Source organism: Streptomyces sp. NPDC047453 (assembly GCF_040643155.1).
Lineage (GTDB): Bacteria > Actinomycetota > Actinomycetes > Streptomycetales > Streptomycetaceae > Streptomyces.
Window position 1 is genome coordinate 56,229 of record NZ_JBEYTS010000021.1, and the last position, 56,082, is coordinate 112,310.

Below are 56,082 nucleotides of genomic sequence, written 5' to 3' on the forward strand. Positions count from 1 at the left end.
GGGTCCAGGAGGTGGCGGCATGAACGAAGCGGTCGTGGTGAGCGCGGTGCGCACCCCCGTCGGCACGGCGTTCAAGGGGACGCTGCGGGAGACCGGCGCCGACGAACTCGCCCGGCAGGTGCTCCTCGCCTGCGTCGAGCGCTCCGGCGTCGCCCCCGAGGCCGTCGACGACGTGATCCTCGCCGAGTCGCTGGCCGGCGGCGGGGTCCTCGCCCGGCACGCGGCGGTGGCGGCGGGCATGCTCTCCGTCCCCGGCCAGGCGGTCAACCGGCACTGCGCGGGCAGCCTCACCGCGCTGGGCAACGCGGCCGGAGCCGTGCGCGGCGGTGCCGCGCGGGCGGTCGTCGCGGGTGGGACGGAGTCCGCCTCCACCGCTCCCGCCCTGGAGTGGCGGGAGCCCGGCTCGGACCGGACCCGCACCGGCATGGGGCCCACCTTCCCCCACTACGACGGTGCGAACGACGACGTCACGCTGACCGTCGGCTGGAGTGCCGCCCGGGAGACGGGCCTGTCCCGGCAGGAACTGGACGCGTGGGCGCTGCGCTCGCACCGCAGGGCGGTCGCCGCGATCGACGAGGGGCTCTTCGCCGACGAACTGGTGCCGCTGACGGTCACGCTCGGCGGCGAGCAGGTCGTCTTCGACCAGGACGAGCATCCCCGCCGCGGCACCTCGATGGAGAAGCTCGCCGCGCTGAAGCCGGTGCACCCCGAGATCGAGGGATTCTCCGTCACGGCGGGCAACGCGAGCGGGATCAACGACGCGGCGGCCGCGCTCATGGTGGTGAGTGCGGAGTACGCCCGCGAGCACGGCCTGGAGCCGCTGGCCCGCATCCACGGCTGGGGCGCCGTGGGCGTCGAGCCGCACCGCACCGGCATGGCCGCCGCCGAGGTGATCACCAAGCTTCTGACGCGTTCCTCGCTCTCCGCCGGGGACATCGCGCTCTGGGAGATCAACGAGGCGTTCGCCTCGGTGCCGCTGGCCGCCTCGCGCGTGCACGGCATCGACGAGGAGAAGATCAACATCCACGGCTCGGGGTGCAGCCTCGGCCATCCGATCGCCGCCTCGGGCGCGCGGATGGTGACCACGCTCGTGCACGCCCTGCGCCGCCGGGGCGGCGGCCTCGGCATGGCGGCCATGTGTGCCGGCGGCGGCATGGGCGGGGCGGTGGTCGTGGAGGTGTAGACGGGCCGGGGCGCGGGGCGTGCGGCGGCCCGCCGGACGGGGGCGACGAAAAGGCCCCCGCCGCCGGTGGGGCGGAGCGCCGGCCGGTCCCGTGCCACGGGACCGGCAGGAGCCATCGGGCGCGCCGGTGTGCGTATCGGCGAGGAAACACGGATCGGGGCATTGTTATTTTGAGATTCCGGGTCTAACGTCGCGTTCGAAACCGGCGGGCGTTTCCCCCGGCGAAGGGGAATGCGCCGTGAAGGGTGGAGGGAACGTGCCCGAGTTCACGCACACGATTCGCGGTCTCACCTATCCGGAATGCCCGCGCTGGCGGGGGGACCGGTTGTATTTCTCGGACTTCTTCACGCATCAGATCCTGTCGGTCTCCCTTTCCGGGGAGGTCCGGTGCGAGGCGGTGGTGCCGAACCAGCCAGGGGGCCTGGGCTTCCTGCCCGACGGGCGCCTGCTGTTCGTGTGCGTGAAGGACCGGCGGATCATGCGCCGCGACGGAGCGGAGTCGGTGGTCCACGCGGACCTGTCCGAGGTGGTCCCGCACCACCTCAACGACATGGTCGTCGACGCCGAAGGGCGTGCCTACGTCGGCAACATGGGGTTCGACCTCCGCGGCGGTCGGCCGGTGGCGCCGGCGGACCTGTGGCGGGTCGACCCCGACGGGACCTTCGAGAAGGTCGCCGAGGACCTGGCCTTCCCGAACGGCTCGGTGATCACCCCCGACGGGCGGACCCTGATCGTCGGCGAGTCCTTCGCCAACCGGCTGACCGCCTTCGACCTCGGGGACGGACGGCTCTCCGGTCGCCGTACGTGGGCACGCTTCGGCGAAGCGCCCACCACCACCGACGTCGGTGAACTCCTCTCCGTGATCGACGTCTCCGCCGACGGGATCGCGCTGGACGCCGAGGGGGCGATCTGGGTGACCGACCCGCCGCACAGGCGCGTCCTGCGCGTGGCGGAGGGCGGCGAGGTCCTGGCCGAGCACGTCTTCGACCAGGGGGCCTACGCCTGTGCCCTGGGCGGTCCCGGCCGCTCCACCCTGTACGTCTGCCTCGCGCCCACCTGGGACGCGACCGAGGCGGCCGCCCTGCGCGGCGCGTCGATCGTGCAACTCCCGGTCGGCGTCCCCGGCGCCGGCATTCCCTGACCATCCGCGGGCGTGCGGTCCGGACGGGCCGCCGTGCGGTCCGGGTGGTCCTGGTGGTCCGTCGCGTCGGCGGAGCGGTCCGTCGCGAATCCGTCCGCGAGATGTCCAGCAGATCGAAACATTCGAAAGAAAGGTGTGCGACATGACGAGCACGGAACCCCAGAAGATCAGTGTCGTCCTCTTCCTCAAGCGCAAGCCGGGAACGACGAAGGAGGAATTCGCCGCCCATTACAACCGGATCCACGCCAAGATGGCGCAGGATTGTTTCGGTCACCTCTACGACAGCTACACGCGCAATCTGGTCCGCTCCTCCGGTGAGCACGCCAGCACCTCCGACACCCACGCCTCCGTGGGCGACGACCCGTACGACGCCATCACGGTGATCACGTTCCGGGACCGGGAGGCGCTCGCCGGGATGCAGCGCCTGGTCCAGGACCCGGACCAACTCGCCGCCTTCCTCGACGACGAGGACAAGTTCCTCGACCGTTCCTCGAAGTTGGCGTTCATGTGCGACCAGTACGCCTCGGAGCCCGTGAGCGGCTGACCCTGTGGACGTCGGCCCCGGCAGAATCGTTCTTTCGTTCCTGCCGGGGCCGAAGCGGCGCTCGCGCGGGGACGGGAGCACCCGTGCGCGAGCCGCGCCGGCCCTGTGCCGTCGCACCGCAGCCCACCCGGTACCTCCTCGTCGACACACGCGGCGTCGACAGACGTGGAGGCCGGGAAGGCGTCGAGGGGCGCCCCGTCCTCGGACGTGGGGCGCCCCTCGACGCATGTCGGCTCTCCGGGATCAGCCCGCCGTGACCTGCTCGGCGGACCGGGGGGCCGTGCGCGAGAGGAAGTCGTGCAGGGCGTCGAAGAAGACGTCGGGACGTTCGAGCATCGGGTAGTGGCCGCATCCCTCCAGCGGCACCAGCGTCGCGTCGTCGAGTCGCTCGTTGAGCCACCGCGCGCCCTTGAGGGAGAAGATCTTGTCGTCGGCGCCGACGAGTTGCAGCACCGGCTGCCGCACGCGCGGGACCTGCGCCACCAGATCGGTCTCCATCAGCGCCACGCAGACCGCGGCACCCGCCCACGAGGGCATGCGCATGGAGAGCGTGGTGAGCCATTCGAGCAGGTGCGGGTCGGGCGGGGAGGCGAACGCGTTGGCGATGCCCTCCCGTCGCGAGGTCATGCGGCCGTTGAGCTCGCCCTCGAGCAGGGTGGGCAGCAGGCTCGACGCGGGCAGCCCGAAGGGGAACTCCTCGCTGCGTGTCGTGCGCACCGCGTTGGAGCACACGAGGACCAGTTGACGCACCCGCTCGGGGGCGGTCGCGGCGAGCTGGAAGCCGACCTGGCCGCTGAAGGACCAGCCGACGATCGTGGCCGACGCGATCCCGAGCGCGTCCAGCACGGCCGCCACGTCCTGCGCCAGCCGCGGGACGTCGTACCCGCTCAGCGGCCGGTCCGAGAGCCCGTGGCCGCGCGGGTCCACGCAGATCGCGCGGTAGCCGGCCCGGGTCAGTCGCTGGACGGTGCCGTCCCACGTCTCGTGTGCCATGCCGAACCCGGGCAGGAGCACGACGGGCTCGCCCTCGCCCAGGTCCTGGACGTGGAGCCGGACTCCGGGCTCCACCTCGATGTGGCCGATGTACATCAGTACCGCTCCTGCCTCGTGGTGTGTCGTGCCCCCGCCTCGACGTGGGGGGCGCGCGGGTCGCCGTTCGCCCGCCACGTCGCGGGTACGGTGCGGCGGGCGTCGCCGGTCACCGCTACCGGCCCATCTCGTCGGGCCCCAGACCCGCCTTCTTCGGGTGCGGGAGCGGATGGTGCAGCGCCGGGGCATCCCATCCGGCGGTCTCGCGGACCTCCTCGACGGCCTTGCGGTAGGCGGCGACCAGGGTGTCCTCGCGGTCGTAGCTGAAGGTGTCGACGAAGGCGATCTGGGAGTCGACGTCCGGCGGCGTCTCCTGGAGCCAGGCGACCGTCTCGCGGATCTGGTCCTCGGCCGACAGCACCTCCTGGTAGCCCAGCAGGGTCTTGGCCTTGGTGGTGTCGAAGAGCGTCTGCGGCGAGTAGTCGCGCAGCGGGATCAGGCTCGCCTGGACGGGGCCGGCCAGTTCCGCGGGCAGCGAGGCGACCTCGATCGAGCCACCGGCGGCCCCGGCCACGACGTCCACCCACTGACGCCACGAGTACTGGGTGTCGTCGGCGGCGTTGAACGCCTCGCCGTCGGCGGCCTCCGGCCGGTCGATGCAGCGCAGCAGCACCTCCGCCGCGTTGCGCGCCCCGCAGCGGCCCAGGATGCCCAGCCCGCCGTCGGGCAGGATCATGAACGGCCTGCGGTCCTGCATCCGCTTGAGGACCATCCACTCGTGGGGGGTCTGGTTGCGCGGACCGTGGATGGCGGGGTAGCGGATCACGGTGCCCCGGAAGTCGCCGTCACGGGCCCGGTCGAGCACCTCGCGCTCGGCGGCGAGCACCTTGCCGGCGAAGGACGAGGCCTCGCCCTCCGTGTCCGCCAGGGGGCCGTCCTCGCGGGTGGGCAGCACCGCGCCGGGGGGACGCTGCTCGGTCCAGCCCAGGACGTTCTTGTAGGAGGGGACGCCGCCGACGGCCACGAACTGCTCGCAGCGCTTGGCGAACCACTCGGCCAGGGTCTTGACCCGCCCGTACATGCACGCCACGACGTCGAACTGCTCGCCGGAGAGCGCTTCCTCGATCGTCTCGCGGAAGTGCGGGTCGCCGTGGATGTGGCGGACCTCGGGAAGCCCCGGGGGCTCGTGGACCCCCCGGTGGAAGAGCGTGACGTCGTGACCTCGGTTCAGCAGGCCCTGTACGACGTGCGGACCGGTGGGCCCGGTTCCTCCGACGACGAGCACCTTCATGGTGTCTGCCTCTCCTGAAGCACCCCGTGGGGGTGGCCTTGGTCTGTCGCTTCCGGGGACGTGCCGGGACGTGTGCCGACAGGTCCGCGGGGCGGGCGCGGCCGCGTGGTGGGGAGCAGGTGTCGCGGGCGCCGGACGCGGGGTGCGGCCGGACGGCGGACCGCGACGCCCCGGGCGTTTCGAGGGCGTCGACCGCGGAGGCTCCCGCACTCCTCGCCGGTTCGTGCGACGGTGCGTCGGATACGAGATAATAGACACCCAATCTCATTAAGGCAATGGTGCGCGGGGCCTGTCGCGCCCGTGACGCGCGAAGGGCTCCGCCCGTCGACGCCGAGGTGGCGCCGACGGGCGGAGCCCGGGGCGAGGGTGGTGCCCTCCGGTCGTGGGGGAGCGGGCCGTGCGCCTGTTCCCCGGCCCTTCGTGCGGCGTGTCGCGCGCTCAGGCGGTCCCCGGCGGGCACCTCGGCGGGAGCGGGCGAGGGTTCGGACGCGGACGCGGGTTCGGACGCGGGTTCGGGCGCGGCCTGGGCGGCGGCCTCCTCCTCGGCGGCCAGGCGCAGCTGGATGCGGTGCAGCCCGAACGCCGCGAAACCGACGATGACCAGGGGGATCACCGCCCCGCCCGGGGAGGCCCCGCGGCGCCCCTGCGACTGGCCCGCGACCGTTCCGCGGCGGTCGCGCGACGGCCTTGTGGCGACCGGGGGCGGCTGGGGAGGTGGGGCGTGCGGCGCCGACCGGCGAGGGGGGTGAGGTCGGCCGGTGCGGGGGGTCGGGGTGGCGGTCACGGGAGGTCGCGAAATGGCCGTCGGTCGGGCGTCGCGGTCGAGCGCGACGGGCGCGCGTCTTGACAGTCGGCCGTGCCGCGACGGTATCTTTTGAGACTCAGGGGGTCATAAATGGTGGGAGAGTGATCCGGAATTCCATGAGCGACATCAATGTCGGCACCGAAGGCAAGACTTCGGTGTTGACCCTCAACCGGCCCGAACACCACAACTCGGTCGGCGGCGCGCTCTTCGGCGAGCTGATCGAAGCCGCGGAGGCCGCGGACGCCGACCCGGACGTCCGGGCGATCGTCGTGACGGGCGCGGGTTCCTCGTTCTGCGTCGGCCTCGACGCGAAGGCACTCATGGACAACGGTCCGTCCGGGCTGGACGTCGGCGAACTGGGCACCGACGGCGCCGCGGGGCGGACCGGGAACCCGATCCTGCCCTACGAGGCGCGCCGGGTGGACCACCTGGGCGTGGGGCGCTGGGTCGCCCGCTTCACCCAGCTGGGCACCCCGACGGTCGCGGCGATCAACGGTGCCGCCGCGGGAGGCGGGTTCGCGCTGGCCATGCTGCACGACATCAGGGTCATGTCGCGCACTGCCAAACTGGCGACCGCGTTCCCCTCTCTCGGCCTCACTGCCGAGATGGGGCTGAGCTGGGTCCTGCCCCGTATCGTCGGCCAGTCGAAGGCTTTCCGGATCCTGACTAGGGGCACCCCCATCGGTGCCGAGGAGGCGCTCGACCTCGGTCTGGTGGACGCCGTGGTCGAGCCCGAGGAACTCCTCGACGCCGCGCTCGAGTTCGCGCGTCCGTTCGCGGACGTCTACGACCGGTCGGTCCGCACCACCAAGCGGCTGCTCCAGCAGGGGGCGGAGAGCACGCTCATGGAGCAGTTGGAGCGCGAGTGGCTGGCGCAGCGTCTGCTGATGGCCGACCCGCGGATGGCGGAGGCCATGGAGGGGCTCCGTCGCCGACTCGGCAAGTAGGGGGCGCGGGCGCGGCCCACGGGCCGCGCCGCCGCGAGAGGGTCCACCGAGCGGGTCAGTGGACCCTCTCGCATGTCGGGTACACGGGTGCGGAGCCGGGGGCGCGATGCCCGCACCGGCATACGAGGGGCCGGCCCCCGAGGGTCCGGGGCGTCCAGGGGGGAAAGCTGCCGCGTTGTTGACGAGCCCGTCCAGGCGGCCGTGGCGCTGCTCGATGTCGCGCACCACCCGCTCCCAGTCGTCGGCGGACGACACGTCCAGGTGCACGCCGTGTGCCCGCTCGCCCCACTCGGCGGCGATCCGGGTCACCGCCTCTGGTCGATGTCGGCCAGCACCACGGTGGCCCCGTCCTCGAACAGGAGCCGGGCGGTGGCCTCGCCCATGCCCTGGGCGGCACCCGTGACCAGTACGACCTTGTCGTTCAGCATGCGCTTCGCCTCTCGCGTCCGGTGGATTGGTTCGTCGTGCGGGCGTGCCGCCCGGCAGGTGCCTCGGTCGTGGCCGGCGGCGTCACCGCCCGCCCTCGTCCAGGAGCGCGACCAGGGCGTGGGTGTCCTGGTAGAAGACGTCCAGCTCCACGAGCTTGCCGTCGCGCACCCGGTAGAGCTCCAGCACCCGGGTGCCGAGCTGCTTGCCGGTGGTGCGGGAGGCGAGTCGGATCCCCACGTCGGCCAGGGCGCGGTCCGGCCCGGCGTCGGTGACCCGGACACTCTCGATGGAGAGCGCGAAGAGTTCGTTGACCTGGCGCAGCAGACCGCGCAGGCCGCGCGGGCCGTGGTGCTGTCCGCGGTAGGGGAGGCTGCCGGGCTCGTTGGCGACGAAGTCCTCGGCGACGAGTTCGAAGGCCTGGCGGGCGGTGGCCGGATCGCCGATCCGGGTCATGAACTCGCTGAGGGTGTCCCGGGCGCTGGTGGTCACTTCTGTGTTTCCTCTCGGAGCAGGCGGCGGAGAACTTTTCCGGTGGGGGAGGTGGGGAGTGCTTCCACGAAGCGGTAGTGGCGGGGGATCTTGTAGGAGGCGAGCAGTTCGCGGCAGTGGGCGTCGAGGGCCTCCTGGTCGGCGTCGCCGACGACGACCGCGGTGACCTTCTGGCCCCAGTAGTCGTCGGGCGTTCCGACGACGGAGACCTCGCGCACCCCGGGCGCCTGGAGCAGGACGTTCTCGACCTCGGCGGGGTAGACGTTCATGCCGCCGGTGAGGATGAGGTCGGAGCGGCGGTCAGCGAGGTAGAGGTAGCCGTCCTCGTCGAGGTGGCCCATGTCGCCGGCGGTGACCCACCCGTTCCTGGTGGAGTTCTCCGGTGCGGGCACCGAGCCGTTGAAGCCGCTGGTCATGATGATGCCCTGGAGATAGACGGTGCCTATCTCGCCCGCGGGGAGCTGGTTGCCCTCCTCGTCGAGGATGCGGATCGTGGAGGCGAAGTGCGGCAGTCCGGCCGAGCCCTCGCGGCCGGCGCTCTCGTCGCCGCGCAGCAGCGCGAGCATGCCCATCTCGGAGGCCCCGTACAGCTCGGTGAAGTCGACGTGCGGGAACCGCTCGGTGGCCGCCTTCTTGAGGGTGGGTGCCAGGGCGGCCCCGGTGACGAAGACGGTGCGCAGGTCGGGTGCCTCGCCGGGGTGCTGGAGCGCCGCGGCCAGCATGGTGGGGACCATGAACATCTGGGTGACGCCCTGGCGCGCGCAGTCCCGCCAGATGTTCTCCGGGTCGAACTTCTCGTGCAGGACCACCTTGGCCCCGGCCTGCACGGAGGCGAGCGCGAAGTTGAAGGCGGCGTGCGCGAGGGGCGCGTTGACGAGGAAGGTGTCGTCCGAGCGGTAGCGCAGGTCCAGCGCCATGTGGAGGGCCTGGAGGCTGATGTTGCGCTGGCTGTTGGGGAACATGCGCGGCAGGCCGGTGGTGCCGGAGGTGAAGCGGACCCAGTAGGGCGAGGTCTCCTCCACGTCGGCCTCGTGCACGACGTCCGGTCGTCCCCGGTCGATGACGTCCAGGACGGTGGGACCGGCCGCCGAGATCGTCAGATCGGCCCCGGCCTCGGAGATCTGGAAGGCGATCTCCTTGGGCGAGTTCATCGGGTTGAGGGGGAGCACGACCATGCCCGCCCGCGCGATGCCGAACATCATGGCGAAGGTCTCCGGCAGGTTCGTGGCGCTGAGCGCCACGACCGCGCCCGGCCGCAGGCCGCTGCGCAGGAGCCCGTCGGCCGCCCGGTCGGCGAGGCGGTCGAACTCGAGCCAGGTGAGCGTGCGGTCCCCGCAGATCACGGCCGTCTCGTGCGGCCGGCGGCGTGCGCTCAGCCGCAGGATGCGCTCGACCAGGAGCCGACGCCAGGGCGGGGGCCGGTCGCCGTACTCGGGCACGTAGTCCCACGAGGACGGCTTCCAGTCGCCGTCGAGCTGTGCATCGTGGCCCATTCCCACTCCCCACTTCCGTGTGCCTCGGTCGCCGGCCGCTCGCGCGGTAGTCGCGTCGTCGTCCGGCCGCCGCGGCGTCCGCCGGGATGGCCGGAGTGGCGTGGACGGCGTCGTTACCCGACGCCCCACAGTTTTGATTTTGCGCGTCTCATTATAGAGACGGCGACCGGCGGGTCAACGGATGCGACGTCCAACCTTTAGACATTGCCCGTCTCGAAACAGTAGTATGTGTCGGACAGGTGGAGGCGTGGCGGTGGACGGGAAGTCCCGGTCCGCCGCGGCGGATCCGGCCGACGCCGACCGGCGGGGCCGGGGCGACATGCGCGGAACCGGCCCTTTCGGGGAGACCGTGCGTGCCGCATCGAACCGCGAGCCGGGAGGGGAAGCATGTCCGTTGCAGCGTCCGAGGAGTACCCCCTGGTGCCCGTCGAGGTGTCGGACGAGGAGTGGTGCGCGTGGGCCAACACGCTGCCCTTCGCGATCGGCTTCGACGTGCGTTGCCTGCGACTCGTCGACGGGGCGGGGGAGTTCGTCGCCGGGAGCAGCCCCATCCCGGTCAATCCCAACGGCGCCGTGCACGGCGGGGTGGTCGCCGCGGCCGTCGACCACGCGCTCGGCGTCACGTGCGTGCGGGCGGTGGAGGCGGGCGACGGCATCGCGACCGCCTCGCTCACCATCGACTACTACCAGCCTTGCGAACTTCCCATGAAGCTGTCCGTCTCGGTCCGGCGCTCCGGGCGCAGCGTGGTCTTCGCGCAGGTGCGGGTGACCGACCCCGACGGCGAACTGCGGGCGGAAGCCAGTGGCGTGATGTCGGTGCGCCACAACCGGGAGGCCCGCCGCGCGCTGGAATACTCACGGGCGCCGAACCGGTGACCGGCGGGACGGCGCGATGTGCGAGTGTGGCGAACGGACCGGGACGGACCCGTGGGAGCGGCCGGCCCGGCCGTCGTGCTCACGCACCGCCCACGCGCCGAAGCCGGTACGACCGGTCGCACGACGGGAGCCACTAGCGAGACTCGCCGTATCATGGCCGTACCACCCCTTCCAGAAACGGAGAGTCTCCGAAGTGACAGGGTCACGACGTCAGGACGCCAACGGCGAGGAAAAGCGGCCGCTGGGCCGACCGCGCCGGGTGATCGACCCGGATGCGCTGGCCACCACTGTCGCCAAGCTCTACGCGGAGGAGGGGCACGACGGGGTCAGTGTCACCGCGGCGGCCGACCGGCTGAACGTCTCGCGCGCCACGCTGTACCGCACCTACCCCACCAAGGAACACATCATCGCGGTGCTCTTCGAGCGGAGCACCAAGGAGCTCACCGAAGCGGCCGAGAAGATCGTCGCCGGTGAGGACAGCCCGCGGGAGAAGCTCGAAGCCCTGATCACGCTCCAGGTCGACGCCGCCGTACGGATGCGCGGCTACCTGCCGGTCTTCTTCGGCGGTGGCGGACTGCCCGAGGACTCCTACGAGCGCTGGCGCTCCTTCAGCCGGCACTACGAGAGCCTGTGGATCAAGGTCCTCAAGGACGCCGTGGACGACGGTCTGCTGGCCGACGCCGACCCGGTGGTCACCGCCCGCCTGCTGCTCGGGCAGTGCCTGTGGGTCTCCCGCTGGTACCGGCCCGGCAGCAAGTACACGCGCAAGGTCATCACCGAGGCGGCGCTCGCCCTGCTGCCCAAGGCCCCCGACGCGGGGCCCGGAGCGGCCGGTCCTCAGGAGTCCTGAGGCCGGTCCGACTCCAGCGCCTTCAGGCTCGTCCGCGCCATCCGCAGCATCAGCTCGTGGGACCCGGTCGGCCGCCGGGTCTCCGGCGGCCGCAGGGCCTCCGCCAGCAGCATGGTCTGCACGGCCCTGGAGGCGATCAGCAGTTCCTCGCGGGTACGGCCGGGATAGCTGCGGTCCAGGCAGTCCACCCACCGGTCCGAGAAGCGGCGCAGCCGGCGCACGTGCTCGCCCCGGTAGGGGTCGGCCAGCGAACGCTGCTCCCGGACCCAGATCGCCGCCAGCATCTCGTGACTCGTCGCCAGTTCGATGAAGCCGCGCAGCAGGGACTCGAGCTCCTCGTGCGGATCGTCGCCGGGCCTGCCGGAGCGGACGAGGAGCTCGTCCAGCACCCGGCTGAAGAGCGCGGCCAGGATCTCGTCCTTGCCGGAGAAGTAGCGGTAGATCGCCGAACCGCTGGTCCCGGCCGCCCTGCCGATGTCGTCGACCCCGACGCCGTCGAAGCTACGTTCGAAGAACAGGCGTTCGGCTGCCAGCAGGATCTCTTGATGACGGGGCATGGCGGAGATTCTACGAGACCCCCGCGGGCCGCCCGCCGCGCTCACAGGCCGAGCGACTTGGCGATGATGGACTTCATGACCTCCGAGGTACCACCGAAGATACGGGTGACGCGCGCGTCCGCGTACAGGCCGGCGATCGGGTATTCGTTGATGTAGCCGTAGCCGCCGTGCACCTGGAGACACTTGTCCACGACACGCTGCTGCATCTCCGAGACGAACAGCTTCGCCCGCGCCGCGTCCGCCGGGGTGAGCATGCCCCGGTCGAGCGCCTCGATGGACTGGTCCACCAGCGCCTGACCCGCCGCGATCTCGGTGGCGCACTCGGCCAGGACGAACTTGGTGTTCTGGAAATCCTGCAGGCGCTTGCCGAAGACGCTCCGCTCCTGGGCGTACGCGGTGGCCAGTTCCAGCGCCCGCACGGCCGAAGCCATTCCCGCGACGGCGATTGTCAGCCGTTCCTGGGCCAGGTTGTGGGCCAGGTACCCGAAGGCGTTCCCCTCTTCTCCCAGCAGGTCCTCCACCGGGACCCGGACGTCGGTGAAGGACAGCTCCATGGTGTCCTGCGCGCGCAGACCGATCTTGTCCAGCTTGCGGCCCACCTCGAAGCCGGGGCTGCGGGTGTCCACGACCAGGATCGAGAGCCCCGCGCGCCTGTCGTCCTCGGTGGCCGGCGCGGTCCGGCACACCACCAGCACCCGGTCCGCGTTGGCGCCCCCGGTGATGAACGTCTTCGCCCCGTTGAGGACGTAGTGGTCGCCGTCGCGACGCGCCGTGGTCCGGACACCGGCGACGTCCGAACCCGTACCGGGCTCGGTGATCGCCAGGGCCAGCACCAGCTCGCCGCGAGCGACGGCCGGCAGCCACCTGCTCCGCTGCTCCGGCGTGCAGTAGCGCAGCAGGTAGGGCAGGCAGACCTCCGAGTGCACCCGCAGCGAGCCGAGGTTGGCGTCGCCGAGGATCGTCTCCTCGATGAACACCGCGTTGAACTTGTAGCTCGTCGCGCCGGCCCCGCCGTACTCCTCCGGCACCTGGAGCCCCACCAGGCCCTGGCGGGCCGCCTTGGTGTAGAGCTCCCGGTCCACCAGCCCGCGCTCGGCCCACTCCTGGTAGTACGGCTGGATCTCACGCTCCACGAAGGTGCGCACCGAGGCGCGGAAGGCGTCGTGGTCCTCGTCGAAGAGTGTGCGTCTCACGGATGTGCTCCTCGTGTTCTCGCCGGTCGCCCGGCATCGCATAGGGGTTCCAGGGACGGGCGGCGACGCGCGCACCCGTCAGGACAGGGGCGCGACGCGCTCCCACAGACCGGCGCCGCCGGCCCGCACCGCGGCACCGGTCAGCCGGACGTCCCAGTCGTGCATCGAGCCGAAGTCGGCACGCCAGGCCAGGACCGGCTTGGTCAACAGGTGCAGCGGATGCTCCGCGGTCGTCCCGATCGCCCCCAGCACCTGATGGGCCGAACGCACCACCAGGGACGAGGCGTGCCCGACCCCCGAACGGGCGACGGCGATCAGGAACCGGGTGTGCTCGTCGTCCCAGCCGTGCACCGACACCGCCTGCGCGGCCGCGTCCGTCGCGGCCCGCGCCAGGGACACCTCGGCGGCGATCCCGACGACCAGCTGCTGGACGGACTGGAAACGGCCGACGGGCCGCCCGAACTGCACCCGCTCGTTCGCGTACGCGACCACGAGATCGAGCGCGGCCTCCATCGCCCCGGTCATCTGCGCGCAGCGCGCCAGGCTCCCGCGCAGCGTGTACCGCTCCGCCACCTCCGGAGCCACCTCGACGCCCGCCCGCAGCGCTCGCGGCGCGCACGCGACGTCCGCGCGCGGCAGCCCCGAGAGGTCGTCCCGCGCACGCACCGTCAGGTCCTCTTCCGTCAGGTCCTCGACCCGCCACACCCGGTCGGCCGGGTCGTGCCACAGGGCGACGACACCGTCCGTCCGCCCCGCCCACGGGACGGAGCGGGCCAGTCCGTCGGCGTCCGGGAGGGCCGCGGTACGGATGCCCGCGGGGGCGGACGAGCCCGCCTCGGCCAGCAGCCAGGCGGCGAGCAGGTCGTGCTCGGCCAGCGGCACCGCGGCACCGGCCCCGGCGGCGAGCCCGAGCAGTGCCGTCGAGTCCAACAGGGTCCCGCCGCTGCCGCCGTGCTCCTCGCTCGTCGACAGCAGGGTGAACCCGAGCTTGTCCAACCGCTCCCACAGCACGCGGTCCAGATCGTTGCGCGCGGCGGGCACGGTCGCGGAGCGGTGCTTGTCCATGAGTTCGGTGAAGATCTCGACCAGGTCGGGATCGGCGCCGAGCTCGGTCGTCAGCCTGCCTTCGGGTCCAGTCATCAGCGCAGCCCCAGTCCGCGGGCGACGACGCCCGTGAGAATCTCGTTCGTGCCGCCCCGCAGCGTGTACCCGGGACGTTGCAGGAGCGACGCGTCCAGCAGCACGCGCACCTCCTCCGCCAACACTCCGTTGGCGGCGAGCGTGGCCACGTACTCGGCGATGTCGCCCTCGGTGGTCGTGCCCAGCAGCTTCACCACCGCCGCGGCGGTGTCCGCGTCCTGCCGCGCCTCCAGCGCGTTCGAGACCGCCAGCGACATCTGCCGCAGCGCGGCCACCCGACCGACCAGCCGTCCGAGCTGCGGGTCCTGCGGCAGGGTGCCGTCCGCCACGCAGCCGGTCGCGGCCGCCAGCAGCGCCCAGGTGGACAGGATCCGCTCCGGTCCGCTGCGCTCGTAGCCGAGCTCGGAGGTCACTTGGAGCCAGCCGTCGCCGGCCTGCCCCAACACCAGGTGGTCGGGGACGAAGACCTCGTCGAGGTGCACCTCGTTGAAGTGGTGCTCGCCGCTCATCGAGACGATCGGCGCGACGGTGACGCCGTCCGAGCCGAGGTCGACGAGGAACTGGCTGAGCCCCGCGTGCCGGGCCCGCTCGTCGAGCGGGGCACTGCGGGCGAGCACGATGAACCAGTCGGCCTGGTGCGCACCCGAGGTCCACACCTTGGTGCCGGTCAGGCGCCAGCCGCCCTCGCACCGGGTCGCCCGCGTCTGGACACTGGCCAGGTCCGAACCGGACTCCGGCTCGGACATGCCGATGCCGAAGAGCACCTCGCCCCGACTGATCCGGGGCAGGAACGTCTGCTTGACCTGCTCGCTCCCGAACCGCAGGAGCGAGGGCCCGACCTGGCGTTCGGCGATCCAGTGTGCGGCCACGGGCGCGCCCGAGGCCAGCAGTTCCTCCGTCACGACGAAGCGTTCCAGGAACGTCCTGCCCTGCCCGCCGTACTCCTTCGGGACGACCATCCCGAGCCAACCCCGCCGGCCCAACTCGCGGGTGAACTCGCTGTCCCAGCTCGTGAGCCAGGTGTCCACGCGTGGAACGAACGTTCCGGCGGCAGCCTGCTCGGCCGTGAACGCGCGCACCTCGGCGCGCAGGGACCGCAGCAGCGGGCCCTCGCCCACGACCGGGGGAACGAGTTGATTTCGCATGTCGACCTCCCGTCACATGTGTTGTGGAGAGCGGTGCGACGCCGTTGGACCGACGGCGCACACCGCGTTTCTCGAGCGTCTCGGCGTCCGGCGCCGGGTGCGGGAAGGTCAGAGCCTTCCGGCCTCGGGCAGCACCCGCTCGGTGAGTGTGCCGATGATCCGCCTGCGGTCCGCGGGGTTCGAGGCGGCGATCTGGAAAAGGACGTGCTCGACGCCGGCCCGCGCGTACTGAGCCAGTCGCTCCAGCACCCGCTCGGGCGAGCCGAGCAGCAGGTAGCGGTCGGCCAGGCCCGAGAAGTCCTGGGCGTAGGTGGCGCTCACCGCGGCGATGCCGGTGGCGCGCGCCCAGGCGTCGTCCTCGTCGACGGCAGTCCAGGCCAGCAGTGCCCCGCCCGGCGGGCGGGTGGTGCGGCCCTGCGCCTCCGCGTGCGCGCGCACCTTCGCCAACCCCTCGCGGATCCGGGGCGGATCGAGCAGGTACGGCATCCAGACGTCGGCCCACCGTCCGGCGCGGCGCAGTGCTCCCTCGCCCCGGCCGCCCATCCAGACGGGGGGTCCGCCGTGCTGTGCGGGCGTCGGCCGCAGGGCCACGCCGTCCAGCGCGGTGAACTCGCCGTCGAAGGTGACGGGCTCGCCGGGGGCGAGCTGCCGCAGGAGCGCGAGCGTCTCGTCCAGCCGACGAAATCGCTCGTTCACATCCACCCCGACCGCGGCGAACTCGGCCGGGTATTCCCCGCCGGCGCCCACCCCGAGGTCGAGCCGTCCGCCGCTGACCACGTCGAGCGCCGTGCTCAGCTTCGCGAAGAGCGCGCCGGGGTAGACGGGGGCGAGGGCGATCGAGGTGACCAGCCGGACCCGGTTCGTCGCCCCCGCCGCGGCGGCCAGGGCGACGAACGCGTTGGGTGTGGGGCCGTGGAAGAAGACGTGCTCGCCGCAGCCGACGAAGTCGAAGCCCGCCTCCTCGGCGTGCCTGGCCTCGTCGGCCGTGTCGGCCAGTCCGCTGATGCTCAGTCCGATGCGCATGGCCCGGGGCCCTCGCTTCCGTGGATCACTCGAGTGTGGCCATGGCTTCCCGGCACACCCACCGCAGGTCCTCCTTGGCGAGGGCGGACTCGACCTGGGCGACCTCGGCGGCGCGCTCGCCGGCGCGCTCCTCGTCCTGCCCGGTCACCGCGCGCACCACGGCCTCGCGGGCCAGGCGGTTGACGGCCCGGGGGTCGTCCTCGTCGTCGGCGGCGGGGCGGCTCTCGCCCCAGGAGTCGAGCAGTGTCTCCAGGGCCGCGGTGTCGCGGACCACGGGGTCGCCGTCCACGATCCGCTGCCGCAGCTCGACCAGGGCGTGCGCGGCGGCGACGACCTGCACCTTCGCGTACGGGTCGGTGACGGCGGGGGCGATGTTCTCCAGGAGGGACCTGTGCACCGCGTCGAGGAGTTCCTCGGACCTCATCCAGATCATCGGGTGCCTCCCTCGGCTCCGGAAGCCAGTGCGTCGGTGAGTCGGACCATCGCCGGCTCCACGGCCGTGGAGGCGTTGGCGACGGAGAGCAGTCGCAGGTCCGAGGTGGTTCCCCGGGCCAGCGCGGCGGCCGAGGCCATGCCCACGTACACCACCTTGACCAGCTCGACGAGCTGCCAGAACAGGATGCGTCGGGGGTCGATCTCGTAGCCGGTCAGCTCGGTGTACCGCTCGGCCGACGGGCCGTTGATGCGGCACCAACCGGCGAGGGCCTTGTTGCGGGTGAAGGCGACGTCGGCGAGCGGGTCGCCGATGAACGAGCGTTCCCAGTCCAGGACGCCGGTGATCTCCCCGTCCCGCCAGAGCAGGTTCGACAGTCGGTAGTCACCGTGCACGAGGGCCCGGGGGTACTCGGTCGGCGCGTGCTCCTCCAGGACGTCGAGCACCCGGCGCAGCAGGGGCCGGGGGGACAGCTCGACCTCGGCGAATCGTTTCCGCCAGTGCCGGACCTCGTCCCCGGCCCCGGTGCCCACCCCGCCCGGCCCGCAGGGCAGGCCCTCGACGGGCAGGGTGTGGACCCGGGCCAGCATCTCCGTGAAACGGTCCAGGACCGCCTCGCGGGTTCCCGCCTCCTCGAACCGCGCCGAGGAGTGCACGAAGGCCTCCCCGCCGACGAACTCCGCGACGACGAAAGGACGGTCGAGGACGTCCGGATCGGATTCGTGCAGGTGCACCCGCGGGACGGGGACGTTCGAGTCGGCCAGGGACCGGTAGACGTCGGCCTCGAAGCCGATGTCGTAGGGAGCCAGCGGACCGCCCGTCGGCTCCCGGCGCAGGATGAGCCGGCTCGGCCCGTCCGCCGTCCTCGTGGTGACGGTGTACGTCTCGAAGGAGAGACCGCCGGAGAGGCGGTCCACCGAGACGACCTCGTGCACCCCGAGTTCGGGCAGACGGGACAGGACGATCTCCCGCACGCGTTCGGTGAAGCGGGACTGGCTCATGGGATCAGGCCTGCCAGCGCGGGCGGGGCGGGATGACGCTGTACTCGCACACGCCGACCCCGCGCTCGCCGGTCTCCTCGACCTCGAAGGCGACGAAGGGCTCGTAGCAGTCGAAGCGGTTCTCGAGGTCGTTCTCGCCGCGGTCCCACAGCTTGATGGTGCCGTAGTGCTCGGTGGTACGGACGTTGAGGACCTCGCCGTCGGCGAGCTCGATGCGGTACCCGAAGGAGGACTGGGTCCGCAGGTCGCCCACGACGGGGACCATCTCGGCGGACTTGACCTCGCGGGAGCCGTCCTTGTCGGAGGCGAAGCCGGCCACGACCGCTTCCTGGTCACCGGTGGTCTTGGTGGCGGTGATGCCCATGAGGCTGATGTGGCGCTCGGGCAGCGAGATCGAGGGCCAGAAGTGGGCCTGGCGGTCGGGGCGCTGCGAGTCGGCCCACGGGGACTCCTCGGAGAACCGGGTCGACCAGCTGCGGTCGCGGAAGCCGAAGGAGTCGATCTGGCGCACGTCGCCGCGGTTGGGGCCGTGGCGGAGCTCGACGGTGCCGGTGACGGCCAGCGCCTGCTCCCAGTGACCACCGTGGACGACGGCGGTCTTGCCGACGTTCTTCATCGGGTCGCGCTCGAAGTTGTCGTAGTTGAACGCCTGGAAGCGACCGGTGAAGGTCAGGTCGAAGGCGAACCGGGTGCCGTCGAGGCGGATGCGGATCTCCTCGAAGGGCCGCACGACCTCGTAGGAGATGCGCTCGTCACCGAAGGAGGTGATGCCGCCCTGGCCGGCGTCGAAGGGGATCTTGTTGCCGTACCACTGGTGCTCGCCGTCGATGACGTAGAAGGCGGTCAGACGGGCGTAGCCCTTGTTGGTGAGGTGGAAGTGGTTGACGCCGTGGACGTTCGCCTCGGGGTCGACCACGCTGACCCAGAACGTGTCACCCCAGAGCCCGTCGAATCCGGGAGGGCAGAGGTGGGTGCCTTCGTCCGCGGGGGTCAGGCCTTCAGGAATCAACGCCGACATGATCTGTCCCATCTTTGTGAGTCACTAAATCTCAATAGTATGTGCTGGTTGCCCCGGGGTCAACGGTCCGTGTGGAGTCGGGTGCCGCTCGGTGACGAGCGCCGGGGGAGCACGGGGCGGCCCGTCGGGCGGGCCGGCCGGGGTTGCGGGCGGGGTGCGCCGCGAAGGGGTGCACCCGTGGGGGCGGGAGGCCCCGAGGGCGGGTCCGGTCGCGTCCGGGCGTGTGGCGCCGGACGCCGATGGCCGATCGCCGATCGCCGGACGTCGACGGTCGGTCGCCGGTGGCCGCGCGGCCGGTAGGGCGCGCGCGGAGGTGCGTCAGCGGAAGTCGGACCAGTGGCCGTGCGGGGTCCAGCCGAGGGCGAAGGGCAGGTCGATGGTGCAGACCGGGCCCTTGGTGATGTCGTCGGTGTCGAAGATGAGGTACTGGCCGCGCTTGTCGGCCCACCAGGAGACGGGGACGATGATGTAGCCGTTGCCCTCCGGGGAGTCCGGGCGCCTCGGCGCGAACGTGGCCTCCAGCACCGCGGCCGGCTCGCCCGAGCGGATCTGGTAGACCTGCTCGCTCATGGTGCGCATGTCCGTCACCACGAGGCTGTTCATCGACATGCCCTTGCGCTTGACGACACCGCCGACCTGGAAGCCGAAGCGGTAGCCCTTGCCGTAGAACCGCTCGTCCACCTTGGGCAGTTCGCTCGGACGGTCCGAGAGCTGCTCGCTGGAGGTCGCGCCGGTGGCGAGGTCGACGGTCCAGCGTCCCAGGAAGCTCTTGGCGACCGAGAAGAACAGCGCGACCTCCTCGCCCACCTTGAGGTCCTGCTCGAAGGGGAAGGGAGGCCGGTTGAAGACGGGCGCGTCCAGCGTGAGCTTGCCATTCTCCACGTTGGCCGACATCGTGTGCATGACGTACTGCGGGGGCAGATCGGTCTTGATCCACCGCACCTTGCCCTGGATGTCGTCGCGCGGGATGAGCGCGAGGGTGATCGGCAGCGTCTCGTCCCAGCCCCAGATGCCCACCTGCCGCTCGCGGACCTGCTGCTGCGAGATGGTGAAGGGCTGGAACGGCATCACGATCCATTCCGGGGTCAGCCAGATGTCGTGCGCCACGGTGTTGTACGGGGCGTCGTCCAGGTCGCGGGACTCCACCCGGCCGTCCGGGTTGATGACGTGGATCGTCACGTAGGGGGCGACGTCCCGGTAGTTCCAGCCGTACAGGGTGCCCGTCTCGTGGTCCCACTTGGGGTGGGCGGCCAGGTCGGCGTCACCGAACGCGGTGGGCAGGTGCACACCCGCGCTGAGCTTGGAGGACCAGGGCACGATGCCTTTGGTGTCCAGCGTGATCGGGTCCAGGGCGATGGGCGGGCCGCCCTGCTCGCTCAGCGCGACGACCTCGCCCGCGAAGGGGAAGATGTTGATGTTGTTGGTGCCCTGCGGGACCCCGCAGGTGAGCGCGTCCCGGGTCACGTCCCCGTAGGCGAAGTCGCGCCAGTCGCCGAAACCGCTGTCGAGCCACTCGAAGACGCCGTGCTGACGGCCCTCCTCGAGCACGTACTTGGGGGTGCGGATCCAACGGTTGCGGAAGTCGGCCCGACCGTTGTCCAGGACCAGGCCCTGGACCATGCCGTCCATGCTCAACAGCGGGTTGGTGCCCTGCTTGGTCGGGCGCTTCCAGGTGGGACCGGTGCGGTAGAACCCCCCGGAAAGCTCCTTGGGGATCTCACCCTGGCTGACGATGCATTCCTCGACCGTGGCTTCGAAGCGCATGGGCGCGAAGGGCCCTTTGAGCGCGACCTCGTCCGGAAGCGGGTACCCCATGGTGTACCTCCAGGCTGTGACGGCGGCGCCGCTGGTCGGGCACCGGCGTCCATGTGGACTGTGGTGCGGCGAGGCTAACACCGCGTTTCGCAAGGCGTAAACGATCGTTCCTGGAATTCCTCAGAACTGTAGGCCGGAACCGCCTTGGCTGGTAGCTTCGAGAGATCGAACCGACCCACCATCACGTGAATGGTCGTTCTCATCCCCAGATTCGTGTCGCGATCGGTCATGCCGCGGCAATCAGGAGGCGTCTTGACTACCCATGCGTTCACCGGCGAGCAGCAGGACTTCGTGGAAGCCATGCGGGACTTCTGCCGACGCGAGTGCGGCACCCGTGAACGGCGCGACGCGCTCACCGACGGCGGCGAGGAGCAGCACAACGCGGAGCTGTATGCCAAACTCGCCGCGGTCGGCTACGTCGGCGTCTCGGTGCCCGAGGAGTACGGAGGCAGCGGCGGCGGCCTGATCGACCAGGTGCTGGCCTTCGAGGAGTTGTGGCGGGGCCTGGCGCCCGTGCACGGAATGGGCCCCTCGCACACCGTCGCCGGCGTCTACAAGCGTTTCGGCACCGAGGCCCAGAAGGCGGCCGCGCTCGGCGCGATCTGCGAGGGCAAGGTCTACGCCATCAGCATCTCCGAGCCCGAGGCCGGCTCGGACGCGGCGGCCATCACCTGCCAGGCCGAGCGGGTGGAGGGCGGCTACCGCATCACCGGGCAGAAGACTTGGTGCTCCGACGCCCAGCACGCCACTGCCCTGCTGCTGGTCGCCCGCACCTCCCGCGAGGAGCGGCGGCACGACGGACTGACCATGTTCGAGGTCCCGGCCGACGCGCCGGGAGTGGTCGTCCGCCCCATCCCGACCCTGGGCGGCAGCGAGGTCAACGACGTCTTCTTCGACGACGTGTTCGTGCCCGACGAGGCGGTCGTCGGCACCGTGGGCAAGGCCTGGCGACAGCTGATGGCCTGCCTGAACGGTGAGCGCATCGTCTGCGCCGCCCAGCAGTTGGGCCTGGCCCGACGCACGCTGGAGGACCTCGTCGCCTACGTCAAGGAGCGCCGTCAGTTCGGGGCCCCGGTGGGCAGCTTCCAGGCGGTCGGCCACCGCATCGCCGACCTGGCGATCGAGGTGGAGGCCACCCGGACCCTGGTGCACGACGTGACGCGGCGGGTCGCCGAGGGCATCGGCACGGAGGAGGAGCGGGTGCGCGCCACCTCCATGGCCAAGGTCAAGTCGACCGAGACCGCCAAGCGAGTGGCGCTCGAAGGCGTGCAGCTCATGGGCGGCTACGGCTACAGCATGGAGTTCGAGATGCAGCGCCACCTGCGGCTGAGCATCGCCCCGACCATCTACGCCGGGACGAACGAGATCCAGCGGGACATCATCGCGGGCACGCTCGGACTGCGTAACCGCTGACCGCGCCGGGCACGTCCCGCCGCCTGCACAGGTCCACGGGGGCCAGGTGCGCCGGGCGTGCCCCGTCGACGGCGCCGGCCGACCAGGAACCTCCTGCCGTGCCGCGTGCGCCGTCCGCCCACCACCGGACAGGCAAGAGAGGAAAGTCGACGTGATGGCAGAGGGATTCGACGAGGAAGGCAACGCCCGGCCCACCGGTCCGCTCACCGGGATCACCGTGGTCGAACTCGCCGGGATCGGGCCGATCCCACATGCGGGCATGCTGCTCGCGGACATGGGCGCGGACGTCATCTGCGTGGAGCGGGCGGGGCCGCCGATCAGCTGGGTGACCCCCACCAAGGACGTCCTGCGGCGCAACCGACGCTCCATCGTGGTCGACCTGCGCACCCCCGAGGGCGTCGGCGTGGTCGAGAAGCTGGTCGCCCGGGCCGACGTCCTCCTGGAGGGCCACCGGCCCGGGGTCGCCGAACGCCTGGGCATCGGCCCCGAGCGGTGCCACGAGCTGAACCCGGCGCTGGTCTACGGCCGGATGACCGGCTGGGGTCAGACCGGTCCACTGGCCGCGCGCGCCGGTCACGACATCGGGTACGTCGCCGTGACGGGGGCGCTCACCCCGGGCCCCGAGGGGACCCGTCCCTTCCCGCCCGCCAACCTGCTGGGCGACTTCGGCGGGGGAGCCACCTACCTCGTCATGGGCGTGCTGGCCGCCCTATGGGAGGCGGGACGCTCGGGCCGGGGACAGGTGGTCGACGCGTCGATCGTCGACGGAGCCGCCTCGCTCACCTCGATCCTGCACGGACTGATGGCCTCCGACCTGTGGACCGACGTGCGGGGCGCCAACCGGCTGGACGGCGCGGCCCCCTGGTACGACACGTACGCCACCAGCGACGGGAAGTTCGTCGCCGTGGGCGCGCTGGAGCCGAAGTTCTACGCGGAACTGCTCCAGGTGCTCGGTCTGGAGGGCAAGGTGCCCGACCGCGCCGACGTCTCCGCCTGGCCCGAGATCCGCACGGCCCTCACCGAGGTGTTCGCCGGACAGACCCAGAGCCACTGGACCGAGCTCTTCATGGACAGCGACGCGTGCGTGGCCCCGGTGCTCTCGCTCACGGAGGCCCGTGAGCATCCGCACCTGCGGGAGCGCGAGGTATTCATCGAGGTGGGCGGCGTCTCCCAGCCGGCCCCCGCCCCGCGTTTCTCCCGGACCCCTTCCGGCACGCCCCGCGCACCCCAGGACAGGGGCGCCCACACGCGGGAGATCCTGGAGACGTTCGGAATCGCCGAGGTGGACGAACTGCTGCGGGACGGGATCGTCTTCGAGACGTCGACCGAGACGAACTCCCCCGAAGGCTGAGACGTCGAGGCCGGGGCACGGAGACGCGTTCCCGGCGCTCGCGCTTCCGGCGCGGCCGGTGCCGGACGGGCGGAGAGGAACCGCGCAGGTCGGCGGAGAAGGCAAGGACCGCAGGAGGAGCAGGAAGAGCAGGGACAGCAGGAAGAGCAGGAGCAACAGGAACAGCAGGGGTCCCGGGTTCTCCGGAGCCGCGGGACCGACGGGCGGCCGTGACGGCGGGTACGCAAGGGTGCCGGGCGCACGGCCCGCCCGAGGTGAGTCGCACACGGCACGCGCCGTTCGGGCGCGTGCCGAGCACGTCGGAAGGGACATGCCCCATGCGAGCCGTAGTCGCCCGGAACCACGATCCGCGCACCTTCGCCGTCGAGGAGGTGGAGGAGCGCGAGCCGGGCCCGCAGGAGGTGGCGGTCTCGGTCACGCTGGCCGGCGTCAGCTTCGGGGACGTCCTCATCGCCACCGGCCGCTACCAGATCGTCCCGGAGCCGCCGTTCGTGCCTGGCTCGGAAGGGATCGGCGTCGTCACCGCGGTCGGTCCCGGGGTCACCTCGGTGCGCCCGGGCGACAAGGTGATGTTCTACGGGTTCGGACCCGGCCCGCTCCGTAGGCGTTCCACCTTCGGCACCTTCGCCGAACGGGCGATCGTGCCCTGCACCCACCTCGTGCGTCAGCCGGCGGGCATGTCCGACGCGGCCGCGGCCCTGTTCCGCACCAGCTTCGAGACCGCCTTCCACGCCCTGACCCTGGGACGTGTCACGCCCGGTGAGACGCTGCTGGTGCTCGGGGCGGGCGGCGCGATCGGGGGCGCGGCGGTGCGGCTGGGCAGAGCGCTCGGCGCGAAGGTCGTCGCCTCGGCCTCGACCGAGGCCAAGCGGGAGGCGGCGCTCGCCGCGGGAGCCGACCACGTCGTCGACAGCGGGTCCCCGCGTTGGCGCGAGGAGGTCGAGGCGCTCGCGGGCGGCGGGGTGGACGTCGTGCTGGACCCCGTCGGGGGAGAGAGCACCGAATCCGCGGTGCGCAGCCTGCGGTTCGGCGGACGCTGCCTGATCGTGGGGTTCGCGGCGGGGAGCGTGCCCCGGGTCCCGGCCAACCTGCTGATCATGAAGGCGGCTTCGCTGGTCGGCGTCAACCTCCTGCGCTTCAACGAGGAGTATCCCGACCGGGCCCGTGCCATGGTCGAGGAGCTTCTCACCGTCGTCGAGCGGGGCGCGGTGAGTGTGCCCACCGGGTACGAGGAGTACGGGCTCGGGGACGTGGCCGAGGCACTGGCCCGAGCCGGCACGCGGGGCGGAAACACCCGCGTCGTGATCAACCCCTCGCTGCCGTGATCGTGAGCGGGCCCGCGACCGGGTCCGCACCCGCGACCGGGCCCGCACCTGTGCCCGGGCCCGTGACCGTGTCCGGGCCCGTGGAGGGGCCCGGCCGTCGGGGTGGTCAGGCGGGGAGCGTCGGCATGACGTTGCTCATCCCGCCGTCGACCGGAAGCATGGCGCCGGTGATGTAGGAGCTGGCCTCCGAGGCGAGCAGCACCAGCGCGCCCGCCGCGTCCTCGGCGGTCCCGGCGCGCTTGACCGGCAGTCCGGCGGCGAGCGCGTCGACGGCGGCCGGGGAGTACTCGCCGACGAACGAGTCCGTCGCGACGACCCCCATGAGCAGCGCGTTCACCGTGATCCCGCGGCGGCCGAGCTCGGCGGCGCTCGACTTGGTGAAGGAGTTGAGCGCGGCCTTGGAGGCGGCGTACGCGCTCTGCCCCATGGCACCGAGCAGGGAGGAGGGGGAGGTGATGTTGATGATGCGCCCGTACCCGTTCTCGCTCATCAGGCGGACGGCGTGCCGGGTGCACCGGAAGACGCCGGTGAGGTTGGTGTCGATCGTGCGCTCCCAGGCGTCCTCGGGCATCTTCACGATCGAGCCGGACGGGTAGATGCCCGCGTTGTTGACGAGGATGTCCAGGCGGCCGCCCCACTCCTTGACCTGCGCCATGACGCGCTGCACGTCCTCCTCGGACGTCACGTCCCCGGGAACCGCGAGGGCGCGTCCGCCCTTGTCCTCGATGGCCTTCACGGTCTCGGCGAGCTGCTCGGCGCGGCGGCCCATGACCGCGACCGCGGCACCGCTCTCGGCGAGGATGCGGGCGAAGTCGCGCCCGATGCCGCTGCCGGCGCCGGTGACGAGGGCGACGCGTGAACTGAGGTTGATCTCCACTGATACTCCTGCACTCGGGCGGCCATGGCTGTCCTGCGGCCATGGTGTCTTATGAGACGAGGTGTGTCTATAGTGGGTCGGGACGATCGCCCGCAGCGTATGAGGTCGCGCACCGAGGCGGGTGCTGAACGTACCTACCGACAGCGCGGCAGCCCAGGAGGAAATCGTGAGCGACGAGCCGGCAGTCCTGACCACGAAGCGGGGGCGCACGGCGGTTCTCGAACTCAACCGCCCGCGTCGACGCAATGCCCTGGACCTCCAGGACCGCCGCGACCTCATCGCCGCGCTCGACGCCGCCGCACAGGACCCCGAGGTCGTCTCGATCGTGCTCACCGGCGCCGGCCCGATGTTCTCCGCGGGCGGCGACATCAAGAGCATGCCGACCGACCCGGAGATCGCCCGGGTGCGCCTGCGGGTGCTGACCGAACTGGTCAACCGGATGGTCAAGGGACACAAGCCGATCATCAGCGCGGTCGAGGGCGGGGCGTTCGGCCTGGGCCTCTCGCTGGTCGCGGCCACCGATTTCGTCGTGGCGAGCCGCGAGGCGCGGTTCGCCGCCTCGTTCGGCAGGCTCGGCCTCGTCCCCGACACCGGTCTCTTCTGGACGCTGCCGCGCCGCATCGGTGCGGCGCGCGCCAAGGAACTGATGCTGCTGACCAACGACTTCACCGCCCAGGAAGCCGACGCGATGGGCCTGGTCACCGAACTCGTCGACGCGGGCAGCGCGTTGGACCGTGCGTTGGAGCTCGCCGAACGGCTGGCGCAGGGTTCGCCGGCGATGTACGCCGAGACCAAGGCGCTCTTCGCCCAGCCGGAGCAGGACCTGGCGTCCGTGCTGGAGAGCGAGGCGGAGGCGCAGGTGCGGATGTTGGCCACGGACTTCTTCAGCGAGGCGCAGGAGAAGTTCTTCAAGCGCTGAGGTCGGTGGGTACGAAACGCAGGACCCGCGGACCCGTCGTGGTGCCGGAGCGGTCGCCGGAGGGCGGCGCGCGAGAGGCGCACGGGTTCGCACACCCCCGAACGCACACGGTGCGGGATGTTCCGGGGGACCAGAAGGACGGCCGATTGCCGCACGCGTGGATCCGCCCGGACGGGCGGCGCGCATCGAACGTGGGAGAGGGAACGTGAGCTTGAGGATCGTTGTCACAGTGAAGTACGTGCCCGATGCCACGGGCGACCGTCGGTTCGCCGACGACCTGACCGTCGCGCGTGAGGACGTGGACGGTCTGCTCTCCGAGCTGGACGAGTACGCGGTCGAGCAGGCGTTGCAGATCTCGGAAGACCGTCGGGACAGGGGCGATGACGACGTCGAGGTCACCGTTTTGACGGTGGGTCCGGAGGACGCCAAGGACGCACTGCGCAAGGCGCTTTCGATGGGTGCGGACAAGGCGATCCATGTCGAGGACGACGACCTGCACGGCACGGACGCGATCGGTACGTCGCTGGTGCTGGCGAAGGCGGTGGAGAAGGCGGGTTACGACCTGGTCGTCTCCGGTATGGCCTCGACCGACGGTGTGATGGGCGTGGTGCCGGCGCTGCTGGCGGAGCGTCTGGGCGTGCCGCAGGTGACGCTGCTGTCGGAGATCGCGGTGTCGGGTGGCACCGTGACGGGCCGCCGCGACGGCGACGCCGCTTCGGAGCAGCTCGAGGCGTCGCTGCCGGCAGTGGTGTCGGTGACCGACCAGTCCGGTGAGGTGCGTTACCCCTCGTTCAAGGGGATCATGGCGGCGAAGAAGAAGCCGGTGGAGTCCTGGGACCTGTCCGACCTGGGCCTGGAGGCCGAGGAGGTCGGTCTGGAGGGCGCGTACACGGTGGTGGGCTCCGCGACCGAGCGTCCGGCGCGTACTGCGGGCACCGTCGTCAAGGACGAGGGCGAGGGCGGCAAGCGGCTCGCCGAGTTCCTCGCGGGCCAGAAGTTCATCTGAGTCCGCGGCTCGTCCCGCTCCTCATCCCTGATCCCTCGCAAGCTGGAGAGAAGAAGTCCCATGGCTGAAGTTCTCGTCTTCGTCGACCACGCGGATGGTGCGGTCCGCAAGCCCACGTTGGAGCTGTTGACGCTGGCGCGTCGTCTGGGTGACCCGGTCGCGGTCGCGGTGGGTGCCGGTGCGGCCGCCACGGCGGGTGTGCTGACCGAGCACGGTGCGGTGAAGGTTCTCACGCACGAGGCGGCCGAGTACGCCGACTACCTGGTCGTGCCGAAGGTCGACGCGTTGCAGGCCGCGGTCGTGGCGGTGTCGCCGGTGGCGGTGCTGGTGCCGTCCTCGGCGGAGGGCAAGGAGGTCGCGGCGCGGCTGGCGCTGCGGGTCGGTTCGGGCGTCATCACCGACGCGGTCGACGTGGAGGCCGGTGAGCAGGGTCCGGTGGCCACGCAGTCGGTGTTCGCGGCCGGTTTCACCACCAAGTCGCGGGTGTCGAAGGGTGTCGCGGTGATCACCGTGAAGCCCAACAGTGCCGCGGTGGAGGCGGCCGCGGCCGCGGGCACCGTAAAGGAGTTGGCGGTGTCGTTCTCGGCGCTGGCGACGGGGACGAAGGTGACCGCGCGTACGCCGCGTGAGTCGACGGGTCGTCCGGAGCTGACGGAGGCCGCGGTCGTGGTCTCGGGTGGTCGTGGTGTGGGCGGGGCGGAGAGCTTCGCCGTCATCGAGGCGCTGGCGGACTCGCTGGGCGCGGCGGTGGGTGCCTCGCGTGCGGCGGTCGACGCTGGTTGGTACCCGCACACCGCACAGGTCGGTCAGACCGGCAAGAGTGTGTCGCCGCAGCTGTACATCGCTTCGGGCATCTCGGGTGCGATCCAGCACCGTGCGGGTATGCAGACCTCGAAGACGATCGTGGCGATCAACAAGGACGCCGAGGCCCCGATCTTCGACCTCGTCGACTACGGCGTCGTCGGCGACCTCTTCGACGTCGTGCCCCAGCTCACCGACGAGATCAAGACCCGCAAGGGCTGACCTCGCTCTCGCGCGTATGGGCGTCTCCGGCCACCGGTCGGCGGCGCCCACACGCATGACACGACCCGTGCCCGTGCCGGGCGTGCTCCCCGGGGCGCGGGACGTCGCGCGCGTTCCGCCGGGCGGGGTCCCGTCGCGGGACACGGTCCCTTGCCCGGGGTCGGGGGCGCGGCGCATGATGCCCGACAGGAGCGAGGCGAGCGACGCGCGGGACCATGCCGCCGGGGCGGGACGGGCGAGGAGCGTCCACCCCGTCCCCGGACACCCCCGCTCCCGGAGCCGACGACGGGAGCGGACGCATGGACCGGGGGACCGGTGCCACCAAACGGACCGGCACCACCGAACGCACCGGCGCCACCGAATACACCGGCACCACCGAACGGACCGGCGCATCGCGTCCGCGCGTGCCGTCGCGGTGGCCCCGGCATCTCGCCGCCGTGCATCTGAGCGGACTCCTGCTGCTGTGCACCTTCCTCGTCCCGCCGGCCTGGCTCCTGGACGCCGCGTACGCGACTCCGCCCGGGGACGCGACGGCCGACGCGCCCTTCGCCCTCCTGTTCGCCGCGCCCCTGTTCTGTGTGGCGCTCCATCTGCTGGTGCAGATCCCGGCAGGTCTCCTGGGCGTCCGGGCGGGCGACGGACGTTCCTCGTGGGTGCGGTACGGGTGCGCGCTCCTGGCGGCCGTGCCGACGAGTCTGCTGCTCTGCCTCGTCCTCGTCGGGGAGTCTCCCGCCCATGCCCTGCCCGCCTGGGGCGACGCCGTCGTCCGTGTCGCGATCGGCCTGCTCGGCCACGTGTGGGTCGTACGGGCCTCCGCCGCGCGACCGCATGCCACGCGCGCCGCCCGGTCGGGGTCCTCCCGACGCGGTTGAAGCGCGCCCCTCACCCGGCGACCCTGCCCCCGTCCGGCTTCCCGCCCGCCGTCACCGTGTCGGAGCGGGCCCTTCTCCTCACGCCTGAACCCCCGAGTCACCTCCTACACCCTTCAGGGAATCCCGTAGCCGTGGGGTCGCGCTCGCCACCGTCCCGGTGTCGCGCTTCTCCGGCGCGCTGCCGCCACCTCCTCCCATACCCCTGCTGAGCTGCGCGGCCCTCACTGGCAGGGGTTCCGGAGCGGCGCTTCGGCCTTCTTCGGAAACAGGGGTGGCGGTGGATCAAGGATGGAGTTAATCTACAGCCATAAGGTTATTTGGTTGCGGCGGACGGTCCGCGACTGCTTGAGAGGTGAGAGCGGTGCCGGCGAACGAGAGTGTGCACGAACTGGTCGTCCGACGGCGTGACCAGGTGGCCCAGGACGTGGTGCGTCTGACCCTGGCGCGGCCCGACGGCGGCGACGTGCCGGAGTGGGAGCCGGGCGCGCACGTCGACCTGCTCCTCGGCGACGACCTGGTCCGTCAGTACTCGCTGTGCGGGGACGAGTCCGACCGGGCCGAACTCCAGGTGGCGGTCCTGCGTGAGCCGGCCGGACGCGGCGGCTCCGCGCACGTCCACGACCTGCTGGCCGAGGGCGACACCGTGCGGGTGCGGGGTCCCCGCAACAACTTCGCCCTCGTCGACGCTCCGGAGTACCTCTTCGTCGCCGGCGGCATCGGGATCACCCCGCTGCTGCCCATGATCCGCCGCGCGGAGGCGGCCGGGGCGCGCTGGACGCTGCTCTACGGCGGCCGTACGCGCGCCACCATGGCCTTCCTCGACCAGCTCGCCGAGCACCCCGCCGACCGGGTCCGCGTACAGCCGCAGGACGAGTGCGGACTGCTGGACCTGGATTCGGTCCTGGGGGAGCCGCGGGACGGGGTCGCGGTGTACTGCTGCGGGCCGGAACCGCTGCTGGCGGCGGTCGAGAAGCTGGCCGCGGCCTGGCCGGAGGGGACCCTGCACCTGGAGCGCTTCGCGCCCAAGGAGATCGAGGACGCCCCCGAGCCGGGCAGCTTCGTGGTGAAGCTGGCCCGCTCCGGCGCCACGCTGACCGTGCCCGCCGACCGCTCACTCGCCGACGTGCTCGACGACGCGCGGGTGGGGCTGGTCACCTCCTGCCGCGAGGGGACCTGCGGCACCTGCGAGACCCCGGTGCTGGAGGGCCGCCCCGACCACCGCGACTCCCTGCTCTCCGAGAAGGAGCGTCAGGAGAGCAGGACGATGATGCCGTGCGTCTCCCGCTGCCTCTCCGCGACCCTGGTGCTCGACCTGTGAGCGGCGGCGGGGCGGCCCGGCGCCCGGCGACCCCCGCGGGCGCCGAGGGATCCACCGGCCGCCCGACGCCGCCCCGACGTCCACGACCTTCCGCCCGGAGGGTCCGCCCGCTTCCGCCGCGGCACCGCGGTCGTCCCTCCCCGCCCCCGCGGACCGAGGTCGCTCGGTCGATCCGCGGGACGCCCACCCTGCCCCGATCGAGGAGAACCGATGGACACTGACCTTTTCGAGCCCGACCACGAGGCGTACCGCGAGACCGCGCGGTCCTTCGTCCATCGGGAGGTCGTGCCGAACATGCGGCGCTGGGACGAGGAACGCTGCGTGGACCGGGACACCTGGCGGAAGGCCGGTCGTGCCGGACTGGTGGGACTCTCGGTGCCGGAGCGGTTCGGCGGCGCGGACGAGCCCGACTTCCGCTACCGCGTCGTGCTGTGCGAGGAGATCGCCCAGGTCGGCGCGTCCTCGCTGCAGTCCTCGTTCAGCACCAACGACGACATCGTCCTGGGTTACCTGCACAACCTGGCGACGGAGGAGCAGAAGGAGCGCTGGCTGCCCGGGTTCGTCACCGGCGAGACCGTCGGCGCGATCGCGATGAGCGAGCCCGCGGCCGGCAGTGACCTGCGGGGCATCACCACCACCGCCGTCCGGGACGGCGACCACTGGGTGCTCAACGGCTCCAAGACCTTCATCACCAACGGCATCCTGGCCGACCTGATCGTGCTCGTGGCCCGGACCGACATGGGCGCCGGCAGCAAGGGCTACAGCCTGTTCGTGGTGGAGGGGGACACCCCGGGCTTCACCCGCGGACGCAAGCTGGACAAGGTCGGACTGCAGGCGCAGGACACCGCGGAACTCTTCTTCGACAACGCCCGGGTCCCCGCCGCCAACCTGCTCGGCCCCGTCGGCAGCGGACTGGCCTCGCTCATGCAGAACCTCCCCCGGGAGCGACTGGGCATCGCGGTGGCCGCGCAGAGCTCGGCGGAGGCGGCCTTCCGCTGGACCCTGGACTACGTCCGCGAGCGGCAGGCCTTCGGCAAGTCGATCGCGGAGTTCCAGAGCGTCGGCTTCACCCTGGCCGAACTGCGCACCAGCATCGAGGTGAGCCGCGCCTACCTCGACCGCTGCGTCCGGGCGGTGAACGCCGGCACGCTGACCGCGGTGGACGCGGCCAAGGCCAAGTGGTGGGCGACCGACATGCAGTGGAAGGTCATCGACGCCGGTGTCCAACTCCACGGCGGCTACGGCTACATGAAGGAGTACCCGATCGCCCAGGCGTTCATGGACGCCCGGATCCAGCGGATCTACGGCGGCACGAACGAGATCATGAAGGAGATCATCAGCCGCGATCTGGTGCGCAACCCCTGACGACCGGCCAGACCGCGGCCCCGAGCCCCCCGCCCTCCCGACGCCGACCGGCCGGGAGGCGCGGGGGAGGGGCCGACGGTCGGGGCCGACGACTCTCCGGTGGGCGCGTGCGGGCGCCCACCGGAGGTGGACGGGGGCGGGGCGGCGCGAGGGGCACGCCCCCCGGGCGGACGCCGGGCGCGGCGGGACGGCAGTGGCCGGACGCGGTGACGGGCGGACGCCCGGACCGACGGCCGGAGCGACGACACACGACGGAGCGGGCATGACGAAACGTTGGGGCATCACTCTCCCGGTGCCGGGACTCTCGATCGCGGACCAGCGCGAGCTGGTCTCCTCCCTGCCCGACCTGGGCTACACGGACGTCTGGTCGGCCGAGGCCGACGCGTCCGACGCCTTCACCCCGCTGGCCCTGGCCTCCGCCTGGGCGCCCCGGCTACGGCTCGGCACCGCGATCGTGCCCGTCTTCACCCGGGGCCCCGCCACGCTGGCGATGAGCGCGGCCACCTTGGCCGCCGCGGCGCCGGGACGGTTCGCCCTGGGCGTGGGCACCTCCTCCGACGTCATCGTCGAACACTGGAACGACATTCCCTTCGAGGAGCCCTACAAGCGGGTCCGGGACACCGTGCGCTTCCTGCGCTCCGCCCTGCGCGGGGAGCGGGTGGACGAGACCTACGAGACCTTCGCGGTAGGGGGCTTCACCGCCCGGCTGGTCCCCGAGGAGCCGCCCCCCGTCCTGATCGCCGCGCTGCGCCCCGGCATGCTGCGACTGGCCGGCCGGGAGGGGGACGGGGCGATCGTCAACTGGCTGTCCGCGCAGGACGTGCGCACGGTCGCGCCGTACGTGCGCGAGCGCGACCCGGACAAGGAGATCGTGGCGCGGATCTTCGTGATGCCCGGAGCGGACCCCGAGACGGCGCGGGCCCTGGGCCGACGGATGATCACCGCCTATCTCAACGTCCCGGTCTACCGGGCCTTCCACGAGTGGTTGGGCCGCGGTGATGTCCTCGGCCCGATGTGGCGGGCCTGGGGCGAGGGGGACCGTCGGGCGGCACTGCGGGCCGTACCCGACGAGGTGGTGGACGCGCTCGTGATCCACGGCCCCGCCGCACACTGCCGGGAGCGGATCCGCGAGTACGTCGACAACGGGGTCACCACCCCCGTGATCCACCTCGTGGGGGCCGAGGGCGACCCCGTGCGCGCGGTGCGGGACCTGGCCCCCGACGGCTGAGGGCGTACGCCTCGGGCGGTGTGTGGCGTAGGCGACGGACCCCCGAAAGGGCTGGCACCGGGACCCCCGCGCCCCTATGATTATCTATAGTCATTAGTTTAATGAAGGCAGGCTGCCCTCGCGCCGCGGCGCCCCGTCGCCGTTCTCGCGAGCCTGCCGCGCACCCGCGCCGCCGCGCGCCCCCGGAGCCCGTCCCCTGCCCGTCAGGGAGTCGGCACGTCCCGGCGGAACGACCCACCCAACGAGGCGGAAGAAACGAGGGAACTCCATGGAACTCGATCGACGGCAACTCTTCATCGGCGGCAAGTGGTCCGAACCGGCCGACGCGAGCGGCCAGGACGTCATCGAGGCCGCCACCGGCAAGGTGCTCGGCCGGACCGCGATGGCCTCCGCCGCCGACGTCGACGCCGCCGTGGCCGCGGCCCGCGCGGCGCTCGCCGGACCCTGGGGAAGCATGCCCGCCCAGGAGCGGGCGGACCTGCTGGACCGTTTCGCCGCCGCGCTCAAGGCCCGCCGGCGCGAGATCGCCCCGCTGGTCAGCCGCGAGAACGGGATGCCGCTGTCGCTCTCGATCCCGGTCAACGGCTTCAGCGCCTCGATGACCGTCGCCTACTACGCGCGCCTGCTGCGGGAACTGCCCGAGACGGACGTGCGCCCCAGCCTCATCGGCGAGACCGTCGTCCGCCGCGAGCCGGTGGGCGTGGTCGGCGCCATCACGCCGTGGAACTACCCGCAGTCCCTCGCCGCGATGAAGATCGGCCCTGCGCTGGCGGCCGGCTGCACGGTCGTCCTCAAGCCGGCCCCGGAGACCGCGCTGGACGCCTACTACTTCGCCGACGCCGCACAGGAGGCAGGGCTTCCCCCGGGCGTCCTCAACGTCCTGCCGGGCGGCCGCGAGGCCGGGGAGCACCTCGTCTCCCACCCGGGCGTCGACAAGATCGCCTTCACCGGCTCCACGGCGGCGGGCCGCGCCATCGGCGAACAGTGCGGCCGACTGCTGCGACCGGTCACCCTGGAACTGGGCGGCAAGTCCGCCGCGCTCCTCGCCCGGGACGCCGACCTGGCCGCGTTCACCGGCGCGCTGCTGGACGTCAGCCTCACCAACAACGGCCAGACCTGCCACGCCAGCACCCGCATCCTGGCCCCCGCCGCCCGCTACGAGGAGGTCGTCGACGCCGTCACCGAGACCGTCCGCGCCCTGCGCGTCGGCGACCCGCTCGACCGTTCCACCGAGGTCGGCCCGCTCGTCAGCGCCGCCCAGCAGGAACGCGTACGCGGCTACGTCGACCTCGGCGTGCGCGAGGGCGCCCGACTCACCACCGGCGGCTCGGCCCCCGTCGACGGCCTGCCGGACGGCTGGTTCGTCCGCCCCACCGTCCTGGCCGACGTGGACAACGACTGGCGGGTGGCGCGCGAGGAGATCTTCGGCCCCGTGCTCTGCGTGATCCGCTACGAGGACGAGGACCAGGCCGTCGCCGTCGCCAACGACTCCGACTACGGACTCGGCGGCACGGTCTGGACGACCGACCTGGACCACGGCATGGACCTCGCGGCCCGCATCCACACCGGAACCGTCGGCGTCAACCAGTACGGCGTCGACCTCCAAGCCCCCTTCGGCGGCGTGAAGGCCAGCGGACTGGGACGCGAGATGGGCCCGGAGGGACTGGCCCCCTACTTCTCCCTCAAGTCGGTCTACCGGCCGAAGCAGACCGCGGCGAGCTGACCCGAGCGCACGGACCGGACCGGCGGCAGCCGAACGGCCCCACCCGTACACCACAGGAGACAGGACACCAATGACCACCTCGCAGGAGACGACCGCGGCGGCCGCGACGCTGGAGCGGCGCGGGCACGTGGGCATCATCACCCTGAACCGGCCGCAGGCCATGAACGCGGTGAACGCCGCCCTCTCCGCCGCCGTCGGCGCGGCGCTCGAGGAGATCGCCGCCGACCCCGAACTGCGCGTCGGCGTCATCACCGGCGCGGGCCGGGCGTTCTGCGCGGGCGCCGACCTGAAGGAACTGGCCGCCGGACGACCGGTGTCGGCCGAGGGCAACGAGGAATGGGGCTTCGCGGGGCTGGTCCAGCACCCCATCGACAAGCCCCTGATCGCGGCCGTCAACGGGTTCGCGCTCGGCGGCGGCACCGAGATCGTCCTCGCCTGCGACCTCGTGGTCGCCGCCGAGGAGGCCCGACTGGGCCTGCCGGAGGTCAAGCGCGGTCTCATGGCGGCCGCCGGCGGCGTCTTCCGCATGGCCCGCCAGGTCCCCGCCAAGGTGGCCGCCGAACTCCTCTACACCGGCGAGCCGATGACCGCGCAGACCGCCCTGGAATGGGGACTGGTCAACCGCGTCGTCCCCGGCGAGCACGTCCTGGCGAGCGCGCTGGAACTGGCCGAGTCCATCGCCGCCAACGCCCCCCTGTCCGTGCAGAGCACCAAGCGGCTCCTGCGTGAGAGCCACGCCTACGGCTCGGACCTGGACCCGCAGCTGTGGGCGCTCAACAACAAGGAGATGGGCAACCTGTTCGCGAGCGAGGACGCCAAGGAAGGCCCGCGCGCCTTCGCCGAGAAGCGCGCCGCCCGCTGGACCGGCCGCTGACCCGAGGCCCCCGGCCCTCCCGGACGCCCGCACCGCGACCCCGCGGGCGTCCGCACCCCACCCCCCCGTCCGCACGTCTCCCAGGAAAAGGAAGTCCCATGAACGACGCCGTGATCGTGGATGTGATCCGTACCCCCTCGGGCAAGGGCAAGCCCGGCGGGCAGCTGTCGGGAATCCACCCGGCCGACCTCCTGTCCCGGGTGCTGCGCGCCCTGGTGGAGCGCAACGACCTCGACCCCGCCCTGATCGACGACGTCATCGCCGGCTGCGTCTCCCAGTCCGGCCAGCAGACGATGAACATCGCCCGCAACGCGATCCTCGGCGCGGGACTGCCCGAGTCCGTCCCCGGCACCACCATCGACCGCCAGTGCGGCTCCAGCCAGCAGGCCGCGCACTTCGCCGCGCAGGGCGTCATGGCGGGCGCCTACGACATCGCCATCGCCTGCGGCGTGGAGTCGATGAGCCGCGTGCCGATGTTCAGCAGCTCGCAGGGCCAGGACCCGGCCGGCCCCGCGGTCGCCGCCCGCTACCCCGAGGGCCTGGTCAACCAGGGCATCTCGGCGGAGCTCATCGCCGCCCGCTGGAAGCTTGACCGCGACGCCCTGGACTCCTTCTCCGCCCGCTCGCACGCCCGTGCCGCCGCCGCGGCGGCCTCCGGCGCCTTCGCCAGCGAGATCCTGCCGATCACCGTCACCGACGCCGACGGCACCGAGCGGACCCTGACCACCGACGAGACCGTGCGCGCCACGACCACCGTCGAGGGACTGGGCGGCCTCAAGCCCTCGTTCCGCGACGAGACCATGGGCGCGCGCTTCCCGGAGATCGACTGGTCCATCACCCCGGGCAACTCCTCCCCGCTGACCGACGGCGCCTCCGCCGCCCTGATCATGAGCGCGGCCAAGGCCGAGGCGCTGGGCCTGCGTCCCCGGGCCCGCTTCCACTCCTTCTCGGTGACCGGCTCCGACCCGATGCTCATGCTCACCGGCGTCATCCCCGCCACCGAGAAGGTCCTGGCCCGCGCCGGCCTCGGCATCGACGACATCGACGTCTACGAGGTCAACGAGGCGTTCGCCCCGGTGCCCCTGGTCTGGCAGCAGGAGCTGAGCGCCGACCCCGAGCGGCTCAACCCGCGCGGCGGCGCCATCGCCCTGGGCCACCCCCTGGGCGGCTCCGGCACCCGCCTGCTCACCACCATGCTCAACCACCTCGAGGCCACCGGCGGCCGCTACGGCCTGCAGACCATGTGCGAGGGCGGCGGCATGGCCAACGCCACCGTCATCGAACGCCTCTGACCCTCCCCCTCCCACCCACCTCGCAAGAAAGAAGGGAACAGCCGTGGACATCAACGGCAGCGTCGCCCTGGTCACCGGCGGAGCCTCGGGCCTGGGCCTGGCCACCGTCAAGAAGCTGGTCGCCTCCGGGGCCAAGGTCGTCATCGTCGACCTGCCCTCCTCGCCCGGCAAGGAGGTGGCGGCGGAGCTCGGCGACGGAGTCGTCTTCGCCCCCGCCGACGTCACCAGCGAGCAGGACATCACCGCCGCGCTGGACGCCGCGGAGGAACTGGGCACCCTGCGGGTCGCCGTCAACTGCGCCGGCATCGGCAACGCGATCAGGACCGTCGGCAAGCAGGGCGCCTTCCCGCTGGCCGACTTCACCAAGGTCCTCCAGGTCAACCTGATCGGCACGTTCAACGTGATCCGCCTGGCCGCCGAGCGCATCAGCCGGGCCGAGGAGATCGACGGGGAGCGCGGCGTCATCGTCAACACCGCCTCCGTCGCCGCCTTCGACGGCCAGATCGGCCAGGCCGCCTACTCCGCCTCCAAGGGCGGCGTCGTCGGGCTGACCCTGCCCGTCGCCCGGGACCTCGCCTCCCTGAAGATCCGCGTGGTCACCATCGCGCCCGGCCTGTTCGAGACGCCGATCCTGTCCGGGCTCAGCGACGACGCCAAGGCCTCGCTCGGCGCGCAGATCCCGCACCCCGCACGTCTCGGCAACCCCGTCGAGTACGCGGCCCTGGCCGCGCACATCGTGGAGAACCCGATGCTCAACGGCGAGACCATCCGCCTCGACGGCGCCATCCGGATGGGCCCGCGCTGACGCGTCGCCCGCCTCGCGTCCACGCGTCCGCCCCTTCGCCGCGGACACGTGGACGCCGTCCCCGCCCGGCCCCGCCGGTGCACCCACCCGGCTTCCCAAGGAAGGGAACCCCGCCATGCGCATCGGCATGAAACTGGACTACAGCGGCGGCTTCGTCGAAGCCATCGAGGAACTGCGCGACCTGGAGCGCGTGGGGCTGGACGTCGTCTACGTCGCGGAGGCGTACAGCTTCGACGCCGTCAGTCAGCTCGGCTTCATCGCCGCCAAGACCGAGAAGCTGCGGATCGCCTCCGGCATCCTGCCGATCTACTCCCGCACCCCCACCCTGATGGCCATGACGGCCGCCGGACTCGACTACGTCTCGGGAGGCCGCTTCACCCTCGGCCTCGGCGCCTCCGGCCCCCAGGTCATCGAGGGCTTCCACGGGCTGCCCTACCAGGCGCCGCTCGGACGCACCCGGGAACTCGTCGAGATCTGCCGCAAGGTCTGGCGCCGTGAGGCCGTCGTCCACGAGGGCAAGCACTACCGCATCCCGCTCCCCGCCGAGCAGGGCACCGGCCTGGGCAAACCCCTCAAGCTGATCAACCACCCGCTGCGCGCCCGCATCCCGGTGATGCTCGCCGCCATCGGCCCCAAGAACGTGTCGCTGGCCGCGGAGATCGCCGAGGAGTGGGAGCCGATCTTCTTCCACCCCGGCAAGGCGGCCGAGGTCTTCGGTCCCGCGCTCGACGAGGGCCGCGCCCGACGCGACCCGGAACTGGGCGAGTTGGGGATCAGCATCGGCGTCCCCGCCGCCGTCGGCCCCGACACCGAAGAGGCGCTGCGCGCGGTGCGCGCCCAACTCGCCCTGTACATCGGTGGCATGGGTGCCAAGGGCAAGAACTTCTACAACGACCTGGCCCGCCGCTACGGCTACGAGGAGGAGGCCGAGCGCACCCAGGACCTCTACCTCGCCGGACGCAAGGAAGAGGCCGCCGTGGTGCTGCCCGAGGAACTGGTGCGCGCGCTGTGCCTGGTGGGCACGGAGGACGAGGTCGCCGAGCGCCTCGCCGCCTACGCCGGGGCCGGTGTCACCACCCTGTCCCTCCAGCCGGTGGGCCCCGACGTGGGCGACCGGGCCGCGCGTATCGCCCTCGTCGAGCGGGTCGCCGCCCTCGCGGCCGGCTGACCTGCCCCACCCGTACGTACCGCACACGAGCCCGCCCCGCGCGTCGCGGGGCTCGAGGAGGACATGATGCCCGGACCGTTGGACGGCCTGCGGGTGGTGGAGTTGGGGGGTATCGGGCCGGGTCCGCACGCGGCGATGCTGCTGGCGGATCTGGGTGCGGACGTGGTGCGGGTGGAGCGTCCCAGCGGGGGCCTGCGCACGGTTCCCGAGGGTGAGGCCGACTGGCTGCTGCGGGGGCGGCGTTCGGTGGCCGCCGACCTGAAGGACCCCGAAGGTCTGGAAGTGGTGCGGGCGCTGGTGGAGCGCGCGGATGTTCTGGTGGAGTGTTTCCGTCCGCAGGTCGCCGAGCGGTTGGGGATCGGCCCGGAGGCGTTCCAGGACAGCAATCCTGGTCTGATCTATGCGCGGATGACGGGGTGGGGTCAGGACGGGCCCTGGGCGAAGCGGGCCGGGCACGACATCAACTATCTGTCGGTGACCGGTGTCCTGCACGCGATCGGCACCTCCGGCGCCCGCCCCACGGTCCCGCTCAACCTGCTCGGCGACTTCGGCGGCGGTTCTCTCTACCTGGTGCTGGGCATCCTGGCCGCGCTGCACGAACGTCACCGCTCCGGGGCCGGGCAGGTCGTGGACGCGGCGATCGTGGACGGCACCACCTCGCTGGCGCAGATGATCTGGGCGTTCCGTGGCACGGGTGTGTGGGACGACACCCCCGCCCACAACCTCATCGACTCCGGCGCCCCCTTCTACGACACCTACCCGTGTGCCGACGGCCGCCACATCGCCGTCGGCGCCCTGGAACCCCAGTTCTACGCGCAGCTCCTGGAGGGTCTGGCCCTTGACACGGCCGGTCTGCCTTCCCCGGACGATCGTGCGGGTTGGCCGCTTCTGCGGGAGGCGTTCGGCGAAGTGTTCGCGACGCGGACCCGTGACGAGTGGGCGGAGATCTTCGCCGACATCGACGCGTGTGTGACCCCGGTGTTGTCCTTCGCCGAGGCCACCACCCACCCGCACCTGGCCGCCCGTGCCACCCACATCACCCCCGGCGGCGTCCCCCAGGCAGCACCCGCACCCCGTTTCTCCCGTTCCACCGCTATTCCACCCACCACCCCGCCCGCACCCGGCGCCGACACCGCCGAGGTCCTCCACGACTGGGGCATCACCCCATGACGCCGGACGCACCCGCACCACGCCCCGAGGAGCCACGATGAGACGAGGCCTGTACACCGCCGACCACGAGGAGTTCCGCGAGGTCGTCGCCGAGTTCGTCCGAAGGGAAGTCGCCCCGAACCTGGAGCGCTGGGACGAGCAGCGTCTCATCGACCGGGACGTCTGGCTCGCCGCGGGCGAACAGGGCCTGCTCGGCCTCGCCGCACCCGAGGAGCACGGCGGGGCCGCCCTGAGCGACTACCGCTACCGCAACGTCGTCCAGGAGGAACTGGCCAAGGTCTTCGCCTCCTCGCTGGCGTCCGGCTTCTCCCTCCAGGACGACATCGCCATCCCGTACCTCACCTCGCTCGGCACCGAGGAGCAGAAGAAGCGCTGGCTGCCCGGGATGGCCGCCGGCAAGCTCATCGGCGCCATCGCGATGACCGAACCGGGCACCGGCAGCGACCTGCGGGGCATCAAGACCTCCGGCGTCCGCGTGGACGGCGGCTGGCTGGTCAACGGCAGCAAGACCTTCATCACCAACGGCATCCAGTCCGACGTGGTCATCGTCGTGGTGCGCACCGACCCGGAGGGCGGCTCGCAGGGCTTCAGCCTGCTGGTGGTCGAGCGCGACATGCCCGGCTTCACCCGCGGTCGCAAGCTCGCCAAGGTCGGACTGCACGCACAGGACACCGCCGAGCTGTTCTTCGACGACGTGTTCGTCCCGGACTCCCACGTGCTGGGCACCGTCGGCGGCGGCTTCGGCCAGCTGGTCTCGCACCTGCCGCTGGAGCGCCTGTCGATCGCCGCGCACGCCCTCGCGCTCGCCGACGCGGTCCTCGCCGACACCATCGAATACACCCAGCAGCGCGTCGCCTTCGGACAGCCCATCGCGGACTTCCAGAACACCCGCTTCGAACTGGCCGAGCTGAGCACCGAACTCGACGTCACCCGGGCCTTCGTGGACCGGGCCGTCTTGGCCCACGGCGAGGACGACCTCACCGTGGTCGACGCCGCCAAGGCCAAGTGGTGGGCCACCGAGGTGCAGAACCGGGTCGTCGACCGCTGTCTGCAACTGCACGGCGGCTACGGCTACATGCTGGAGTACCCGGTGGCGCGCGCCTTCCAGGACTCCCGCATCCAGAAGATCTTCGGTGGGACCAACGAGATCATGAAGCAGATCATCGGTCGGGACCTCATCGGCCGCAAGTGACCCGCCCGAACCCCTCGGTGCCCGCGCCACAGCCCCTCGGGCGGCGCGGGCACCGGTGCGTGACGACGGCGTGCGGCGACGACGCGTCCCGTCCCGGTGCGGGGTCGGTTCCGCACCGGTGCGTGACGTCGTCGCACACGTACGACCGGGCCCTCGCGCACGCGCGACCGCGGGAACGGACGACGCCCCGGTCGGTTCCGCCCTCTCCTCTTGCCTTGGAGGGGTGCGGAACCGACCGGGGCGTCCTGCACGCGGACCGGCTCAGGGACCGGCTGCGTCCTCGGCGTCCGCCAGCCGGGCGGTGCCGTCCAGGGCCACCCGCACCGGGACGCCGGCCAGCTCCCGTCCGGTCATCTCGGCCAGGTCGTCCGCCTCCTGGCACACCGCCAGGGTCCGTCCGCCCTGCGGGGTGCGCACGCTCAGGAACGCCCGCTCGGGGCGGCCCTCCCGGTCGTGGAGCACCGTCCACGCCTCCAGCGCACCGGTGCCCTCCCACTGCACCAGCGCCCGGGTGCGCGGCTCGCGGTCCACCTCCGCCTGCACGTTCTGCGCCCGGAAACCGGCCTGCGGCGGCCGCGTCCCGTACACGCCCATCGCGTGCTTGGTCAGGTAGCCGCCGTTCGCGGTCACCAGACCCACCGCCCCCGGCGCGTCCCGCAGCCGGGCGGCCATGGTGGCGATGGAGTGGCTGACGTAGTTGTTCCAGGGGCCGCCCGCGAAGGTCAGCCCCCCGGTCACGGTCAGCGGACGGGAGGCGTCGTCCAGCGCCAGCCCCAGTTCCCGGGCCGCGATCTGCACCGCGGAGGGGAAACACGAGTAGACGTCGACCAGATCCACGGAGCCGGCGTCCGTGCCCGCCAGTTCCAGCGCCCGTCGCCCGGAGATCCGGATCGCCGGGGAGCGGTGCAGCTCCCCGCGCGCGCCCAGTTCGAGGGTGTCGTTCGCCTCCGCGCCGGACTGCGGGAAGATCCAGCGGTCGGACGGCACCCCGTGACGGCGGGCGGCCTCCACGGAGCACAGCAGCAGCGCCGCCCCCTGCTCCACCATGTTGTTGGAGTTCATCAGCTTCGGGTAGGGCCAGGCGATCCAGCGGTTGTCCGGCGAGGGCGTCAGGATCTCCTCCGGCGTGTGCGCCCGCCGGATCCAGGCGTGCGGGTTGTCCGCGGCCACCCGGCTGAAGTCCGCCCACAGCCGTGCGCCGACCCGCAGTTGCTCCTCGACGGTGCGGCCCGCGTCGATCCGGTGTGCCTGCTCGAACAGCGGGTACACCCAGGACGGCGGCTCCAGCCCGATCCGCTTCTCGCCCTGGCCCAGCAGCGGACCGGAACCGCCCAGCAGCGGTGCGGCCGGCACCGTCTCGTCCTGCACGGTCCAGGCGGGGCGCTCGCCCCGGGCCCGCAGCCGCATCCGGGTCCGCCACGTCTCCGCCCCGCCGATCAGCACGACGTCGGAGCGTCCGGCGGCGATGTCCGACGCGGCACCGTTCAGCAGCGCCTGCGGGTTGTTGCCGCCGTCGGCGGTGTACACGGTGTCCCGGGGGGAGGCACCGACCCGCTCCGCGAGCAGGGCGCCGGGGTCGCGGTAGCGCCAGGACAGCATGCGCACCAGGCGGACGGCGTCCAGCGACTTCAGCAGCGAGGTGCCGCCCGAGTCGCGCTCGGCCTCGCGGGCCGCCGCGGCCAGCAGGTCGACCGGTTCGAGGGCGTCGTCCCGCTGGTTGAGCTGCCCGGTGCCGACCAGGACGGGGGTACGGGGGTCGAGGTTCATCCGCGCACCGCCTCCAGGATGCGCCCGCGCGCCTCTGACCGGGGCCAGCCGGCCAGGATCATCGTGGTGACACAGGTGGGACGCCACGCGCGAGCGATCTCCTCGCAGATCTTGTCGACCGGTCCCACCAGTGCCACGTCCTCCACCATCGCCGTCGGTACGGCCTCCACCGCTGCCTCCTTGCGTCCCGCCAGATACAGGTCCTGAATCTCCGCACACACCTCGCCCCAGCCCATCCGGGCGAAGACCTCGGTGTGGAAGTTGGCGCCCTTGGCGCCCATCCCGCCCGCGTACAGCGCGATCACCGGTTTGATCCTCCTCGCCGCGACCTCGACGTCGTCGTGCTCGACGATCGGGCAGACTGCGGCGACCTCGAATTCCTCCGGTCCGCGTCGGGCACCGGGGCGGGTGAACCCCTCGTACAACGCGTTCCGGTAGAACGCGTCGCTCCGGGGCGAGAACCACAGCGGGATCCAGCCGTCGGCGATCTCCGCCGCCAGCGCCACGTTCTTGGGACCCTCCGCTCCCAGCAGCACCGGGATGTCGGACCGCAGCGGGTGGACCGTGGACCGCAGCGGCTTACCCAGTCCGGTGCCGCCCGGATGCGGCAGCCGGTAGTGGCGGCCCTCGTAGGTCACGGGCTCACGGCGCTCCCAGACGCTGCGCAGGATCTCCACGTACTCCCGGGTGCGCTCCAACGGCCGCGGGTAGGGCTGCCCGTACCAGCCCTCGACGACCTGGGGTCCGGAAGCGCCCAGGCCGAGCATCACCCGGCCCCCGCTGAGGTGGTCCAGGGTCAGTGCCGCCATCGCCGTCGCGGTCGGGGTGCGGGCCGAGATCTGGGCCACCGAGGTGCCCAGCCGGATCCGCGAGGTCCGCGCCCCCCACCAGGCCAGGGGGGTGAAGGCGTCGGAGCCGTAGGCCTCGGCGGTCCAGAAGCTGTCCACGCCCAGCGCCTCGGCCTCGTGCAGGCGCTGCTCGACCTTCGCCGGTGGGCCGGAGCTCCAGTAGCCGGCCTGGAATCCGACCTTCATGCGCGTGCCTCCGCGGTGTGCGGGAGCGACCGGGGGCGGCCCGCGCGCTCCGTGTCGGGTGCGTCCACGCGGGCCTCAGCGGTTGCGGTAGACGGGCGGGCGCTTCTCCAGGAACGCCTCGACCGCCTCCTGGTGGTCCTCGGTCATCGTGCTCAGGATCTGGGTGCGGTTCTCCAGCTGGACGGCCGAACGGAAGCTCGGGTTCTCCAGGTTGGCCCACAGCACGCTCTTGGTCATCCACACCCCGAACGGGCTGTTCTCGGCGATCGCCGACGCCCGGTCCAGCGCCGCCTCCAGCAGTTCCTCGTCCGGGACCACGGTCGACACCAGGCCGATGCGCTCGGCCTCGGCGGCGTCCAGGGTGCCGCCGGTGAGCAGCAGTTCGGAGGCGCGCGAGAAGCCGATCAGACGCGGCAGCAGCCAGCTGACCCCGATGTCGCCGCCGCCCAGGCCGCGCTTGATGAACGAGGCGTGGAAGGCGGCCGAGGAGGCCATCACCCGGATGTCGCAGAACAGGGACAGGGCCATGCCGCCTCCGGCCGCGGCCCCGTTGACGGCGGCGATGATCGGCGCGCGCACCCGGCGGAAGGCCTCGCCCAGGTCGACGATGTGCTCCTGCACCCGCAGACCGGCCTGCGGGCGTCCCTCGTCCGGCACCGCGCCGGGCGCGGTGCCGTAGCCGCGGAAGTCGAAGCCGGCGCAGAATGCCCGGCCCGCCCCGGTGAGCACCACGGCCCGCACCCGCGAGTCGTCCCGGACACGGTCGAGCACCTCGTGCAGCCCCTGGATGAGCTCGGAGGTCATGGCGTTGAGTTTGTCCGGCCGGTTCAGCCGCACGAGCAGGATGCCCGGACGGGGCTCCTCCGTCTCGATCACTGTGCTGGTCATCGGTGCTCCTTGTCCCGTCACGATGAGATCGGCCCGGCCCGCCGAGGCTGCCGCGGTCGTCGGCACGGCGGCAGGAAGGGCCCTCGAATTAACCTAATAACATAAGGCTGAACAGGCAAGGGTTACGCTCGTGTCGCCGTTCAGCGCATGCGCTTGTCGTGGGTAACCAGAAGGCTTTAGGTTGGTGTGGGGGAATGGGCCGCCGAGGACCACCGGGCCCGCACGGACTCCGCGCCGCACGCACCCCCGCACGCACCCGGGCCCCCGGACCCGCCGACGACCACCCCGGACCGGACCGGCGCCGCCCCGTGGGCGCGGGCCCGCCGGTTCGGACCCGCACCGCGCCCGGCCCGGCCGCGGGGGCCCGCCGGCCCCCGCGCGACCGCCCGACATCGAGGACCCGCCCCACCGCACGACGGAGGAAGGCCGACACCCGTGAAACTCTCCGAGGCACCCACCGCCGGACCGATCACCCCGGACCCCGACGGCCCCGACCGCCCCTACTGGGACGGACTGCGCCGGGGCGAACTGCGCATCCCCCGCTGCCGGGACTGCGGCCGCCACGTCTGGGCCCCACAACGCATCTGCCCCGGCTGCCGAGGAGCCGCGTTCGACTGGCCGGTCGTCGCCCCGAACGCCACCGTCTTCTCCTGGACCCGCACCTGGCACCCCTTCCTGCCCGAACTCGCCGACCACGTCCCCTACACCGTGGTCCTGGCCCGACTCGACGAGGTCCCCTCGGTACGCCTGCTGGGCATGCTCGTCGACGACGAGAGCACCCTGCGGATCGGAGCCGCCCTGCACGGCGTGATCCAGCCCGCGGGCCCGCTCACCCATGACACCCCCGTCCTGCGCTGGAGGCTCTCGGCATGACGTTCCCACTGCGCGGCGCGACGGCCGTGGTCGGCATCGGAGAGACCCCGTACCACAAGCGCGGCAAGGCGCCGCTGGACGAGGACGGCCTGCGGTTGCAGGCCATCGTCGAGGCCTGCGAGGACGCGGGCGTGGACCCGGCCGACGTCGACGGCTTCTCCACCTACGGCCACGACGCCGACGCCACCGCGCTCGCCCCCGCACTCGGCACCCGCCGCCTGCGCTGGGCCTCCCAGGTGGCCGGCGGCGGAGGCGGCGGCCTGGGCGCCGCGATCCTCCAGGGCGCCACCGCCCTGGCCATGGGACAGGCCCGGTACGTGATCGTCTACCGCGCCCTGGCCCAGCAGCAGAGCGGACGATTGTCCGCCGCCGTCTCCAGCTACTTCTTCGACGAGCACTACCGCGCGCACGGACTGGTCTCGCCCGCCCAGGTCTGCGCCCTGCGCACCCAGCGCATGATCGAGCACGACGGCGTCCCGGCCGAGGCGCTGCGGGCGTTCGCCCAGGCCTGCTACGTCCACGCCGGGCGCAACCCGCTGGCCGCCGGACGGGACGTACGGCTGACCGACGAGACCTACCTGTCCTCGCGCATGATCTCCGAGCCGCTGCGGCTGTTCGACTCTTCCCGGGAGAACGACGGCGCCGGGGCCGTGCTGCTCACCACCGCCGAACGCGCCCGGGACCTGCGGCAGACCCCCGCCTACGTCCTGTCCGGGGCCCAGGGCGCGGGGGAGGACTGGGGCGAGCTGCACGAGAACGACCGTGACTACTCCTCGGCCGGCCTCGCCCCGCTGGCCGACGAGCTCTGGGCGGACGCGGGCATCCGCCCCGAACAGGTCGACGTCGCCCAGATCTACGAGAACTTCACCGGCCCCGCCGTCGCCGTCATGCTCGACCTGGGACTGGTGACCAGGGAGAACATCGGGGAGCTGCTCACCGTCGAGAACCTCACCGCCCCCGGCGGCCGCCTCCCGGTCAACACCGCCGGCGGCAACATCGCGGGCGGGTTCGTGCACGGCATCGGTCTGGCCGCCGAGGCCGTCCGGCAACTGCGCGGCACCTCCTCCAACCAGGTCCCCTGGGCCCGCGTCTCGCTGCTCACCGGCGGCCCCGCGGCCCCCCTGGTCAGCGCCGTGGTGCTGGGCGGCGAGGACACCCTCTGATTCGTGGGGGCGGAGGTCACCGGGCTCGCCCGACCGTCAGGGTCGGGCGCGCCCGGTGGCGTTCACGCGAGGTGATCCGGTCGGACGGGGTCGCGGGACCACTCCAGCCGGTCCGTCGTGGTGCCGCCCGTGCGGGTGGGTGGGACGCGGTTCGGTGTGCAGCACGAGCCGCGGACCTTCCCACGAGATCCGCCGGGTCAAGACGTCACCGACGTGTTCGACGTACGGCGCGGCCCGCGCAGCCGACGAAGCCCAGGGCGGCCGCGCCCCGCTGCTCGTCGGTGGCCCGGGTGACGGAGAGGCCGTCGGGCCAGGGGCGGTCGCGACGCATCAGCAGCTCGCTCACCCGCCCGTCGGGCCGGTACGTCAGCCGTCCCAGCGGCCCCGGCCCCAGCGGGTGCCGGACGACCTGTCCGTCGACCAGCCGGGTGTGGTCGACCAGGTTCCAGCCGCCGAGCAGCGAGGCGGCGAGGCCCTGGGCGTGTGCTCGTCGGGGGCGTTCTCCTCGGGAGCCGGTGCCGAGGGGGAGGGGACGCGGGTGTCGGGCGGCGTCCGCCCGTCGGGGGTGTGTGCGGCAGGGGGCATGACGGTCCGATCGTTCGGCGGCGGACGGCCGCTCCCGGCGGTCGCGGTCGTGTCACGCTCCCGGTGCCCGCGGGGGGCCTCGTCGGGGTGGCGGCGGGAAGCGGGGGAGGGGCCCCGAATCGCATGATGATCCAGGGCGGGGCGTTCCGCTGTGGAGTGCGCGGTGGATCTCGCGGTGCGCGGGCGGGGGCTGGCGGGTCGCCACGGTCAGGCCGGTCCGCCTCCGGGGTCGCGTCGCCGCGGACGGGGTGTCGAACTTACACCCGTACGGAAGCGCAGAGAATCCACGGAAAGAAGGCCAGTGGTCGTCCGCTCGAAGGCAACGACGAGCGCCGGCCCGGCCGACTCCGGTGCGAGAACCGGAGCGGGGCCGAGCCGGCGTACGGCGACGACGGTGGGGCGCGGGCGCTCAGTGCCCGGACATGCCCCCGTCCACGGCGAGGGTCGTGCCGGTGATGTAGCTGGAGGCCGGGGCGGCAAGGAACACCACGGCCGCGTCGAGCTCCCGCTGGGTGCCGGTGCGGGCCAGCGGGCTGGTCGCGCGCAGGAACTCGTCCAGCGTCTCCGAAGGCATCTCGGCGATCATCTCGGTGGCCACGAACCCGGGTGCGACGGCGTTGACCCGGATGCCGCGGCGCCCGGCCCACTGCTGGGACAGGTCCCTGGTCAGCCCGATGAGGCCGGCCTTGCTCGCGGCGTAGGCGGCCTGCGGCAGCACCGACTTGATCAAGCCCAGCACGCTGGCCACGTTCACGATGCTGGAGCCCGGCCCCATGACCCGCGCACACGACTGGGCCATCCAGTACGCGCCCATCAGGTTGACGTCCAGCACCTGACGGAAGTCCTCGGGCCGCTCGCGCAGCGCGGGCACCGCGGAGGAGACACCGGCGTTGTTGATCAGGATGTCGAGTTTCCCGAAGCGCGCGACGGCCGCCGCCACCGCCTCCTCGCACTGCTCCGGGTCGGTCACGTCGGTGGCGACGACCAGGCACTCGCCGCCGAGCGCCTCGATGCGCTCGGCTGTCTCGCGCAGGCGGTCCGCGCGGCGGGCCGTCAGGACCACCTGTGCGCCGGCCTCGACCAGGGCGAGGGCGAAGCCCGCGCCCAGCCCCGAACTGGCGCCGGTGACCAGCGCGGTCCTGCCGTCCAGCCGGAACAGGTCCAGCACGCCGTTCTCGGGAAGGGGGCGCTGTGTCGTCGTGCTGCCCATGTGCCGTCCTTGTCTGTCCGGGCCGGTCCGGGACGGTCGGGGGCGGGTGCGGCGGGTGTGCGGCATCCGCCTCCGACCGGCCGGTGCGACCCGTGAGCCGGGGGTGGGGGAGAAGGGGTGCCGGGAGGTCTCCGGCACGGGGGAGGCGTGGGCGTCAGCTCGCGTCGTCGGCCGCGAGCAGCCGCTGGGTCTCCCGGCGGAAGACCTGGTTGGCGACCTCGTTGCGACCGAACACCATGGGGCCGGCGTCCTGGCTCGCCAGCGCCCGCTGGGAGCCGCGCAGCAGCGGGAAGTCCTCCGCGTGCAGCACGTCCAGCAGGATCTGCCAGTTCCGCTGCCAGCGCTTGTTCCAGGTCTCCTCGTCGTAGGAGGTCTCCTCCAGACGCGGCACGATGACCCGCATCTCCATCCGGCAGCGCCCCGGGTCGACCGGGTCGGGACGGAAGGTCAGCAGCTCGAAGTGGTGGTCGGGCAGGCGCAGCAGGGTGCTGTTGGGCAGCAGCAGGTGCGACTCGGTCACATGCTTGGCGAGGCTCTGGTCGCCCGGGTCCTCGTCGATCCAGCGGTCGATCGTCTTACGGGGCGCCAGCCAGCGGCAGTGCCGCCCGTAGTCCTCGAAGGCGTAGACGTTGGTGTGGACGATCTTGCCCGCGGTGTTCGGGTGCGCGTACTGGATGTGGTAGCCGTCCAGGAAGGCGTCCTGCATCAGCTTCCAGTTGCACGGCTCGTCGAAGCCCTCGGCACGGAAGGAGACCAGGTTGTCCAGCTTGTACCCGGCCAGGACCTCGTCCATCTCCGGGCCGAGCCAGGCGGCGACGTCGATCTCGGCGCCGACCGAGTCGATCACCCAGATGAAGCCGTGTCGCTCCTCGGCGGGCAGTTCGAGCAGCCCGAACTGGCTGCGGTCGAGGTCGCCGAAGGTGTTGTCGCGGGTGATGGTGCGCAGGGTGCCGTCGGTGTCGTAGGACCAGCGGTGGTAGCCGCAGGAGAACAGGCGGCACTTGCCCGACGCCGCCTCCTCCAGCAGGGCGCCCCGGTGCCGGCACTGGTTGACGAAGGCCTTGATGCCGCCGTCCGGCTGACGCACCACGATGGCGTTGTTGCGCGGGAGCTGCAGGGTGATGAAGTCGTTGGGCTCGGGGATCTCCGAGCTGTGCGCGACGATCGACGGGACCCGCGCGAAGATCCGCTCGCGCTCACGGGCCGCGAGGTCGGCGTCGGTGAACTCCGTCGGGCTGAAGAAGACCGTTTCCTCGAACTGGTCGGTCGTGTCGTTCCGCAGGTGCTCGAGCAGGCGACGAATTCGCTCTTCGCGCTTTGCATCAAATTCCGTCACGTCGTCCTCCTGTACTGTCCGCGTTCCTTGCGCCGCTGCGGTGGCTCGGGGACCTCAGAGGCTGATGCGGTCTCGCGACGCGGGATGCGAGACACGCGACGTCGGTTCCCCTTCTTCGTCGACCCCGCCGAGGAGGCACGGGAACGGCGACGAGTGGGGCGTGGGGCGTCTTGTGGGCGAGGGGGCCCCGGTCCGTGGGCGATCCGGTGGCGCATGCTCGCCGCCGGACGCACCCGTCTGCGAAAAAGCTCACTTAATCTTATGGCTGTAGGTTTCTGGGGTCAAGCACGCGGCGGGGACTCTCGGTCGGCGGCCGGGTCGCCGCGCCCTCCCCCGGCCCTGGGTGACGGGTCCGCGAGGCCCGGCCCGGCCGGTGGGCGAAGGGGTGTGCAGGGTGGTCCCGGCGGCGGGTCGATCTGCGCCTGCCCGTGTCGGGGGGAGGCTGCCGGACGCGCCCGGGAGTCCGCGGAAGGCGAGAGGCGGGGCCCCCTCCTCCTCGGGGAGCCCCGCCTCGCGTCCGCCGGTGTTGGTGCGCCCGTCAGGCGACCGCGGCAGGTGCGTCGACCGGCACGCTGAAGCACACGTCGGTCTGGTCGTGGTGGAAGCCGACGTTGCGGCAGGCCCGCACCAGCGGCTCGTCCAGCGGGTCCACCGACATCTCCACCTCCCGCACGCCCGCCTCGGCCAGCCGCTTCAGCGCCGCCGCGAGCAGCGCCCGTGACACCGCGTGCGCCTCGCCCCGGGTCGGCGGCGCCAGCAGGTGCACCGATCCCGGACCGTCCGGCGCCTCTCCGGCCAGGGGGTGCGGGGAGTAGGCCACGAAGCCCAGCACCTCCCCCGACGCCTCGACCGCCACCAGCACCTCCGGGCCGACCCGGCCGGCGCCGCGGCCGTCCTTCTCGGCGTCGGCGAGCGCGGCCACCACCGCCGTGTCCGACTCCGGGTGCAGCGGGCGCAGGTCCACCCCGGCGGGCGGTTCCGGCTCCGGCACGCTGCCCGGCCGGTGCATCGGCCGGATGATCCGCCACGACGCGTCCTCGGGCACCGCGCCGAACCGGCGCGCCATCCGCTCCGCCGCGGGGTGCGAGCCGTGCGCCCAGGCGCGCAGCGACCGGACGCCCTCGCCGGCCCACCGGGCCGCCCCGCCGCGGGCCAGCCCCAGCTCCTCGAACAGCAGGGTCGCGATCCCCAGGGACCGGTACTCGGGGCCCACCACGAACTCGGTGGTGGCGGTGCCGTCGCCCTGCGAGGTGATCCGCAGGAAGGCCACGATCGCCTCCTCCCCGTCCGGCGAGCCGACGGCGCCCACCTCGTCGCTCATCCGGGCGACGAGTTCGGTGACCCGCCCGGGGGGCGCATCCGTGCCCGCGGCCGGGACCGGCTGCACGGCCGAGAAACCCTGCTCGGCGTCGAAGTCCGCCGCGTCGCGCAACAGCCTGACGACCTCCGGGTCGGCGCCGAAGGAGGTGCCCCACTCGTACGTGATCACAGAACGTCCTCGGATGTCGGGTCGTCGCCCCATGGCGCCGCCCGCGGTGGACGGTGCCGGGGGCCGGAGTTCGGGCGGCCGCGGATGCGGTGCGCGGGCGGCGGGTCCGAAAGAGGCGCTCCCACGCCGGTGCGCGGCGACGACGGTCTCAGCGGCTCATTACCTCCAAGCTATAGGCAAGATGTGGTGCTCACAAGCCCGGGTGTCTCGATGAACCCCTTGCGGTGACAGGCGAGTGTGGTGATCCCACGCCTGGGGAAGAGTGATCCGAAACCTGTGGAGAGTCGGTTAATGGGAGGGTGTCCGCCGGAGGGATCGGGCGGTGATCTGCGAGGTGCGGGGGGCGGTGAGCGGCGCCCTGCCGGGTTCGCGCCCGGTGCCCTCTCGGCGCGTCGCCCGGGAGTGGGGTGCGATGCCGGATCCGTCGGGGCGCGCCGCGGCGTCCGGCGGGGCGCCCGCGACGCCGGGTCCCATCCGCCGCCGGGGTGCGGGATACTGCGGCCATGGCCCGACCACTCCAACCTCTGCTCAGCCGCGAAGCGATCGTCGCGGCCACCTTGAAGATCATCGACGTGGAAGGGATCGAGGCGTTCAGTATGCCTCGACTGGCGAAGGTGATGGGAGTCCGAGCGCCCTCGCTGTATCACCACTTCAAGAACAAGACCGAACTCATGACCGAGGTGGCCCGGGCGATCATGGTGGACACGCCCTTCCCGCGCCGTCCCGCCGACGAGAACTGGCCTGACCTCTTCGTCGCCCTCGCCCTGAACTTCCGGCGCTCGATCCTGCGCCACCGCAACGCGGCTCCCATCCTGCTCGAGTACCTGCCGCGCGACGTCCTGATCGCCATGTACGAGAAGGTGGCCCGCTTCCTGGAGAAGGCGGGCGTACCGCAACACCTGCACGTGCTCATCCTGGACGGCATGGAGAAGCTGAGTCTGGGCGCCAGCCTCAGCGAGGCCATGAAGACCCCGGAGAGTCAGGCGCAGATCTTCCCGCACGTCGACGCCGAGGAGGAGCCCACCCTCACCTCGGCCCTCGCCTCCAACGAATGGAGCGCCGAGCAGATCTTCGAACAGACGATCCGGAGCTTCCTGGTCGGCGTCATGCAACTGGACGCGTCCCGGCGGGCGGAGGCGCCCGCCGGGCAGTGAGCCCCCTCCGGGCGTGAGCCCTCGCCGGGCCGGAGTCCCCGCGCCGGGGAGCGAGGCCCCCCGCAGGGCGGTGCTCTCCGGCCGGGTGGTGAATCCCCGCCGTACCGCCGTGCCCCCTTCCGTTCGGGAGATGGGCGCGGCGGTGTTCCGGCCCGGTCGCCACCTGTCGCGTCGCCCCGAACCCCCTGCGTACCGCCTGTCCGCCGAGGTGCGTGGCGGGGTCGGTGGGTGCACTCTCCCGGGTGCTTCCCCTCCCGAACCCTTGCCGCCCGTTATCTAAGGACTTTAGGCTGAGGGCGAGTTCACGCCAGGAGCGTCGACTCTGGTTCCACAGGGGGCGCGACGGCCCCCGCGGTCACCCATGGGGAGGCACGTCCAGATGTCCACGCAGTCCCAGGAGTCACAGGAGTCCCAGGAGTTCCACGAGCTCTACCGGCGGCATGTCCAGTACGTCCTCGACGGGAACGTCGAGGCGTCCTTGGCCGACATGGTGCAGGAGAACATCCCCCAGGTCTTCCGCGGAGTGACCGTCCCCCGCGGGGAGGTCGACTCGCTCCGCGTCGTCGACATCCGGCGCGAGGGCGCCACCTGGGTGGGGGAGACGGTGTACGACACCCCCGACGGTCGGATCGGCCTGCGGTCCGTGTGGGAGTCGCGCGACGGCTCCTGGAAGGCCGCCGCCCTCGAGAACTTCCCCCCGGAGGCCGGGGACTGACCCCGGCGGGCGCCTTCGACGCGGACCGGCGGGCGTCGAAGGGCCGGTACGGAGGAGTGATTCCGTCCGATCGGGAGAGCGTCCCGCAAAAGCCTTGTCCGCCGTACCTGAAGCCCTTAGATTAAGCGACCACGGTCACACGAAGGATTCCCGCCACCTCCGGGGATCGCGGGCCGGGTACGCCGAGCAGCCGGTGACGACCCCGTCCGCCCGTGCTCCGAACCACCGGTGCACGCCGCACCGGGCGGCCGGGCCGGGCGCGACACCGGCCGACGGCCCGCCCGGACCGTCCGTCGGCAGCCGGTGGACAGCAGGCCCCTCGACAAGGGCCCACCGACCACACGACGTGTGACTCCCTTCATCAGAATTCTTCCGTCATGTGCTCAGGTGTATCCGCTGCCGCTCCGCCAAAGGGGGCGACCCGTGGAGCGGCCCGAGGCGGCGGAAGCGATCGTGGACAGAGCGCAGGAGGAACAGACGTGAGCGGAACGCTCGTGAGCACCCTGACCTGGTGGGCTCGGAACATTCCCGACCAGCCGGCCATCGATTTCGACGGCGACGTGGTCACCTACCGCCGGCTGGAGAGCTGGGCGGACGGGATCGCCGCCGATCTCGTCGCGGCGGGAGTGGGGCGAGGAGACCGGGTCGCCCTGGTGGGGCAGAACTCCCTGGAGTGGTGCGCGGCCACCCTCGGCGCGCTCAAGCTCGGTGCCGTCGTCGCCCCCTTCAACCACCGCATGGTGGCCCGCGAGCTCGCCGGGCTCCTGGAGGACTGCGAGCCGACCGTCGTCTACGGCGACGACGCGCTGCGCGAGCGCCTGGAGGAGGCCCGCCGGGAGCAGCCCGGGGTCGTCCTCAAGTCCTTCCAGAGCGACGTCCGGTCCCTGCGGGACGGCACCCACGCCTCCGTCGTGCCGCCGGTGTCCGACGTCTCCAGGACGGCCGCGATCGTCTACACCAGCGGCACCACCGGCAAACCCAAAGGCGTCATCTTCACCCACGCCACCATCGCCGGCGAGATGCACGAGTGGTCCCTCATGGAGCCGGTGCTGCCCAACGGCTTCAGACCCCTGCTCGTGCTCCCGCTGTTCACCGCTGCCGGCCTCGTGTGGGGACTCTTCCGCACGATCCTGCACGGCGGCACGCTGCTGCTGCAGCCCCGCTTCGACCCGGCCCGGGCCCTGCGTGTGCTGGCCGACCAGAAGGTCACCACGTTCACCGGCCCGCCCATCCTGTTCGAGCAGGTCGCGGCACAGCCCGGCTTCGCGGAGGCCGACCTCACCAGCCTGACCACCGCCCACGTGGGCGGCGCGCGGGTGCCGGTGGACCTGCTCGCCTCCTGGCAGCGCAAGGGCGTCTCGCTGCGCCAGATCTACGGCCAGACCGAGATCGGCGGATCCGCCACCGTGATGCCGCGCGACGAGGCGATGGAGCACCCGGAGAAGTGCGGCTGGGGCGGCGCCTTCACCAGGATCAGGGTCGTCGACCCGGAGGGCGTCGACTGTCCGCCCGGCACCCCCGGCCAGATCCTCCTGCGCGGACCGGGGATGATGCCCGGCTACTGGCGCAACGAGGAAGCCACCCGCACGACCATCGTGGACGGCTGGCTGCACACCGGGGACATGGGCATCCTCGACGAGCGCGGCTACCTGACCTTCGTCGACCGCATGAAGGACATGATCATCTCGGGCGGGCTGAACATCTCGCCGACCGAGATCGAGAACGTCCTCCAGGAGATGCCCGGCATCGAGGAGGTCGCCGTCATCGCCGTCGAGGACGCCAAGTTCGGCGAGACCCCGGCCGCCCTGATCAAGGCCGACGGTCCGATCGACATCGCCGACGTGGTGGCCCACTGCAACGAGCGCATGGCCGACTACAAGGTCCCGCGCTACGTCGTCCTCCTCGACGAGGCCCTGCCGCGGATGGCCAGCGGCAAGATCGCCAAGCGCGACCTCAAGGCCACCTACGCCGACCTGCCCCGCACGCACGGCAAGGTGCGCTGACCCGAACACGGAGGCCGTTGCCGATGAAGGCCAGGAAAGTCGCGTTGGTGACCGGCGGCGGGCGGGGCATCGGAGCCGCGGTGTCCCGCAGACTCGCCGCCGACGGCTTCGCGGTCGCGGTCAACTACGCCCACCGCGCCCGCGAGGCGACGGACGTGGTCGAGGAGATCGAGGCCGCGGGCGGCCGGGCGGTGGCGCTGCGGGCCGACGTGTCCGACGCGGACCAGGCGGGCGACCTCGTCGCGCGGACCGCCGAACTCCTCGGACCCGTCGCCGTGCTCGTCAACAACGCGGGAGTCAGCGCGGCCGGCTCGGCGCGCTCCCTGCCGCCCGGACAGTGGGACCGCGTGCTGGGCGTCAACCTCAGCGGCGCCTACTACTGCACGCACGCCGCGCTGCCCGCCATGTACGCGGCCGGCTGGGGACGCGTCCTGTTCTTCGGCAGCCCGAGCGGCGGGCGCGCGCTCACCCCGACGACGGGTGCCTACGCGGCGTCCAAGGCGGGGCTGGTCGCTCTGGCCGGGGTCGTCGCCAAGGAGGTG

General features: G+C 72.1%; 52 protein-coding genes and 1 pseudogene (2 of these 53 running past the window's edge). 30 read left to right on the top strand and 23 right to left on the bottom strand.

Going from position 1 to position 56,082, the window contains the following annotated elements:
• The 4 genes from ABZ818_RS20140 to ABZ818_RS20155 all read left to right on the top strand — a co-directional run.
• Window positions 1–23, top strand: the 3' end of a protein-coding gene (locus tag ABZ818_RS20140) for a nitronate monooxygenase (RefSeq protein ID WP_361416119.1). The gene continues 982 nt to the left of window position 1, outside the view; the window shows 23 of its 1,005 coding nt (coding positions 983–1,005); its start codon lies beyond the left edge, outside the window; the stop codon is at window positions 21–23.
• The gene (locus ABZ818_RS20145; RefSeq protein ID WP_361416121.1) at window positions 20–1,183 is read left to right on the top strand and encodes a thiolase family protein; all 1,164 of its coding nucleotides are present in this window, start codon (window positions 20–22) and stop codon (window positions 1,181–1,183) included. The genes ABZ818_RS20140 and ABZ818_RS20145 overlap by 4 nt, the downstream gene beginning before the upstream one ends.
• Before the next feature lie 256 nt (window positions 1,184–1,439).
• Window positions 1,440–2,324, top strand: coding sequence for an SMP-30/gluconolactonase/LRE family protein (locus ABZ818_RS20150; protein ID WP_361416123.1), 885 nt, complete (start codon window positions 1,440–1,442; stop codon window positions 2,322–2,324).
• A 142-nt stretch (window positions 2,325–2,466) separates the two neighbouring features.
• Complete coding sequence (locus ABZ818_RS20155) at window positions 2,467–2,868, top strand: EthD domain-containing protein (RefSeq protein WP_361416125.1); 402 nt, start codon at window positions 2,467–2,469, stop codon at window positions 2,866–2,868.
• Window positions 2,869–3,111: 243 nt separating this feature from the next.
• On the opposite strand, the gene ABZ818_RS20160 is transcribed toward ABZ818_RS20155, so the two are convergent.
• The gene (locus ABZ818_RS20160) at window positions 3,112–3,957 is read right to left on the bottom strand and encodes an alpha/beta hydrolase (RefSeq protein ID WP_361416127.1); all 846 of its coding nucleotides are present in this window, start codon (window positions 3,955–3,957) and stop codon (window positions 3,112–3,114) included.
• 115 nt (window positions 3,958–4,072) lie between these two features.
• Complete coding sequence (locus tag ABZ818_RS20165; RefSeq protein WP_361416129.1) at window positions 4,073–5,188, bottom strand: NAD-dependent epimerase/dehydratase family protein; 1,116 nt, start codon at window positions 5,186–5,188, stop codon at window positions 4,073–4,075.
• Window positions 5,189–6,109: 921 nt separating this feature from the next.
• Between ABZ818_RS20165 and ABZ818_RS20170 the strand changes: the two genes are divergently transcribed.
• Window positions 6,110–6,940, top strand: coding sequence for an enoyl-CoA hydratase/isomerase family protein (locus tag ABZ818_RS20170; protein ID WP_361416131.1), 831 nt, complete (start codon window positions 6,110–6,112; stop codon window positions 6,938–6,940).
• 216 nt (window positions 6,941–7,156) lie between these two features.
• Here the strand turns inward: ABZ818_RS20170 and ABZ818_RS20175 are convergent.
• The 3 genes and pseudogenes from ABZ818_RS20175 to ABZ818_RS20185 form a co-directional block, all read right to left on the bottom strand.
• Window positions 7,157–7,368, bottom strand: a pseudogene (locus ABZ818_RS20175) (SDR family NAD(P)-dependent oxidoreductase); the annotation flags it as partial.
• An 82-nt stretch (window positions 7,369–7,450) separates the two neighbouring features.
• Window positions 7,451–7,858 (bottom strand): nuclear transport factor 2 family protein, encoded by a 408-nt coding sequence (locus ABZ818_RS20180; protein ID WP_361416133.1) that lies wholly within the window; start codon window positions 7,856–7,858, stop codon window positions 7,451–7,453.
• A complete protein-coding gene (locus tag ABZ818_RS20185) occupies window positions 7,855–9,351 on the bottom strand; it encodes an AMP-binding protein (RefSeq protein WP_361416135.1) in 1,497 nt (498 codons plus the stop codon). Before ABZ818_RS20185 ends, ABZ818_RS20180 begins: the two co-directional genes overlap by 4 nt.
• 387 nt (window positions 9,352–9,738) lie before the next feature.
• Here ABZ818_RS20185 and ABZ818_RS20190 point away from each other — a divergent pair, with 387 nt between their 5' ends.
• Both ABZ818_RS20190 and ABZ818_RS20195 read left to right on the top strand, forming a co-directional pair.
• A complete protein-coding gene (locus tag ABZ818_RS20190) occupies window positions 9,739–10,227 on the top strand; it encodes a PaaI family thioesterase (RefSeq protein WP_361416137.1) in 489 nt (162 codons plus the stop codon).
• A 193-nt stretch (window positions 10,228–10,420) separates the two neighbouring features.
• Window positions 10,421–11,077 carry a TetR/AcrR family transcriptional regulator gene (locus ABZ818_RS20195; RefSeq protein WP_361416139.1) on the top strand — a complete coding sequence of 219 codons (657 nt, stop codon included), beginning with the start codon at window positions 10,421–10,423 and terminating at the stop codon, window positions 11,075–11,077.
• On the opposite strand, the gene ABZ818_RS20200 is transcribed toward ABZ818_RS20195, so the two are convergent.
• The 9 genes from ABZ818_RS20200 to ABZ818_RS20240 form a co-directional block, all read right to left on the bottom strand.
• Window positions 11,065–11,634: a TetR/AcrR family transcriptional regulator gene (locus tag ABZ818_RS20200; RefSeq protein WP_361416141.1), complete on the bottom strand. Its 570-nt coding sequence runs from the start codon at window positions 11,632–11,634 to the stop codon at window positions 11,065–11,067. The two genes, ABZ818_RS20195 and ABZ818_RS20200, sit on opposite strands and share 13 nt — an antisense overlap.
• A 41-nt stretch (window positions 11,635–11,675) precedes the next feature.
• A complete protein-coding gene (locus tag ABZ818_RS20205; RefSeq protein ID WP_361416143.1) occupies window positions 11,676–12,827 on the bottom strand; it encodes an acyl-CoA dehydrogenase family protein in 1,152 nt (383 codons plus the stop codon).
• A 78-nt stretch (window positions 12,828–12,905) separates the two neighbouring features.
• Window positions 12,906–13,967: an acyl-CoA dehydrogenase family protein gene (locus ABZ818_RS20210; RefSeq protein WP_361416145.1), complete on the bottom strand. Its 1,062-nt coding sequence runs from the start codon at window positions 13,965–13,967 to the stop codon at window positions 12,906–12,908.
• Entirely contained in the window at window positions 13,967–15,112 is a 1,146-nt protein-coding gene (locus ABZ818_RS20215; protein ID WP_361416147.1) for an acyl-CoA dehydrogenase family protein, read from the bottom strand. Before ABZ818_RS20215 ends, ABZ818_RS20210 begins: the two co-directional genes overlap by 1 nt.
• 108 nt (window positions 15,113–15,220) lie before the next feature.
• Window positions 15,221–16,135: an LLM class flavin-dependent oxidoreductase gene (locus tag ABZ818_RS20220; protein ID WP_361416149.1), complete on the bottom strand. Its 915-nt coding sequence runs from the start codon at window positions 16,133–16,135 to the stop codon at window positions 15,221–15,223.
• A 25-nt stretch (window positions 16,136–16,160) separates the two neighbouring features.
• Window positions 16,161–16,568, bottom strand: a complete 408-nt coding sequence (locus ABZ818_RS20225; RefSeq protein ID WP_361416151.1) for a hypothetical protein — start codon at window positions 16,566–16,568, stop codon at window positions 16,161–16,163.
• The gene (locus tag ABZ818_RS20230) at window positions 16,565–17,569 is read right to left on the bottom strand and encodes a phosphotransferase family protein (RefSeq protein ID WP_361416153.1); all 1,005 of its coding nucleotides are present in this window, start codon (window positions 17,567–17,569) and stop codon (window positions 16,565–16,567) included. Before ABZ818_RS20230 ends, ABZ818_RS20225 begins: the two co-directional genes overlap by 4 nt.
• Window positions 17,570–17,573: 4 nt before the next feature.
• Window positions 17,574–18,599, bottom strand: coding sequence for a hypothetical protein (locus ABZ818_RS20235; protein ID WP_361416155.1), 1,026 nt, complete (start codon window positions 18,597–18,599; stop codon window positions 17,574–17,576).
• Between the two features lie 306 nt (window positions 18,600–18,905).
• Window positions 18,906–20,402 (bottom strand): carotenoid oxygenase family protein, encoded by a 1,497-nt coding sequence (locus ABZ818_RS20240; RefSeq protein ID WP_361416157.1) that lies wholly within the window; start codon window positions 20,400–20,402, stop codon window positions 18,906–18,908.
• Between the two features lie 252 nt (window positions 20,403–20,654).
• Here ABZ818_RS20240 and ABZ818_RS20245 point away from each other — a divergent pair, with 252 nt between their 5' ends.
• From ABZ818_RS20245 to ABZ818_RS20255, 3 genes are all read left to right on the top strand, one after another.
• Window positions 20,655–21,815, top strand: coding sequence for an acyl-CoA dehydrogenase family protein (locus tag ABZ818_RS20245; RefSeq protein ID WP_361416159.1), 1,161 nt, complete (start codon window positions 20,655–20,657; stop codon window positions 21,813–21,815).
• A gap of 154 nt (window positions 21,816–21,969) precedes the next feature.
• Window positions 21,970–23,166, top strand: coding sequence for a CaiB/BaiF CoA-transferase family protein (locus tag ABZ818_RS20250; protein WP_361416161.1), 1,197 nt, complete (start codon window positions 21,970–21,972; stop codon window positions 23,164–23,166).
• Between the two features lie 317 nt (window positions 23,167–23,483).
• The gene (locus ABZ818_RS20255) at window positions 23,484–24,491 is read left to right on the top strand and encodes an NADPH:quinone oxidoreductase family protein (RefSeq protein WP_361416163.1); all 1,008 of its coding nucleotides are present in this window, start codon (window positions 23,484–23,486) and stop codon (window positions 24,489–24,491) included.
• A gap of 106 nt (window positions 24,492–24,597) precedes the next feature.
• Here ABZ818_RS20255 and ABZ818_RS20260 read toward each other — a convergent pair whose 3' ends face one another.
• Window positions 24,598–25,368, bottom strand: a complete 771-nt coding sequence (locus tag ABZ818_RS20260) for a 3-oxoacyl-ACP reductase family protein (RefSeq protein ID WP_355897537.1) — start codon at window positions 25,366–25,368, stop codon at window positions 24,598–24,600.
• 166 nt (window positions 25,369–25,534) lie between these two features.
• Between ABZ818_RS20260 and ABZ818_RS20265 the strand changes: the two genes are divergently transcribed.
• From ABZ818_RS20265 to ABZ818_RS20330, 14 genes are all read left to right on the top strand, one after another.
• Window positions 25,535–26,287: an enoyl-CoA hydratase/isomerase family protein gene (locus tag ABZ818_RS20265; protein WP_361416165.1), complete on the top strand. Its 753-nt coding sequence runs from the start codon at window positions 25,535–25,537 to the stop codon at window positions 26,285–26,287.
• A gap of 205 nt (window positions 26,288–26,492) precedes the next feature.
• Window positions 26,493–27,293, top strand: coding sequence for an electron transfer flavoprotein subunit beta/FixA family protein (locus ABZ818_RS20270; protein ID WP_361416167.1), 801 nt, complete (start codon window positions 26,493–26,495; stop codon window positions 27,291–27,293).
• A 60-nt stretch (window positions 27,294–27,353) separates the two neighbouring features.
• The gene (locus ABZ818_RS20275) at window positions 27,354–28,316 is read left to right on the top strand and encodes an electron transfer flavoprotein subunit alpha/FixB family protein (protein ID WP_361416169.1); all 963 of its coding nucleotides are present in this window, start codon (window positions 27,354–27,356) and stop codon (window positions 28,314–28,316) included.
• A 299-nt stretch (window positions 28,317–28,615) separates the two neighbouring features.
• Window positions 28,616–29,188, top strand: a complete 573-nt coding sequence (locus ABZ818_RS20280) for a hypothetical protein (protein ID WP_361416171.1) — start codon at window positions 28,616–28,618, stop codon at window positions 29,186–29,188.
• A 361-nt stretch (window positions 29,189–29,549) separates the two neighbouring features.
• Entirely contained in the window at window positions 29,550–30,506 is a 957-nt protein-coding gene (locus ABZ818_RS20285; RefSeq protein WP_361416173.1) for a PDR/VanB family oxidoreductase, read from the top strand.
• Window positions 30,507–30,716: 210 nt separating this feature from the next.
• Complete coding sequence (locus ABZ818_RS20290) at window positions 30,717–31,871, top strand: acyl-CoA dehydrogenase family protein (RefSeq protein WP_361416175.1); 1,155 nt, start codon at window positions 30,717–30,719, stop codon at window positions 31,869–31,871.
• A gap of 262 nt (window positions 31,872–32,133) precedes the next feature.
• Window positions 32,134–33,099 (top strand): LLM class F420-dependent oxidoreductase, encoded by a 966-nt coding sequence (locus ABZ818_RS20295; RefSeq protein ID WP_361416177.1) that lies wholly within the window; start codon window positions 32,134–32,136, stop codon window positions 33,097–33,099.
• Between the two features lie 268 nt (window positions 33,100–33,367).
• Complete coding sequence (locus ABZ818_RS20300; protein ID WP_361416179.1) at window positions 33,368–34,822, top strand: aldehyde dehydrogenase; 1,455 nt, start codon at window positions 33,368–33,370, stop codon at window positions 34,820–34,822.
• Between the two features lie 70 nt (window positions 34,823–34,892).
• Entirely contained in the window at window positions 34,893–35,696 is an 804-nt protein-coding gene (locus ABZ818_RS20305; protein ID WP_361416181.1) for a crotonase/enoyl-CoA hydratase family protein, read from the top strand.
• Between the two features lie 98 nt (window positions 35,697–35,794).
• Window positions 35,795–36,988 (top strand): acetyl-CoA C-acyltransferase, encoded by a 1,194-nt coding sequence (locus ABZ818_RS20310; protein ID WP_361416183.1) that lies wholly within the window; start codon window positions 35,795–35,797, stop codon window positions 36,986–36,988.
• A 43-nt stretch (window positions 36,989–37,031) separates the two neighbouring features.
• Window positions 37,032–37,793, top strand: coding sequence for a 3-hydroxyacyl-CoA dehydrogenase (locus tag ABZ818_RS20315; protein WP_361416185.1), 762 nt, complete (start codon window positions 37,032–37,034; stop codon window positions 37,791–37,793).
• Window positions 37,794–37,908: 115 nt separating this feature from the next.
• Window positions 37,909–38,961 carry an LLM class F420-dependent oxidoreductase gene (locus ABZ818_RS20320; protein ID WP_361416187.1) on the top strand — a complete coding sequence of 351 codons (1,053 nt, stop codon included), beginning with the start codon at window positions 37,909–37,911 and terminating at the stop codon, window positions 38,959–38,961.
• A gap of 66 nt (window positions 38,962–39,027) precedes the next feature.
• Window positions 39,028–40,131, top strand: coding sequence for a CaiB/BaiF CoA-transferase family protein (locus ABZ818_RS20325; protein WP_361416189.1), 1,104 nt, complete (start codon window positions 39,028–39,030; stop codon window positions 40,129–40,131).
• A gap of 37 nt (window positions 40,132–40,168) precedes the next feature.
• A complete protein-coding gene (locus tag ABZ818_RS20330; RefSeq protein ID WP_361416191.1) occupies window positions 40,169–41,323 on the top strand; it encodes an acyl-CoA dehydrogenase family protein in 1,155 nt (384 codons plus the stop codon).
• A gap of 261 nt (window positions 41,324–41,584) precedes the next feature.
• Here ABZ818_RS20330 and ABZ818_RS20335 read toward each other — a convergent pair whose 3' ends face one another.
• The 3 genes from ABZ818_RS20335 to ABZ818_RS20345 form a co-directional block, all read right to left on the bottom strand.
• Window positions 41,585–43,090, bottom strand: a complete 1,506-nt coding sequence (locus tag ABZ818_RS20335; RefSeq protein ID WP_361416193.1) for an acetyl-CoA acetyltransferase — start codon at window positions 43,088–43,090, stop codon at window positions 41,585–41,587.
• On the bottom strand, window positions 43,087–44,124 hold the full coding sequence (locus ABZ818_RS20340; RefSeq protein ID WP_361416195.1) for an LLM class F420-dependent oxidoreductase: 1,038 nt from the start codon (window positions 44,122–44,124) through the stop codon (window positions 43,087–43,089). The genes ABZ818_RS20335 and ABZ818_RS20340 overlap by 4 nt, the downstream gene beginning before the upstream one ends.
• A gap of 75 nt (window positions 44,125–44,199) precedes the next feature.
• The gene (locus ABZ818_RS20345) at window positions 44,200–45,012 is read right to left on the bottom strand and encodes an enoyl-CoA hydratase-related protein (protein WP_361416197.1); all 813 of its coding nucleotides are present in this window, start codon (window positions 45,010–45,012) and stop codon (window positions 44,200–44,202) included.
• Between the two features lie 435 nt (window positions 45,013–45,447).
• Here ABZ818_RS20345 and ABZ818_RS20350 point away from each other — a divergent pair, with 435 nt between their 5' ends.
• Both ABZ818_RS20350 and ABZ818_RS20355 read left to right on the top strand, forming a co-directional pair.
• Entirely contained in the window at window positions 45,448–45,885 is a 438-nt protein-coding gene (locus ABZ818_RS20350) for a zinc ribbon domain-containing protein (RefSeq protein WP_361416199.1), read from the top strand.
• Entirely contained in the window at window positions 45,882–47,048 is a 1,167-nt protein-coding gene (locus ABZ818_RS20355) for a transporter (RefSeq protein ID WP_361416201.1), read from the top strand. The genes ABZ818_RS20350 and ABZ818_RS20355 overlap by 4 nt, the downstream gene beginning before the upstream one ends.
• A gap of 205 nt (window positions 47,049–47,253) precedes the next feature.
• Here ABZ818_RS20355 and ABZ818_RS20360 read toward each other — a convergent pair whose 3' ends face one another.
• The 5 genes from ABZ818_RS20360 to ABZ818_RS20380 all read right to left on the bottom strand — a co-directional run bounded on the left by ABZ818_RS20360 (window position 47,254) and on the right by ABZ818_RS20380 (window position 51,668).
• On the bottom strand, window positions 47,254–47,508 hold the full coding sequence (locus ABZ818_RS20360) for a lipocalin-like domain-containing protein (protein WP_361416237.1): 255 nt from the start codon (window positions 47,506–47,508) through the stop codon (window positions 47,254–47,256).
• Window positions 47,415–47,633 carry a hypothetical protein gene (locus ABZ818_RS20365; protein ID WP_361416203.1) on the bottom strand — a complete coding sequence of 73 codons (219 nt, stop codon included), beginning with the start codon at window positions 47,631–47,633 and terminating at the stop codon, window positions 47,415–47,417. The genes ABZ818_RS20360 and ABZ818_RS20365 overlap by 94 nt, the downstream gene beginning before the upstream one ends.
• A gap of 409 nt (window positions 47,634–48,042) precedes the next feature.
• Window positions 48,043–48,843 (bottom strand): SDR family NAD(P)-dependent oxidoreductase, encoded by an 801-nt coding sequence (locus tag ABZ818_RS20370; RefSeq protein ID WP_361416205.1) that lies wholly within the window; start codon window positions 48,841–48,843, stop codon window positions 48,043–48,045.
• 154 nt (window positions 48,844–48,997) lie between these two features.
• Window positions 48,998–50,179 carry an aromatic ring-hydroxylating dioxygenase subunit alpha gene (locus ABZ818_RS20375; protein ID WP_361416207.1) on the bottom strand — a complete coding sequence of 394 codons (1,182 nt, stop codon included), beginning with the start codon at window positions 50,177–50,179 and terminating at the stop codon, window positions 48,998–49,000.
• A gap of 538 nt (window positions 50,180–50,717) precedes the next feature.
• Window positions 50,718–51,668 carry a GNAT family N-acetyltransferase gene (locus ABZ818_RS20380; RefSeq protein ID WP_361416209.1) on the bottom strand — a complete coding sequence of 317 codons (951 nt, stop codon included), beginning with the start codon at window positions 51,666–51,668 and terminating at the stop codon, window positions 50,718–50,720.
• Between the two features lie 503 nt (window positions 51,669–52,171).
• Here ABZ818_RS20380 and ABZ818_RS20385 point away from each other — a divergent pair.
• The 4 genes from ABZ818_RS20385 to ABZ818_RS20400 form a co-directional block, all read left to right on the top strand.
• Window positions 52,172–52,822: a TetR family transcriptional regulator gene (locus tag ABZ818_RS20385; RefSeq protein ID WP_361416211.1), complete on the top strand. Its 651-nt coding sequence runs from the start codon at window positions 52,172–52,174 to the stop codon at window positions 52,820–52,822.
• Window positions 52,823–53,201: 379 nt separating this feature from the next.
• Entirely contained in the window at window positions 53,202–53,537 is a 336-nt protein-coding gene (locus tag ABZ818_RS20390; RefSeq protein ID WP_361416213.1) for a hypothetical protein, read from the top strand.
• A 479-nt stretch (window positions 53,538–54,016) separates the two neighbouring features.
• A complete protein-coding gene (locus ABZ818_RS20395; protein WP_361416215.1) occupies window positions 54,017–55,540 on the top strand; it encodes an AMP-binding protein in 1,524 nt (507 codons plus the stop codon).
• A gap of 23 nt (window positions 55,541–55,563) precedes the next feature.
• Window positions 55,564–56,082, top strand: partial view of an SDR family NAD(P)-dependent oxidoreductase gene (locus tag ABZ818_RS20400; protein ID WP_361416217.1) — the 5' portion only. The gene runs 222 nt beyond the window's last position; only the first 519 of its 741 coding nucleotides appear in the window; the start codon lies at window positions 55,564–55,566; its stop codon lies off the right edge, out of view.

Excerpts from the sequence above, each read along its gene's own strand:
- ABZ818_RS20275 (WP_361416169.1), top strand. The coding sequence starts at position 27,354 with ATGGCTGAAGTTCTCGTCTTCGTCGACCACGCGGATGGTGCGGTCCGC.
- ABZ818_RS20185 (WP_361416135.1), bottom strand. The coding sequence starts at position 9,351 with ATGGGCCACGATGCACAGCTCGACGGCGACTGGAAGCCGTCCTCGTGG.
- ABZ818_RS20320 (WP_361416187.1), top strand. The coding sequence starts at position 37,909 with ATGCGCATCGGCATGAAACTGGACTACAGCGGCGGCTTCGTCGAAGCC.
- ABZ818_RS20335 (WP_361416193.1), bottom strand. The coding sequence starts at position 43,090 with ATGAACCTCGACCCCCGTACCCCCGTCCTGGTCGGCACCGGGCAGCTC.
- ABZ818_RS20345 (WP_361416197.1), bottom strand. The coding sequence starts at position 45,012 with ATGACCAGCACAGTGATCGAGACGGAGGAGCCCCGTCCGGGCATCCTG.
- ABZ818_RS20300 (WP_361416179.1), top strand. The coding sequence starts at position 33,368 with ATGGAACTCGATCGACGGCAACTCTTCATCGGCGGCAAGTGGTCCGAA.
- ABZ818_RS20160 (WP_361416127.1), bottom strand. The coding sequence starts at position 3,957 with ATGTACATCGGCCACATCGAGGTGGAGCCCGGAGTCCGGCTCCACGTC.
- ABZ818_RS20190 (WP_361416137.1), top strand. The coding sequence starts at position 9,739 with ATGTCCGTTGCAGCGTCCGAGGAGTACCCCCTGGTGCCCGTCGAGGTG.
- ABZ818_RS20330 (WP_361416191.1), top strand. The coding sequence starts at position 40,169 with ATGAGACGAGGCCTGTACACCGCCGACCACGAGGAGTTCCGCGAGGTC.
- ABZ818_RS20385 (WP_361416211.1), top strand. The coding sequence starts at position 52,172 with ATGGCCCGACCACTCCAACCTCTGCTCAGCCGCGAAGCGATCGTCGCG.
- ABZ818_RS20250 (WP_361416161.1), top strand. The coding sequence starts at position 21,970 with ATGGCAGAGGGATTCGACGAGGAAGGCAACGCCCGGCCCACCGGTCCG.
- ABZ818_RS20310 (WP_361416183.1), top strand. The coding sequence starts at position 35,795 with ATGAACGACGCCGTGATCGTGGATGTGATCCGTACCCCCTCGGGCAAG.
- ABZ818_RS20225 (WP_361416151.1), bottom strand. The coding sequence starts at position 16,568 with ATGATCTGGATGAGGTCCGAGGAACTCCTCGACGCGGTGCACAGGTCC.
- ABZ818_RS20200 (WP_361416141.1), bottom strand. The coding sequence starts at position 11,634 with ATGCCCCGTCATCAAGAGATCCTGCTGGCAGCCGAACGCCTGTTCTTC.
- ABZ818_RS20370 (WP_361416205.1), bottom strand. The coding sequence starts at position 48,843 with ATGGGCAGCACGACGACACAGCGCCCCCTTCCCGAGAACGGCGTGCTG.
- ABZ818_RS20215 (WP_361416147.1), bottom strand. The coding sequence starts at position 15,112 with ATGCGAAATCAACTCGTTCCCCCGGTCGTGGGCGAGGGCCCGCTGCTG.
- ABZ818_RS20280 (WP_361416171.1), top strand. The coding sequence starts at position 28,616 with ATGGACCGGGGGACCGGTGCCACCAAACGGACCGGCACCACCGAACGC.
- ABZ818_RS20165 (WP_361416129.1), bottom strand. The coding sequence starts at position 5,188 with ATGAAGGTGCTCGTCGTCGGAGGAACCGGGCCCACCGGTCCGCACGTC.
- ABZ818_RS20325 (WP_361416189.1), top strand. The coding sequence starts at position 39,028 with ATGCCCGGACCGTTGGACGGCCTGCGGGTGGTGGAGTTGGGGGGTATC.
- ABZ818_RS20290 (WP_361416175.1), top strand. The coding sequence starts at position 30,717 with ATGGACACTGACCTTTTCGAGCCCGACCACGAGGCGTACCGCGAGACC.
- ABZ818_RS20240 (WP_361416157.1), bottom strand. The coding sequence starts at position 20,402 with ATGGGGTACCCGCTTCCGGACGAGGTCGCGCTCAAAGGGCCCTTCGCG.
- ABZ818_RS20145 (WP_361416121.1), top strand. The coding sequence starts at position 20 with ATGAACGAAGCGGTCGTGGTGAGCGCGGTGCGCACCCCCGTCGGCACG.
- ABZ818_RS20295 (WP_361416177.1), top strand. The coding sequence starts at position 32,134 with ATGACGAAACGTTGGGGCATCACTCTCCCGGTGCCGGGACTCTCGATC.
- ABZ818_RS20235 (WP_361416155.1), bottom strand. The coding sequence starts at position 18,599 with ATGGGACAGATCATGTCGGCGTTGATTCCTGAAGGCCTGACCCCCGCG.
- ABZ818_RS20230 (WP_361416153.1), bottom strand. The coding sequence starts at position 17,569 with ATGAGCCAGTCCCGCTTCACCGAACGCGTGCGGGAGATCGTCCTGTCC.
- ABZ818_RS20340 (WP_361416195.1), bottom strand. The coding sequence starts at position 44,124 with ATGAAGGTCGGATTCCAGGCCGGCTACTGGAGCTCCGGCCCACCGGCG.
- ABZ818_RS20305 (WP_361416181.1), top strand. The coding sequence starts at position 34,893 with ATGACCACCTCGCAGGAGACGACCGCGGCGGCCGCGACGCTGGAGCGG.
- ABZ818_RS20170 (WP_361416131.1), top strand. The coding sequence starts at position 6,110 with ATGAGCGACATCAATGTCGGCACCGAAGGCAAGACTTCGGTGTTGACC.
- ABZ818_RS20390 (WP_361416213.1), top strand. The coding sequence starts at position 53,202 with ATGTCCACGCAGTCCCAGGAGTCACAGGAGTCCCAGGAGTTCCACGAG.
- ABZ818_RS20155 (WP_361416125.1), top strand. The coding sequence starts at position 2,467 with ATGACGAGCACGGAACCCCAGAAGATCAGTGTCGTCCTCTTCCTCAAG.
- ABZ818_RS20355 (WP_361416201.1), top strand. The coding sequence starts at position 45,882 with ATGACGTTCCCACTGCGCGGCGCGACGGCCGTGGTCGGCATCGGAGAG.
- ABZ818_RS20365 (WP_361416203.1), bottom strand. The coding sequence starts at position 47,633 with ATGCCCCCTGCCGCACACACCCCCGACGGGCGGACGCCGCCCGACACC.
- ABZ818_RS20220 (WP_361416149.1), bottom strand. The coding sequence starts at position 16,135 with ATGCGCATCGGACTGAGCATCAGCGGACTGGCCGACACGGCCGACGAG.
- ABZ818_RS20255 (WP_361416163.1), top strand. The coding sequence starts at position 23,484 with ATGCGAGCCGTAGTCGCCCGGAACCACGATCCGCGCACCTTCGCCGTC.
- ABZ818_RS20210 (WP_361416145.1), bottom strand. The coding sequence starts at position 13,967 with ATGACTGGACCCGAAGGCAGGCTGACGACCGAGCTCGGCGCCGATCCC.